This is a genomic window from Microbacterium sp. WCS2018Hpa-23 (assembly GCF_031843845.1).
Taxonomy (GTDB): domain Bacteria; phylum Actinomycetota; class Actinomycetes; order Actinomycetales; family Microbacteriaceae; genus Microbacterium.
In genome coordinates this window covers 169,211-226,881 of the sequence record NZ_JAVTIZ010000002.1, presented here as the reverse complement: position 1 = coordinate 226,881, position 57,671 = coordinate 169,211, and the positions used below count along the sequence as shown (strand labels likewise).

The following is a 57,671-nucleotide window of genomic DNA, read 5'->3' as shown; positions in this document are numbered from 1 at the left end:
ACAAAGCCTGGCGCCTCTTCGATCGTCTTGATGCCACTCAGACGATCGAGCTCGCCACGAGCTCGCTCGAGCAGGCTCACCGGCTGCTCGACCGCGCCTCCTCGTCGGAGCGCGCACTCATCGAGGCACTACCGGCCCGCTACCCCTCCACGATCCCCGACGACTTCGCTCCCTTCAACCGGGCGTACGCCGACGCGATGCGCAAGGTCTACGCCGCTGCCCCGGACGATCTCGATGTCGCGGCGCTCTTCGTGGACTCGCTGATCTGTGTCAGCCCACGTCAGCTCTGGGATCTGCCGTCTGGAGAGCCAGTGGGCTATGGAACGGTCGAGGCGCGCACGGTGCTGGAGCGCGCGTTCCTCACCCCCGCAGGCCTCGCGCATCCCGCCATCAACCATCTGTACATCCACACCATGGAGATGGCACCTTTCCCGGAGATCGCGGCACCCGCGGCCGAGCGTCTCCGCGATTCCATGCGCGACGCGGGCCACATGGCCCACATGGCGACGCACATCGACATCTCCACGGGCCACTACGGGCGCGCGGTCGATTCCGGCACGGTCGCCGCCGCAGCCAACGACCACTACCTCGAAACCGAGACCGGAATCCGCTTCTATCACCTCTACCGTGCACACGATCTGTACGTGAAGGTGTATGCCGCGATGCTGGCAGGCAGGTCCGCCGATGCCGAGCATGCCGCCAGGCGCATCATCGAGGTGCTGCCGGCAGATCTGTTGCGACTGACCACTCCACCGATGGCCGACTGGGTGGAGAGCCACGTATCCGCACTGCCGCATGTGATGATCCGCTTCGGCAGATGGGAGGAGATCATCGCGCTCCCTCTCCCCGAAGATCGAGAGCTGTTCTGCGTGACGACGGCGATGACGCTGTATGCGCAAGGGATCGCCTACGCAGCGCTGGGACGCATCGACGACGCTGCCCGCTCGCAGGCAGAGTTCCGTGTCGCCGCGGCGGCTGTGCCGGCGAGCCGGATGGCTCTGCCGAACCGCGAGATCGACGTGCTGCAAGTGGCAGAGGCGATGCTCGCCGGCGAGCTCGAGTATCGCCGAGGCAACTTCGAAGAAGCCTTCGCCCAGCTCCGGCTCGGCATCGAGCGCGAAGATGCGCTCCTCTACGCCGACCCGCGATCATGGCTGCAACCGGTCCGCCATGCGTACGGTGCGCTTTTGCTCGAGCAGGGTCGGATCGAGGAAGCAGAAGCGAACTACCGCTCCGACCTCGGCCTTGACGGCAAACTGCCGCACGCGAAGACCCATCCGAAGAACGTGTGGAGTCTGCACGGTCTGCATGAGTGTCTGACGCGGCTGGGGCGTGACGCGGAAGCAGCGGGGATCGCGGCGCAACGCGACATCGCATTGTCCGACGCGGATGTGCTGATCGCCGCCTCGTGCTACTGCCGGCTGTCGGCATCCGGAGAGTCCTCCTGCTCGTGCGACCACAGCAGCGGGGCCGGATGCACCTGTGGCGCCATGGACTCGCACGCCGGCCACGACAGCCACGACAGCCACGGTGACGGTCACGACAGCCACGGTCACGGCCACGGCCACTCCTCCGACACCGGTTCGGATGCCGAATGACCGGCACCACCGCGTGGCTTCGCCTGCGTACTCCCGGACTGCTCCTGTGTCTGGTGATCGCAGTCATCGCGAGCGTCGCCGGGTTCTTCGTGCCACTCATCGGCTCTGCCTTGCCTGCCATCATCATCGGCGTGGTGTGGGCGCTCGTGCGCCGGCCGGGTTCGCGGTACGCACCCGGCATCACCACGGCGACGAAGCCGTTGCTCCAGATCGCGATCGTGCTTCTCGGAGCGCGGATGTCGCTCGGACAGGTGGCCGATGTCGGCCTCGAGTCGCTCCCAGTGCTGCTCAGTTCACTGATCGTCTGCCTTGTCGCCGCCTGGCTGATCGGGCGTGCTCTGGGTGTCGAACGCGACACCCGGATTCTGCTCGGGGTGGGCACCGGCATCTGCGGGGCCTCGGCCATCGCGGCGGTCGCCCCGGTGATCCGCGCGAACCCGGCGCAGATCGCATATGCGGTCTCGACCATCTTCCTGTTCAACGTCGCCGCGGTGCTCACCTTCCCCTGGGTCGGGCACGCGCTGGGATACGACGCCAGGACTTTCGGGCTCTTCGCGGGCACCGCGGTGAACGACACCAGTTCGGTCGTGGCCGCAGCCAGCATCTTCAGCACAGCGGCTCTGGGCTACGCCATCGTCGTGAAGCTGGTGCGCACACTCGCCCTCATCCCGATCACTGTGGGTCTCGCGATCATGGAAGCCCGGCGCTCCCTCGATCCCGGCAGCCGGATCGGGCCCCGAAAGATCGTGAAGCTCATCCCCTGGTTCCTGTTCGGCTTCGTGCTGATGGTCGTGCTGAACACGCTCGTTCCGTTCTCGACTTCGGTGGTCGACATCCTGAGCGGCGTGTCGACCTTCCTGATCGCCGCGGCGCTGGCGGGCATCGGTCTCACCACCGATGTCGGCGCCATTCGACGCGCAGGATGGCGTCCTCTGCTCCTGGGCGGGATCCTCTGGATCCTCGTCACCGGAGTCACCATCGGTGTGATCGGATTGCTCGACCTGGCGTCGCGTTGACGGAACAGGAGAGAGAAGGAGGAGGACGACCGCCAGCGGTCTCCTCCTCCTTCTCTCTGTCATGTCTTAGCGAACTCTGTCATCTTCTGGCGAACTCTGTCATCTCCTAGCGAAGCGAGATCTCGACATCCACATTGCCCCGAGTGGCTTCTGCATACGGGCACGTCGCATGGGCGGCATCCAGGAGTTCTCGCGCTGTGGCGTCGTCGATTCCCGGCAGGTTCACGACGATCCGCGCCCGCACGAAGAACTTGCCCTTGTAGGGCGGATCCGTGTTGAGCAGGTCGACCTCGGTGTCGACCGACATCTCCGCGGGGAGGGCGATCCGACGGCCCTGCGCGACGAGGTTCAAAGAGAGCGCGAAGCAGGCAGACCAGCCCGCCGCCAGAAGCTGCTCGGGGTTCGTACCGGTGCCAGGGCTCCCGGGCGCGGAGACATCGACGACCAACCGTCCGTCGTCGGTCTCCACATGCCCCTCGGTGACGCCCGTCATATGCGCTCGACCGGTGTACAGCAGGCCCGCCGCGGTCATGCGTCCCGCTCGCCCACCGGCACAGCAGCCATCAGGTCGATCTCGACGAGGAAGTCCGGGTGCCCGAGCCGCGTCACGCCGATGAATGTGCTCGGCGGACGGAAGCTGCCGTCTCCGTACTCGGGCAACGGCTGACTGGCCCACGTGGGCACGTCGGCTCCATCCCCCATTTTCGCGTAGATGCGGCGATAGGTGACGTCCTCCCAGCGTGCTCCGGCCGCGGCGAGCGCGACCTCCAGGTTCTTCATGACCTGCACGTACTGGGCTTCGAAGTCACCGGGTGCGACACATTGATAGTTCTCATCGGTCGGGGTCTGGCCTGCGATGAAGACGAGCTTCATGTTGCCTTCAACGGTGACCACCCGTTTGTAGGACGGATGCGCGTACAGGCCTTCGGGATCGATTTCTTGACGTTTCACGGCAGCTCCTTGATTGTCCTGAGAGAACTTCTTGAGCGCAGATTATTCGCCGTCCGCCTCATGCGATGTCACCTGAACGGGTGTATCTCACCGCGGGTCTCGTAGCGTTCTCGACCTCCTGGGCGCAGGCGTGTTCCCCGCGCCCAGGAGCACGGGGAACACGCCTTCAGGGTCCTTCTCGGGAGTCAGTTGCCCGCGGTGAAGCCGGTGACGTACAGCGAATCCACGTCCACGCGCTCGTCCTTCTTGAGCAGGCCGACGGATTCCATGTCATCCATGAGCGCCGCCATCTCGCTCGGGTCGAATGCGCCAGCTTCGGGGCGGGCGTAGTCCTTCGCCTTGAGGTAGATGTCCAAGGGGTATTTGATGTAGCCTGCTTCCGCGATGATGGTCTTGGCCTCGTCTTTATTGCCCTGATACCACTCCACGACACCCGCATAGTCGTCACGGAGATCACAGACGGCACGGAGGTTCTTCTGTGCGAACTCACGATCGACAGAGACGACCAGCTGGTCGTAAGGGTGTCCGACGACATCCTGAGAGCTGAACAGGATGCGGGCCGGGTCGGGACCGCTGGTCGCCATCGTCGCGAACGGCTCTGCGACCGCGGCGACATCGACGACACCGGAGTTCAGCGCCTCCAGCTGGGCCGGGAACGGCAGTGTGACGAAGGTCGCATCTTCAGGGCTGTACCCTCCCTGCTTCAGTCCCATCCGGGCGACGAAGTCGGGCGTCGACCGGAAGTCGAGGATCCCGATCGTCGCACCCTTCAAGTCCTCGACACTCTTGATATCGGAGTCGCCCTTGACGACGAAGCTGGTACCGAACGCCCCCTCTCCGGCCTCCTGCATGACGGTGAAGAGGGGAACAAGGTCCAGCGCCCCTCTGGCCGTGCCGACGATCAGGGCCGGCATCGGCACGACGACAGCGTCCACGTCACCGGCTTGGTATCCGACGAGCTTCTTCTCGCTGTCATCGAACGATTTCAGCTCCAGCGAGTACGACTTTCCCTGCTGCGGCGTCAACTCAGGTTTCTCTCCCATGAGCCATACCGGTTCCTCTGCGGCGGCACCAGTGGCGATCCGGATGTTGACGGGATCCCCGGATGCCTCGGGAGCCGTCGAACAGTCGAGATCCCCATCGGCGGCGGGCTCGGTCGCCGGGCTCGCGCAGGCGACGAGTCCGCCGAACAGACCTGCGGTCAGTAGAAGTGCGGTGTAACGAGTTCTGGCACGACGATTCATGTAGATGATTCCTTCCCAGTGCGCGGAATGCGGCATGGGACGCGCAGAGTCCCCTCTGCAGAAACCCGATATCGTCTTCGATACCGAATCGCGAACCTGATTGCCGCCTGTCGGGCTCACGCTAAGTGAGCGGGCGCAGGCTGCACGTCACCCGATTGGGGCATTCTGCCCTCAGACCGATGACGGATGAACAGCGCGCAACAGAGAGCCGTTGGCCGATACGGACTCCTCGATGTCGACGAATCCTGCGGTCGCGAACAGCCGCCGAAGGCCCGAGGGCGGGCCGCCCGACGGTGGCGTGAATGCACACACCACCGGGGCGCCGGGGCGTAGCACTCGCCTGATCTCAGAGAGCCCCTCAAGCGGATCCGGCCAGAAATGCAGGTTGTCGACGAAGATCGCGGCATCGCAATGCTCGTCGAGCAGAGGGAGTGCCTGTGCGGTACCGGACAGCAGCACGACATTCCCCCGAGAGATGGCTGCGGCATTGCGTGCCTCCGCATGGCGATGGCTCACCTCCGACGGGTCCACGCCGATGACTTCGCCCGCCGGCAGCAGACCCGTCAAAGCGACGATCCCCAGGCCTGGGCCGAAGCCGATCTCGAGCACCCGTGCTCGCGGATCCTCAACGCCGAGCAGACTCACTGCCTCACGCGCCATCGCAGTGCCCGAACGCGCCATGAGACGCACACCCTCTTCGCCTGCGGCGCCGGATGGCCGCACGAACATGTCGTACATCTGTTCCATTCTCGCTCACCGGGTGACGCGGAAGCGATATAAAGTGAAAAGTCCCCTGTCGAGTAACATCCGTCCTCGTGGGATTGGCCTATGTTCATCGCATGAACGCTCATGAAGAAAGTCCCCTCCTCAGCGTCATCGACGGCGTCGCTTTGACCGACTTCCGCCCGGCGGAAGAGTCCTCGCGCACACCGCTGATCTTCGTCCATGGAGGACTCCACGGCTCATGGCAATGGGATTCCACACAGCGGTGGTTCGCGGACGCCGGGCGGCGGTCGATCTCTCTCGACTGGTTCGCCCATGGTGGATCACGACAACTCGATGCATCCGAATGGCTCCGTCGCAGCATTCTCGACGTCCGCGAAGAGATAGGCGTGGCAGTCGCCCAATGTGCATCGCCGCCCATTCTCATCGGGCACAGCATGGGAGGGTTGGCCTCACTGGCATACGCCGCTACGCATCCTTCGCGGATCGCTGGCCTCGTGTTGCTGGCGCCGGTAGTCCCCGAAAGGTTCGCCGGAGCCCCCGTGGAGCTGCCTATCGACGTCGACCAGCCCTGGGGCCCGCCGCCGCTCGACATCGCCGCGCACCTCTTCTTCGACGGTGCACCCGCTGCGGAACACGAAGCGATCTACGCGCAGTTGCAGGCTGAGTCGCCCACAGCTGTGTGGGAGGCGACCAGGTGGACGGCCACCGTCGACGTCGACGCGATCACGGTTCCGGTGCTGGTGATCACGGGTGACAAGGATGAGCTGACCCCGGTGGACATCGTGTCATCACTCGCCGAAGGAATCGGAGCAGAGCTCGTGACCCTTCCTGGCGTCGGCCACGGCCTGTCGTTCGATCAGTCCTGGATTGATCAGTGCGCACGCATCGACAGCTGGGCATCGAAGATTCTGAACGAAGTCTCCTGACGATATCCGAGATCGAGCGATAGTCCGGCGATCAGCCGTTCATCAGTATCAGCATCCATCCCATGCCCGCCGCCATCAGGATGTGGCAGAGGGAGTGGATGCGATGATGCGATGAGCGGAACGACCGCCAGACCCACCACACCGTGGCGGCGACGCACAAGGCGATGAACACCGCATTGACGACGTCGACCCATACGGGTGTCGACTCGATCGCGACTCCGCCGCCTCCGTGGTGCCCGGCATGAGCCCCGCCGGCATCTTCCGACATGTCCATCCCCGCCATGAGGAGAGGCATGGCGGCGAGCATCCAGATCATCGCGGCGTCGAGCACGATGTGCCCGACGAGATCGACGACCTGCGCTCCCTTCGCCCCTCGGAGAGAGGGCACGAGGGCCAAGGCCAAGATGGCGAAGATGGCGACCTGCGCCCACGTCACAGCGTCCCACACCGTCCACCAGGTCATGACGATCATCGCGACGCTCATGATGCCATGCGTGATGTCGATCAGGTCGGAGTCCGTGAGGCCTGCGTCGCGTCGTCCCCTCCTCGACCTGTCGGCGAGACCCGCGAAGCAGATGACGGCGGTCACGACGAAGAGCAGAGTGAGGATGACATTCCAGGGCGCGGCGATCACGGAGACAGTTTAGTACTACATTATGTAGATATCCGATTCCGCCGATTGAAAGGCCGCGATGATGACCACGACCGAGATCGAGTCGACGGGCACCCCGGCGAAGGCGCCTGGTCCCCGTACCCTGAAGATCAACTGGTTCGGCGCCTTCTGGCGCTGGCACTTCTACGGCGCACTCCTGGTCATCCCCGTACTTTTCGTGCTCGCCGTGACCGGCATGACATACCTATTCCGCGCGCAGATCGACGCGGCGATGCACCCGGGCGTCATCACGGTCGCCGTCCCGGACGGCGCGGATCGACTGCCCCTGTCCGCCCAGCAGGAGGCGGTCGCAGCGGAGTTCCCCGACCGTTCGGTCGTCTCGCTGTTCGACAGCCTCGGTGACCGCTCGACGGTCTTTGTCACCGAGCTTGCCGACGGCACCACTCAGAACGTCTACGTGGACCCGTACAAGGGAGTCGTCACCGGATCGCTGACCGACGATCAGCTCATCTCCGACGTGTTCATCCGCATTCACGGCAACCTGTTGGCAGGAGACTTCGGCGATCGGCTGATGGAGCTCGGCGCCAGCTGGGCCATCGTGCTGACGATCACCGGCTTCCTGATCTTCTTCCTCGGGCGCAAGCCGCGAAAGCTGGCCGCGCAGAGGAAGGTCAAGGGCGCACGGCTGCGCAGCGCGCACGCACTCGTCGGCCTCCCTGTCGGCCTCGGGATCCTGATGCTCGTCACCTCCGGACTCCCCTGGACCGGGCTGTGGGGCAGCGTGTCCGAAGAGGTCGCGGCAACCGGCGGGTCTTCCTTCTGGGGAGCCGACCCGGGGGCGGAGTCCACCATGAAAGACCTCATCGAGCAGACGGACGGCTCCAGCGCGCCCGCAGGCTGGGCAGTGGGCATGGGCCCGACAGGACAGAGCACGGGCCAGGGCGCAGGAGTCTCGATCGACGCTGCCATCTCGGCCGCCGAGGCCGAGGGTGCACCGAGCCCCTACTACGTGATCTATCCCGTGGACGAGGCCGGCGTCTTCAGCGTGATGAGCAGCCAGTGGTACCAGCAGGGCAACCCCGCGGAGTCCGATGTCACCCTCGAGCAGACGGTCCACGTCGATCAGTACTCCGGCGAGGTCGTCGCACAGTACGGCTACGACGACTACAGCCCGCTGGCCCAGGTCGTCTCCCATGGAATCGCGATCCACGAAGGGCGGCACTTCGGCCCCATCAACACGATCCTGACGACGCTCTTCTGCCTCGCCGTGATCTTCATGTGCATCTCCGCGCCCATCATGTGGTGGCGTCGCCGCGGCACCGCGAGCGGCATGGCAGCGCCGCGCGCGCGACTCCCCCTCTTCGGCAACATCGCTCTGCTCGTCGGCGTGGTCGCCCTGGGCATCTTCCTGCCGATGTTCGGCTTGTCGGTGCTCGTGATCCTGGCCGTCGATCAGCTGCTCATCCGTCGCATCCCCGCCTGGCGGAAGTTCTTCGGCACCGTGTGAGACAGCACCGCGTGAAACAGTGATGGTCTCGGGCGCCCTGTGCGCCCGAGACCATCACTGTTTCCAGATCACTGGTTCCGCTGTTTCAGATGTCGAGTTCGAGCTCCGGCGTGAGAGATCGCGAGCAGCACACGTTGATGCGGGAATGCGCATCAGGGCCCTGCCCACTCTGCGTGTGGTCTCGGTGGTCGGGAGTCCCCCGCAGCACCGTCGTGATACACGATCCGCAGATCCCCTGCCCGCACGACCGGTAGGTCTCATAGCCGTGGCGCTCGAGCACCTCAGCGATCGACTCGGTGGCCTCCACCCTCATGGCCTGCCCGGTCGATGCGGCGACCACCGTGAACGCTTCATCGGCATCCGACGCGGAAGGCGCGGCGTCGGACGAGAAGCGCTCTGTCACGAACTGGTCCGCGCGCCAGCCCGCCTCGAGTGCCCGCTCTCTCGCGAGCGTGATGAATCCGTCCGGCCCGCACGCATAGATCATGCCCTCGACAGTCGGTTCGAAGAGACCTTGAGGCCCGCCGGCTCGGAAGGAGTCACCGTCGTCACTGAAGTGCGTGAAAATCGATGACGCATAGGGGTGCGATCGCAGTTGCTCATGAAGCGGGAGGGAGGCGGCGCTCGCGGCGTACGCGTGCAGCTCGAAAGCACTTCCTGTGCGGTACAGCGACGCGGCCATCGACACGAGCGGTGTGATGCCCACCCCGCCGGACAGAAGAAGCGATGTCGATACCCCCGACGCCATCGCGAAGGTGTTGCGCGGCGGCGAGATGTGAAGGCGATCGCCGACGCGGACGTTCTCATGCACGTGACGCGACGCGCCACGCCCATCATCTTCTTTCTGCACGCAGACCGAGATGATTCCCTCATCCGGTGCCACATCCACGAGGGAGTACTGACGAATCAGCGTCTCCGTCAGATGCAGATCGACGTGCGCGCCCGGGTCGGGCGCGATCGCTCGTCCGGTGTCCACCAGGCGCAGGCTCAGCAGCACCGCGCGGTCAGAGACGAGTGTCCGATCAGCGACGACCACCTCCATCCGTGGCGACGAAGCCCGCCGTTCCTCGGTGCGGTCCCGTTTGCGCAATGCCGCGAAGAGTTTCATCTCTCGGCTCCTCTCTCCCGACTGCGGCATGACCACCGCCTACTTCTGATGGATCGCACAACGACGACGGCGGGCCCTGGTGACGACCATGGCCCGCCGTTGTCTATTCAGTTGCGGTTCGAGATAACTCTACAACACGTAGTGGTGATTCGTGGCGGGCAGAGCGCGATCAGACGGCAAGGTCTCGCAACCAGGCCTCAACGGTGCGCGGAGTGATTCCGAGGAGCTTCTGCGCCGAGCGCTCCTCGTCGATGACTTCTCCGGGCTGGGTCCACCGGAAGTGATACGAGTCGACCACAGGCCTGGCCGCATCCGCACCGAACATCGGGATGATCAGCTCACCGTAAGCCTCGGGCTCCTGCGCCTCGAACACGACAGGCTTGTCGAAGTACCGGGCGAAGCCCTCCGCGAGATCCGCGCCGAACTGAGGCGGAAGTGCGCCGGCAGTGACCACGCCCGTCACAGAGTTATCCGTCAACAGCGCGACGGCGATATCGGCCATGTCCAGGTGCGAAACCCAGGACACCGGGTAGTCATCGCGAATCGGGTAGCGCAGCGCTCCGTCTTCACGAGCCGGGCCCAGCGTGACCGGAAGCAAGAGGTTCTCCAGGAAGATGCGGGGCGCGATGACCGCGTACGAGACGCCAGACTCCGCCAAGGCCGCCGCCAGCATGCCGTGCGCCGTCAGCGTTCCATCAGGAAGTTCAGTGGGGTAGCCGCTGGTCGAGAACACGACCCGACCAGGACGTGCTTGGGCGACGGCTTCACCGATCTTCCGAGCGTAGGAGACCTGTTGATCGGGACTGGCGAGCGGCAGGTGCACGAACACCGCGTCAGCGTCCGCGTACGCCTGGACCAGCGATTCCACCGAGTCGTTGTCGATCGAGAGTGCCGGCCCCGTCACCTGCGCGCTGTCTCGAACCGCAGCCGTCGAGTGGTGTCCTGCCGCCCGAAGGGCGACAAGAACAGGGGAACCTTGGGCGCCAGTGGCACCATGCACGATAATTGTCATAAATCCATTAATGCATACACCGCATTGGTTCTGTCAAGTGCACTAATGGCGAGATCCAAAACTCATCCGGTTCGCTCATGCTGTCGTGGGGGCGCTGGGATGCGAGGGGAACAACACACAGAGCGAGAACCAGCGCCCGTCGGCCGTCGCCGATGCCGTGCCCCCATAGGCTCCCGCCGCAGTCTCGATATTGCGAAGCCCATAGCCATGCCCGGGCCCGAGTTGGCGGGTGACGATGCGGTCTCCGTCTCGGATCAGGATGCCGTCGAACGTGTTCTCCACGCGGACCATCGTGAAGTCGTCCTGAGCGAACACCGCAAGGCGGATCATGCGCTCGTCTTCGCCCTTCAGCGTCAGCGCCCCATCGATCGCGTTGTCGAGGGCGTTGCCCACGAGCGAGGTGAGTTCCATCGGACGCAGGAAGGCCAGGAGTCCCCCGTCGGCGACGACGGAGACTTCTATGCCGTGCTCGCGCGCACGAGCGAGCTTGGCGGTCACGATCGCGTCCAGCACATGACTGCCGGTCCGTACGACATCGCCGTAGCGATCGATCGAATCCTCAAGATCGTCGAGCATGCGTGATCGTGTGACGGCGTCGCGCTCCGAGCGGATCGCGCCCAGATGATGCTTCATATCGTGGTGTTTGCGGTTCACCTCGTCGATCGACCGCCGGGTGATCTCGTACTGGTCGTGCTGGCTGCGCAACAGCTGAGCCATCGCATTCGCGTCACGGCGCGCGATCCCTTCATTCTGCACCCGAAGCTGAACGTGCAGAGCGATGTAACCACACAGATCCACCAGCGTGCGGATGTAGAGGATCTCCGTTCCGAACCGGCCACTGAATGGTGTGTCGGTCGTGACGAAGCTGAGATTGGAGATCCCGAACGTGGCGGTCGCGATCGCGAACGCGCCCGCCAGCTGCACCCCGGTGACATCCAGCCGCGCTTCGCGATTGAATTGACAGTGCTCCGCGAACCAGACGACGATGAAGACAAAACCATAGAGAAGAAGAGCACCGATCGCCTGCGCATGAATGCCGAATACGCCCCCGTAGAAGCGATCGATCTGCCAGAACGCTGATGCGGCCAGCTCCGCGAGCACGAAGGCTCGAACGAGGACGTACCCCGCCCCCCGCGCAGTGGCGTCGACACTCGCGAAGACGAGTGCGTACATCACCGCGGCGGCGGTGAGCATGCCGGGGATCCACAAGGCGATGGGGAGGGTGCCTGCCCACACCTGCGTGACCATCAGCGCGAGGAACCCGAGGGCGCAGATCAACATGGTCATCGGAGCGCGAAAGCGACGTCTCGTGATCGTGATGTAGACGACACAGGCTCCCCATTCGGCGAGCGCCGTGAGGTAGCGAGGCATCTCCGCGATGAGCGGATCGTTGATGAAGCTCACGCCGAGATTCCCCGTGACCCGATGTGCTCGGCGAGTGCGGCCAGGAACTCGCGCTTGCGCGGCCGACTGATGGGCAGCCTTCCGCCCCCTCGGATTCGGCAGTCATTGCCATCGATGCCCGTCACGTGAGCGAGATTCACCAGCAGCCCGCTGTTGCACCTCAGGAAACCGAATTGCGACAGTTCGGCTTCCATAGACTTCACGGTCGTCGCAACACTGAAGATGCCATCGACAGTGTGCAGGTCGATGCGGTGCCGGACCGATTCCACGAATCGAATGTCGTCGACGCCGATGCGATGATGCGTCCCATCGGTCGCGGTGAACAGCACTTCCTGGCGAGGCCGTCGTCGCAGTCGCGTGATGACGCGTGACATCTCCTGCTCGAACGAGGCATAGGCCACCGGCTTCAGTAGATAGCTGAGTGCATCCACCTCGTACCCGCTCACCGCATAATGGGGCGAGCTCGTGACGAAGACGATGATGACTTCACTGTCGACTTCGCGAATCCTGCGGGCCGCTGTCATCCCGTCGACGCGTGGCATCTGCACGTCGAGGAAGATCACGTCCCACTCGGGACGGTAGTCGGCGATGACCTCGGCGCCGTCTCGAAAAGCGCTGACGCGGAAGGTCTCCCCCTGCTCGCGTTGGAAGCGGTCGAGGTGCGAGAGCAATCGCTCGATAGCGGTCGAATCGTCTTCGACAACCCCTACCCGGATCATCCGCGACCCCCTTTGGTCATCTCAGCTGAACCCGACGACTCTGCGCGCGACATGATAAGCAAGGCGCGTTGCTCGTCGTCCTGCAGTTCCGGGTAGATTGCTCATCTTACCGAGGAGAGTGTTGCGCATCCTGGTGTACAGCCAAGGGCTTTCCGCCCGGATCTCGCGCCAGAAGAGGTCCCGAGAGGCCAGATGCTCTCGCGTGCCGCCCCGAACGAGCGTGGCGCTGGTGACGGCGCAGATTCCCTCCAGATGATGCAGCAGCGTTCGGTGCAGTTGGATGGGAACGGTGCCGGCAGCGATCTCGCCCCGGCCGGGCAAGGCCGCGAACGCGAGCCTGTTGACGAGAAGCTGTTGTTCCGCCCTCTGCACCATCACGTCCGGCTCGACGGATTGCCCCTCCCTCCCGACCAGATAGCGGTACAGCGGCACCGGTAGATAGCGCATGCGACGCACGCGCGCGAGCGGCATCACCACCACCAGGTTGTCGACGTAGAAGGTGTGCTCGGGCAGGCGCAGTCCGCACTCCCGCAGGAGCTGTGTGCGATACACGATCGCGTGCATCATCAGCACCTGATGGCGGGCGAATCGCTCGGTGTCTGACCACTCGAAGACCCGTCCGGCGGGGAAGACCGTGGAGAATCGCGCCAGACGAGGGGTCTTACCCACCCGCTCATGCACGAAATCGGTGAAAACCGCATCAATACCGGTCGTCTGCCGCTCCCCGAGCAGCGCCAGCAGCGACCGCAAGGAGGGGATGTCGAACCAGTCGTCGGCATCCAGCACTTTGATGAACTCGCCACGAGCGTCCGCGAGTCCGGCGTTGATCGCGCCGCCGTGTCCGCGGTTCGCCTGATGGATGACCCGGAATCGGTCGGGATGCGCGGCCGCCCAGCGGTCGGCCAATTGCCCGGTGCGGTCGGTCGATCCGTCGTCGACCACGACGACCTCGATGCCGTCCACCTCGTCGAGTCCCTCCACCGCACGCGCGAGGTACGCGCTCGCGTTGTAGGCAGGAATGACGATCGTGAGGAGAGTTGCGGCACCGTCGCCGCCCGTTTCCGTCGTCATGGCGCCGTTACCCCTTCCACGACCTCCACCCGGATCGGCTTCTGACGGAAGATCACCTTGAAGATGGGGTAGAACACCCAGAACGAGATCGCCGAGTTGATGATCATCGTCAGCACATCGGCGACCACCGAGCCACCGGCACCCCATCCGGTGGTGATCATGAAGAAGTCGTAGATCGGCGCCTTGTAGAAGCCCTGCGCAGCGGCTGCGATGAAGGTGATCGCGACATACGCGACCGTGTACCAGAAGGCCGCGATCCAGGGCGACGTGTTCGACTTGAACGTGATGTTGCGCTGGAGGAAGAAGTTGATGACCTGCGCGATCAGCAGGGTGGTCTGAACCGCGAGGAAGTAGGCGAAGCCACCGCCTCCCTCAGGCAACGACCCTGCGGCATAGTCGAACATGTAATAGGTGCTGCCGTCGGCGTTGGTCCCGACCGGCCATGCTTGGAAGCTCAGATCCGTGAGTGATGTGTACGTGTCCAGCGCCCACCGAAACGCCGGCATGAGTCCGAGCTGCAGCACCGTCACGCCATTGGAGAGCAGGACGAACATGAGGAACTTCGACAGTTCCGGGCGTCTGATCTGAAAAGTCGCCCACCATTTCTTCACCGCAGCGAACATCACGCACCCCTCTTCTTGGCCAAGGCCTCAAGCTCTTCTCTGGTCGCCTTCTCGTCGCGACGCCCCCGGAAGTACGCACTGACGATGCGGCTCGATCCGCGAACGACCCGGCCGTTGAGCAACTGCAGAACGCCATCGGTGAGCCGCTCGGTGGCCAGCCCGCCACTCATCTTGGAGATCACACGGAACGGCGCATTCAGCAGGAACAGAATGTTCAGATCCGGCGCCCCCGCAGCTTCTGCTGCCCTGCGGCGCCGGTCGAGAATGCGGTAAGCCGCCCGAGCGACGAAGCTCGGGGCATTCGCCATCCGATCCATGGGGTCGTTCCGGTGCAATCGGCCGCCTCCCCACGCGGCGTCGGGCACCTCCCGACCCAGCAGAGCGACGAACGCCGCATCGTCTGCGAGCTTCGTGGTTCTCGTCTGCAACGGGTTCAGCACCACCGGCAGCGGCGGCAACGTCACGCCGGAACGCTCGACCGTCGTCTTCAGGCGATCGTCGCGGACATGCGATCCCACGAACACTTCGTACTCCCCCGCCTCCACCTGCCACGAGTCGCTGGGCACATCGAAGAAGCGGAACGTGCGCGCACCGAACAGAAGGGATACGCGCTCCGACGCACCCGCCTCCAGACGCACCTTCCGGTACCCCTTGAGCTCTACTGCAGGGCGTAGCACACCGCTGTCACCACGGCGTCCGACGTACATCTGCACGACGTCGCTTCCGCTTCGGGCACCTGTGTTCGTCACCGTCACGTGCACGGCATCGTCGACGACCTCGAGATCGCTGTACGCGAAGGTCGTGTACCCCAACCCGAAGCCGAACGGGAACGCCACGGGTTCACGCGTGGTCTCGTAGTGCCGGTAGCCCGGAAACGGCCCCTCCCGGTACTCAGCGGTTCGCGCATCGCTGGGGAAAGCCCCGGCCGTCGGCGTATCGCCGAGAGAGAGCGGGATCGTCTCCGCAAGCCGTCCCCCTGGCTCGACCGCACCCGTGAGGATGTCGACGATCGCCTCGGCTCCGGCCTGTCCTCCCAGATACGCGTGCACGACAGCAGCGGAGTGCTCGATCCATGGCATCTCCACCACCCCACCGGCGCTGATCAGCACCACGATGCGGGGGTTGACGGCGTGCACCTCACGCAGCAGCCGCAACTGTTCGGAGGGCAGCTTCAACGACGTGCGATCGATGCCCTCCGACTCGGCGATCTCGGGAAGGCCGAGCGCAAGCACGACGACCTCGGCGCCCTGAGCGACGGCGACGGCCTCCGCGCGCAGCGCGTCATCAGGGCGTCCGTCCCGTCGGAATCCTTCTGCGATGCCGGCAACGATGACCGACGATTCTGCCAGCGCCTCGCGCAGCGTCGGGAGCCGCACCACGTTCACCAGCGATGAGCCGGCGCCCTGATAGCGCGGTTCAGTGGCGAATGCGCCGATCAATGCGACAGATGCATCGGCTTTCAACGGCAGGAGCTCATCTTCGTTGCGCAGCAGTACGGTGGATTCGGCGGCTGCGCGCCGGGCAAGCGTGTGGTGCGCATCAAGATCCACTGCGTTCACCGGAGTCCCCGACACTCGGCGAACGAGCGCGATCACCTCGGCCGCGCGAGCGTCGAGATCCTCGATCGACAGATCGCCGCGCTCGACGGCGGCGACGAGTTCACGCGCCGAGTCCAGCCCGGGCGACGGCATCTCGAGGGAGCCGCCTGCTGCTGCCCCCGCCACCGCGTCATTGCTGCCACCCCAGTCAGACACCACCGCACCGGAGAATCCCCACTCCCGGCGCAGGACGTCACCCAGAAGGTGAGAGTTCTCATGCGCGTACGTCCCGTTCACCAGGTTGTACGAGGTCATGATCGCCCACGGGTCTGCTTCGCGCACGACGATCTCGAACGCGGTCAGATACACCTCCCGGAGTGTTCGCTCATCGATGACGGAGTCGCTGACCATGCGGCGCAGCTCCTGACTGTTGACGGCGAAGTGTTTCGGCGTCGCCGCGACGCCCTGAGACTGGATGCCGCGCACGTAGGCCGCTGCCAACCGCCCGGACAGCTCAGGATCTTCGGAGAAGTACTCGAAGTTCCGTCCGCCGAGCGGGCTGCGCTTGATGTTCAACCCGGGGCCGAGCAGCACACCCACCCCCTGCGCAGATGCTTCCACGCCGAGCGCAACGCCGATCTGCTCGGCAAGCTGCTCATCCCAGCTGTTCGCAATGGTCGCGGCCGTCGGGAAGCAGGTTGCCGGTTCCGAACCGTTCAATCCCAGGTGATCTGCGGATCCGAGCTGCTTGCGCAGTCCATGCGGGCCATCGGCCAACCAGACGGCGGGGAGATCAATGCTCTCGAGTGCGCGGGTCTGCCAGTGGTTGGCGCCGCTGAGCAGCGCGGCCTTCTCCAGAAGAGTGAGGCGGGCGAGGAGTGTGGTGATGTTCACGTGAGATCTTTCGATGGGATTCATCGGCATCGACGGTGGGCCGGTTGCCGGGTGGGCGAGTGGACGCCACCCGGCAACCGAGGATCACTCCGCTGACGACAGCGGGGCGCGGTGACGACGAACGCGAAGCACGATCATCACGACAGCGCCCAGGACGAGCAACGCCAGAACGCCGGTGATGATGTACTGCCAGATCACCCAGGCAGGCGGCGTGTACTCGACAGTCGCCCCCGGTGCCAGGCCGTTCATCGCGTTCGAGTTGGCGACCGTGAACAAGACGTTGTGAGTCGCGGTACGAATGTCGCTGACCGCCTTGGCGGAGCCGGAGTCGTTGAACGATTTCGATGGCTGGAAGGTGAGCATCAGGTCGGTGCCCGCCGCGATCCCCTCGTTCGGGTTCATGTAGGGGTACAGGTTGAAGTCCGAGATGGCGAACCCTTCGAAGCCCCATTCACCCCGCAGGACATCATCCATCAGCGGCGCCGAACCACCCGCCCACGTCGAGCCGATGCGGTTGAAGGAACTCATGATTCCCAGCGACCCGACAGCGGTCTCCTCGAGCGTGCCCTGATCGTCGGAGATGTAGCGGACATCCATGACGATGTCCTTCACACCCATCTCGAAGGGCTTGAGATAGATCTCACGGATCGTCTGCTCCGTGGCCCAGGTCGCTATGCCGTTGTTGACGCGATTCGTCTCCTGCTCATTGAGCGCGAAGTGCTTGAGCGTCGTGTAGACACCCTTGGTACCGGCACCGTCAGCAACTGCCGTGAGCATCCGCCCAGACAGGAACGGGTCCTCGGAGTAGTACTCGAAGTTGCGTCCGCCGAACGGAGAGCGATGCAGGTTGGCCGCCGGCGCATACCATCCGTTGATCCCCTTGAAGATCGCCTCATTGCCGAGCATCGCTCCCATCGCTGCACCGATCTCGACATCCCAGGTCTGCGCGATGAGCACTTCCGATGGGTAGGCCGTGCCGTTGATCGACGAGTTGATGAACGACGAGAACCCGGCAGGCCCGTCCGGCTCGAGCGTCTGCGGCTTGCCGATCGATCCGATCGCCGCGGTCTGATATGCGCCGTTGAGGAGCATCGATGACATGTCTCCGACGCTCAGGGAGTCGAGCAGCTCCTCCCAGGCGGGGTCGTCCTTGGCCAGCCCCCGCATGTCGATCAGCGACAGGTCTGTAGCGGCGTCAGTGGTTGGCCGCGTGCCGTCGAACTTCTCGGCCTCCGCTTCGTGGTCCCAGACGTCGAACCCTTCGGCGACATCCTCGTCCGCGATCAGCATCTCCCCGGAGGGCGCTGTCGGGAACGTACCCGCGAAGTCCGCCCGCGACATGACCGGAATCTTGCCGGTCTCACCCTCGGTGCTGAACTGCGCCGACACATCGTCGAACTGATTGGTGACCTCAGAGAGGTCTGACGCCCGATGGTCATCCCCGGTGTAGACGACATCCGACTCCACCGTGTAGATCACGGGCGCCGTGCCCGCGGCCGGAGTGTGCGAGTCGGTGCGCACACTCAACTCGTACTGCCCGGCCTCCAGCACATACGCGCGTGCATCGATGTAGTCGTACGACGCCATGTCCTCGACGGCGACCTCGATGGTCACCGACTCGCTGGCGCCCGGATCGATGAGACCCGTCTTGGCGAAGCCACCCAGCGTCACCGCCGATTTCTCGATGCCTCCCGGTGTGTACGGCGCCGAGTAGTAAAGCTGCACCACATCGCGACCTGTGACGTCACCGACGTTGCGCACATCGACGGTGACTGCGATGCTGCCGTCCACGGATCCAGCCTCGGTACCCGTGATCTCCCATGCGAAGTCCGTGTAGCTGAGACCGTGACCGAAGGGGTAGACGACGGCCTCGTCGTAGTCGATGAACCCTTCGATGTCTGCCGTCTCGTAGTAGCGGTAACCGAAGTAGATACCCTCCGCGTAGTTCACGAAGGGGGCTTCATCGGTGACATCCGCGTTGGACGTTGCACTCTCGGTGACCGGCACCGGGTACGACGGCGCCACGTTGTCATAGAGGAACGTGCCGAAGTTGGCGAAGGTCGGATCTGCGGTGAAATCCGATGCCCAGAGATCGACCGTCCGACCGGAGGGATTGACCTCCCCGGCGAGGATGCTTCCCAGCGCATTGAATGCGGTGGAGCCGGGCGACCCCGCAAGCAGTACGGCGTCGATGTCGGCATCGCGCTGAATGTCAGCGAGCTCCACTGTCGTCGACGCGTTCACGACCACTACGACCGTCGAGAAGTTCTCCTTGGCCAGCGTGATCAGGTCGCGCTCGTCCTTGTTCAGTTCGAGCTGATGCTGGCCCGGCTCTGCGTTGGCGTCCCAATCCGCCATATCCTGCGTCAGATCGCCTCCTTCACCTCCCGGACGACCGATGAAGACGACAGCCGCATCACCGAACTCCGAGAACGACGAGGCGAGTGACTCGTATTCACCGACGGGCAGCTCACCGATGTTGTAGCTGGAGATGTCGGGACGATCCATCTCGATGTAGCCGCGAGGATTCGCCGATGCGAACTCCTCGATGGCGGTGTACACCGATTCGTTGATCGTGAAGCCCGCATTCTCGAGACCACGACGAGCGTCGATCGCGGAGTTCGTGTCAACCGACCCCGAGCCGGAGCCGCCGTAGACGGGGTCAGCGGCAGCGCGTCCCAGCATCGTGACCTTCGACCCCGTGTTCAGCGGGAGCGCCCGGCCGTCGTTCTTCGCGAGGACGATGCCCCCTGCACCGATCTCTTCGACGAGTTCGAGCGCCGCGGCGTCGACCTCTTCGAGCGAGTCGTAGTCGGCGGCGTAGTAGTCCGTCTCCCAATCCTTCGAGGCGGCGGTGTTCGTGAACGTGTATGTTCCCGAGCCGAGCTGCGACGCGACCCACCCTGTCGCGACGTTCATCGCGACATTCGCGACGATCGTCACGATGCTCACGAGTGCGATGACCGGGATCCAGATCATCAGATACTTCTTGTTGGACATGGCGGCCTTCGGGGCCTTCCCACTCCGGGACGATCGTACGTTCACTTCTTTACTCCTCGAAAAACTGATGTGGAGAGCTGAGCGCTTGAACCGATCCCGCCGTGAGCGGGGGGCCCGAGCCCGTGCTACTCGGCGACCGCAGAGATGTTGCCGTCCTGGTCGATCTGCCAGGTCTCATCGGTCTCGGCCGATGTCGCTTCGATGACGTAGTTGCCGTCGCTGATGTTCACCGTTCCCGTCACGCGATCAGCCGCCTCCGACTTCACGAAGGGCATCACGAGCAGGCCGTACTTCTCGGTGGGCTGCGTGACATCGCCGGCGAGCATGACCTGGGCCACATTCGGCTGCTCGGCCAGAGCATCCTCGACTGCCTGACGTGCGCCTTCCAGGTCGGTCTTCACATCGACGTCTGCCGTCTGGGTCTGCGACGATCCCGCTCCGGCGTCCGTCGAGCACGCGGTCAGACCGAAGGAACCGGTCGCGATGATCAACGCCGTGAAGACAGCGGCGCGAGTCGACTTGATTTTCATTTCTGCTCCCTTGAGTAAGTCGGTCGGATCCTTCAAGTACCCGGACCGTTCGGACAGACCGCGACGGCACGCCGTCGCGGTCTGCGCGGGTGTCGTGGCCGACGGGACATCTGCCGGCCACGACACCCTGGTATTCACGTTCAGCCGGAGATGACTCCGCCATAGTTCAGGCCGAACCCGTAGTCGTAGACGCTGCCGACGGTGTCGGTGTACGGCGTCATGTCCTTCGGGACGTCCTCGAACTGGGCCTCGACCGTCTCCATGTCAGCGGGGAACTGAATGGGCAGACGCCCCTTCGGCTCGTGCATTCCGATCGCGACCTCGATGAGCGAACGATCGCTCGTCCCGAAGCCGACCAGGATCGCGTCCGCGTTCGGCTCGAACTCGGCCGGGATGGTCGCATTGACGGCCTTGAGCACCGTGACCACCGGGATGTCCTTACCCGAGGCCTCGACGGCAGCGACCGCACGCTCGAAGGCGTCGAGGTCGGCGCTGTTGAGAACCTTCGACTCGGCACCGAAGTACCCGCGGTTCTCCTTCGAGCCATCCGCGAGGATGTCACCGCTGATAGACGTCTTACGTACGCTCTCGCCGTCAGCGACATAGGGACGGTATTGCAGCGACAGTGGGTAGTACGCTCCCGTGTCGGGGTCCATGCCCGGGCCATCGAACTCTTCGCCGTTGTCAGGGCTGTTCATTCCGACCAGTACGAGATCGACATCCGAGAGGTCGGGCGCCGTGTAGCTGGTGACGACCCCGTCAGCATCCATCACGGCTTCATCTGTGACCACGGTGCCGAAGTATTCTTCCGCGATCTCGAGATCGATGCCTGCGTACTCCTTGTACTCGGCGGGACCGAAGACTCCGGGCAACCCGATGTTGTACGAACGCGGGATGTAGACGGTCTTGTCCGACCAGTCATCCGCCTTCGCTGCGGCGATGGTCTCATCTTCGTTCTTGAGCATGACGACCGAGTCGAGCTGGGCTGCGTAGCCGGCATCCACCTTGTCCTTGCTCGCGAGCTCCTTCTTCGAGACCTCGGGGTCGACGAACGCGTTCTCGTACAGTCCTGGCGTGAACATCATCATCAGAATCCGCGATGCCGACTCGCGGAACCGCGTCTCGGCGTCGATCTCGCGCTCACCGGCCTCGAACTCCTGCTGCCAGAGATCGGCTGCTTCGAGAATGTGAGTGGAGTCGTTGACCCCTCCGAACATGTCGTGCCCGGTCGTGAGCACGGTGAGGTAGCGCTCGGGCAACGACATCGCTTCGGCCCCCCAGGCCATACCGATCGTCCCCTCCCCGTCCTCCACTGAGTCCATGACACCCCAGTCGGTGACCACGACGCCGTCATAGCCGTTGTCGTCGCGCAGCACCGACAGACGGCCGGCGTCGTACGCCGATCCCGTGCGGTCGTCGAACAGCGCGTCGCCGTTGGCATCCAGCGCAACCCCGTAGGCCGTCATGACGGCGGCCGCGTCGAGCGCACCGAGGAACGGAGCGATCTGCTCGTCGAAGTTGTCACCCGGGTAGACCCCGTACTTGCCCTGGTCGGTGTGCGCCTCGCGCCCACCCTCGCCGGGCCCGTCACCTGACCAGTGCTTGATCATGGCGTTGACGAAATTGTTGGTGCCCGACTCCGGATCGACGGAGCCCTGGAATCCATCCACATACGCAGATGCGAGCTCGGTGACCTGATCGACGTCCTCGCCGAACGTGCCTCCGACGCGAAGCCAACGAGGCTCAGTCGCGAGGTCGATCTGCGGGCTGAGCGCCGTGGCGATGCCCAGAGCGCGGTACTCCGCAGCGGTCATCTCGCCGAACTGACGCACGTACTCCGGGTCGAAGGTCGCCGCCAATCCGAGGTTTGACGGCCAGCGGGAGATGTCGCTTCCCTTGGCGTTGTATCCACCCGTTCCTGCTGTGGAGCGGGGGTCGGTGCTGAAGTTCACGGGGACATAGGGCATGTCGGCGGAGGCGAGACCCTCCACGTGGGCCTGCATCTCGTTCACCCACGGAACCGTCTCATCGATGACGCTGCCTGCGGCGTTGAGCACGTTGCGCACGTTGCCGTCTTCGAGATACGTCTTCTGAGGATCGGTCAGGCCGTCACCCGGGGAGCGTTCATGCGTGCTCACGAGCATCAGTCCGGCGATCTGCTCGATGGACATGCCAGCCGCGATATCGTCCGCACGTTCACGGTCGTCGAGACGCCAGTCTTCCCACTTGTCGAGCTTGCCGTTGGCGTTCATGTCCTTGAAGGCCAACGTCGCGCCATCGTCCTCGACCTCGATGAGTTCGACCGGCCCATCGGCGGCGAAAGACAGCGTCTTTCCACCGCGAGGGTTCTCCACGACCGTGAAAGTCGTCGTGCCGTCGTTCACCTCACGAGTCGAGTACTCGGACGGTTCTGCCACCGAGCAGCCTATGAGCGTGACGGCAAGACCGATCCCGGTGATTGCAGCAATTCCTCTTTTTGACTCGGCCTTCATTGGCCTGTCCCTTCGTCATGGGGATGCTCCTCACGAGGTGGCACTCCCAAACCTCGACCCCGCCTCTGGAGCCGTAGCACCCCGCCCGTGATCCATTCCATGGCCGAGGCCGGGGACTGCATCAGAGGGGATTTATCGCCTTATTCAGATTCACATCGCGGCGCGGACCGCACCCGTCTCACCGCATATTCGGTCGGTTTCGGCGCATAGCCTGTCCGAGCGGCACCGCGCGATGACGCTCGTGCGCCGCGCACGGCCTCACGAGACGATGGAGTACTCACGTGCGGGAACCACGACGACAGCGTCCTCACGGCGGAAGATGAGCTTGAAGATCGGGAAGAACACCGCGCACGAGATGAGTGCGTTGATCAACATTGTGACGGCGTCTGCTGTGGCCTCCCCCGCTGCGCCCATTCCCCAGGACGTGATGAACAGACTGTAGATCGGCCCCTTGTAAAGGCCCTGGAGTGCGGCGGCACCGAAGGTGATCACGACGAAGGCGATCAGGTACCAGAACGCCGCCCACCAGGGGTTGCTGTTGGACTTGAACGTGATGTTCCGCTGGGCGAAGAAGTTCAGGATCTGCGCCACGGCAAGAGTGATCTGGACTGCGAGAAAGTACGACAGACCACCCCCGCCCTCGGGAATGGGGCCGGCGGGATAGTCGAAGATGAAGTAGTCGCCGAGTGGCAGCGCACGAAACGTCACGTCTTCGAGCGTCGTGGTTCCGAGCCAGATTCGCACGAGCGGCATCATCACGAGCTGCAGGACCGTCATTCCGACGTTGAGCGCAGAGAAGATGATCAGCTGTGACCATGTGGGTCGGGCGAGGGCGAAGTCGTGCCAACGTCGAGTAAGGGTGCGGGACATCTGAGCAGTCAAGCAAGTGGGCGCTCACCCCCAGGAACAGGCTCATGATCTGTCGGATCATCCGCACGAATTGCGCGTTCGACCTCGCTAGCGCTCATCCTCGTGTGCCCGGAGCCCCCGGAGGACGAATTCGCAGCGCCGAAGGTACTCGGCCCGGGAAGAATCGGTCTGTCGCGCGATCACACCGCGTTCCCAGATCACGCCGTGGAGATCATCCTCGGTGAGGTCGCGGCGGATTCTTCCCGAGGACTGTGCACCCTCGAGGAGTTCCAGCGCGAACGTACGTGCACGATCACACAGCGCGATGAGAACCTCGGAGTCGGGTGATACCCGCAGGAGCACATCATTCGCCGCCGGTTCATCGAACTGCAGCGACCACACCCGCAGCAGATACTGCTCGAACCGCTCCGCGGGAGCGGCCTCCAAAGCACCTACATCTCGGATGATCTCATCGACCTGAGTAGCGACGAGTTCGTCGATCACGGAATCGATCAAACCCGCCCGGCTGCCGAAGCGGTGATAGATCGTCCCCTTGGCCTTGCCTGCGACCCGAGCGACCTCTTCTAAAGGCGAGGTCAAACCGTTCGCACGGAACACCTCCAAAGCAGCCTGGCGAATGACCTCGACGTTGTGCCGCGCGTCAGCCCGCATCGCCGCCCACCACCCTCATCAAGAAGGCACGACGGCATCGTCGATCGTCTGCCACGCCGACGCCAGAGCGCGCTCGAATGCCGCCTTCGGCTGCGCGCCCGAGAGCGCGAGTCGACCGTCGAACAGGAAGTAGGGCACGCCCTGAACCCCGAGCGATCGGGCACGCGAGATGTCCTCGGTCACCTCGTCGTCGTAGTCCGTCCCTTCGACGACCGCACGAACGTCGATCTCGCTCAAGCCCACCCCGCCGGCAAGCTCCGCCAGCACCGCCGCATCCGCGACATCGCGACCCTCGGAGAAGTGCGCCCGGAACAGCGCCTCGACCATCGCATCACCGGCTCCATGAGCAGCCGCGTAGTGGATGACCCGGTGCGCGCTGCGCGTGCTGATGGTCAGCACGTTCTCGAAGTCGTACTCGATGCCCGCCTCCGCTCCGCGTGTCGCCAACTCCCGGCGGCCAGCCTGCATCTGTTCGATCGGGACGCCCCTCTCCCTCATCAGCGATTCGAGATCGGTCGGGTGGTCGGCCGGAAGGTCGGGCATCAGCAGGAAACTCCGGTGACGGACGCTGATGCGATCTGCGTGCGGCGAATCGGCGATCGCCTGCTGCAACAGAGAGTGTCCGAGATAGCAGAACGGGCACATGATGTCACTCCACACCTCAACGGTGAGGACCGGGCGCGAGTTCTGCTGAGCCTCGTTCATGCGCAGTATCCGTTGATGTCGCAGACTCCATAGGCTCCGTCGTCGATCAGAACGATCTCGGGAGCCTCCTCTGCGGCCGACGACTCCTGATGGACCTGCTGACTACTTGACTTCATAGGCAAGAACCTATTCATTTCTTGACGCCTATGTCAAGTTAGGATGCCTGTCCGAATCGCCTGGTTCAGACCATCACCCGCTCGGGTCGTGTATAGACGTTCATAGAGGCTCCACGAACGAAGCCCAGCAGCGTCAGCCCCGACGATGCCGCGAGCTCGACCGCGAGAGACGATGGCGCCGACACTGCAGACAGGATCGGAATACCGGCCATGACAGCCTTCTGCACGAGTTCGAAGCTCGCACGCCCCGATACCTGCAATACGGTCCCTCTGAGCGGAAGGCGATCGTGCAGCACGGCCCAACCGATGACTTTGTCCACGGCATTGTGCCTGCCGACGTCTTCGCGAAGCACGAGCATCTCGCCGGTCGTCACATCGAACAGCGCGGCCGCATGCAACCCGCCCGTCTTGTCGAAGGCGGCCTGCCCTGCGCGCAGCGCATCGGGTAGTCCGCGCACGGCCGTCGCGGCGATCGATGTCTCATCGCTCGAAACCTCATAGCGCGAGATCTTCTCGATGGCGTCGATTGACGCCGTGCCACATACTCCGCACGAACTGGTCGTGTAGAAGTTGCGCGCGATATCGGTAGACGGAAGTGTCACTCCCGCTGCGAGCGCGACATCGAGCACGTTGTAGGTGTTCGCTTCGGCTGCCAGCACCCCCACCGGTGCCGGGCCGATGGTGAGCAGTGGTGCTGACGAAGAAGGGCCGGATCCCGGTCCGCCGCAGTGGATCGCCGATCGGAACTCTTCCCCGGCCCCGATGACCCCTTCGCTGACCAGGAAGCCCGCCGCGAGTTCGACATCGTGGCCGGGTGTGCGCATCGTGACCGAGAGTGCGGTGCCGGCAACCCGGATCTCGAGCGGCTCTTCGACCGCCAGCACATCGGCGCGCTGTCTCACCTCGGTCTCATCCGCGAGGACGATTCGGGTGACGCGGGTGCGTGTCGTGATCCGGCCCATGCCAGCCTCCGTCCATGTGGAGTGTCGGTGCGGACACGTCCATGATTCGAGGGTATCGGCGGCCGTTCCCGATGGGGTCCTTCGGCATTCCACGTTCGCGATCACCTGATGGATGATCGGTGTTGCCGCAGCCGAGGATTCTCCCGCAAATGCGTTCTCGTCGCGGAAGGAGCCGTGCCGTCCTAACCTGAACTCATGGTCTCCACTCCCGGCGTCGACGATTATCTGGAGTCCGTGCTGCGGTCGGTGCCCCTTCTTCCGGCAGAGAGAGTCGAGCTCGATGCCGCGCAGGGGCGCACCCTGCAAGAGCCAGTGCACGCGGCCACCTCTCTTCCGGCCTTCGACAATTCGGCGATGGACGGATTCGCGGTGCGGTTCGCAGATCTGGCGGTCGCCTCACGCTCGGGGATTCCCTCACTGCGCGTAGTCGCGGACCTTCCGGCAGGTACGGATGAAGACCCGACGCTTCCGTCGCGCACCGCCGCGCGCATCATGACGGGGGCGCCCATCCCCACGGACGCCGATACGGTGATCCCTTTCGAAGACACGGCGGATGGTCTCACCGACTCCTTGACGACGACATCGATCACCCGGCTACCTCCCGCCTCGGGTGCGCACGTGCGCCGCCTGGGCGATGATGCCCAGCGCGGTGATGAGATCGTGACCGCGGGAACCGTGCTCGGCTCCCTGCAGATCGCTGCCATCGCCGCCGTCGGGGTCGACTCGGTCCTCGTGACGCGCGCGCTCCGAGTCGCCGTCATCTCGACCGGCAGCGAGCTCGTCGAGCCGGGAGTGCCACTGCGCCGCGGCCAGATCCCCGAGTCGAACAGTCGAATGCTGGCCGCGCTGGCGGTTGAGGCGGGCTGCACTGTCGTCCGCCGTGCCAGCATTCCTGATGAGCCCGCACGCCTGATTGAGCTCCTCGCTGAGGTCACGGCGCCGTCGTCGTCGCAGTGCGCTGACGTCGTGCTGTTCTCCGGCGGGGTCAGCGCTGGCGCATTCGAGGTCGTCAAACTTGCACTGGCCGCGGAGATGACTTTCACTCACGTCGCCATGCGCCCGGGAAGGCCCCAGGGGTTTGGAGTGTCGCGTGTGGGAACCGTGCTGTTCGGTTTGCCGGGCAATCCCGTCAGCGCCGCGGTGTCTTTCGAAGCCTTCGTCCGTCCCGCGCTCATGCAGATGCAGGGCCGGCTCGACGTGCACCGGCCGAGCCTCCTCCTCCCTGCGGCCTCGGGGTGGCGCTCACCGGCCGGTCGGCGACACTACGTTCCGGTGTCGATCGATCGATCCGATCCCGCAGGCTGGGTCGCCGTGCCGGTCGGGCCTGGTGGATCGCATCGCGCGAGCACGCTCGGGCGCTCCGATGGCTACGCCGTCACCCCCGAGGATGCGCACGAGGTTCGACCCGGCGACCGCGTCCGGGTCATGCTGACATCATGACCGTACCGACCGGCGCACGACTCGGCGCGATTCTGTTGGCGGGCGGCCGAGGATCACGGGTGGGCGGGGCCGCCAAACCGCTCTTCGTCGTCGGCGGACGCACTCTCCTCGCCGAGGCCGCCGCTGCAGCCGCGACCGCCGGAGCACATCCGATCACCGTGGTGTCCCACCTGCAGGATGCTGCTCTTCCGGTCACGTGGTTGCGCGAACCCGCACCGTTCGGCGGGCCCGTGGCAGCGATCGTCGCAGCCTTGGATCCCTGGCCGGTGGAGGCCGACCCGGAGTGGACGCTGCTTCTGGCGTGTGATCTTCCCCGCGCCGTTGCCGCTGTCGAGACTCTCTGCGACACTCTCCCCCACCTCGCGGAATCCGACGGAGCCTGCCTCACCGACGAAGCCGGGCGGCGCCAGTGGCTCGCCGCCGTGTATCGCACGTCAGCACTGAGACGCGCAGCCGGAGACCTTCCCGATCACGGTCGCGACCTGGCGATGCGAACTCTCGTAGCCCCACTCGACCTCCGATCGATCACCGCGTCCGACGACCTCGTTCACGACGTCGACACATGGGATGATCTCGTTGAAGCGCGCCGCCGGGCACGCATCACGATCACCATGCGTTCAGAAGAGGAGCCCTCATGAGCGATCCGTCACACACTCTCCCGCCGGAGGCATTGGATGAGTGGGCAGCGGCGCTGCGCACGCACTTCGGTCTCACGGACGCCGACATCCCTGTCGCCGACGTGCTCAACATGACCCGCAACGTCGCCAACGGCGTCGCGCGCCCCGCGGCGCCGCTCGGCGCCTTCGTCGCTGGGCTCGCAGCGGGCAGGGCGGGTGCTGACCCCGCCGAGATCCATGCGGCGCTCGAAGCCGTGGCGGCGCTCGCTACGGATTGGCATCGCTGAGTTCCTTCGGCACCCGGCGACCTTCAGTCGGCGCGGCGTTCGAGCCGCACGATCACCGCCTTCGAGGTGGGAGTGCCGCTCACATCGGCGACTGAGTCGAGCGGAACGAGGACATTGGTCTCCGGATAGTAGGCGGCGGCGTTACCTCGCGGCGTGGAGTAGGCGACCAGGCGGAACTTCTCCGCCCGACGTTCTTCCGTCGCTCCGTCACTGCCGCGCCACTCGGAGACAAGGTCGATGATGTCCCCCTCGTCGAAGCCAAGATCGACGAGATCGTCGGCGTTCACCAAGACGACACGTCGTCCATCGCTGATGCCTCGGTACCGGTCGTCCTTGCCGTAGATCGTGGTGTTGTACTGATCGTGCGAGCGCAGCGTCTGAAGGAGCAGCCGCCCCTCGGGAATGACTGGGTACTCGAGCGGGTTCGCGGTGAAGCGAGCCATGCCGTCTGCCGTAGCGAACCGCCGCTCGTCACGCGGCCCGTTGGGCAGAAGAAGCGTGCGCCCCTTCTCTATGCGCGACTCGAAGTCCTCGAACCCCGGAATGACCCGTTCGATGTGCGAGCGGATGCGGGAGTAGTCCGTCTCGAGCGCCGTCCACTCCGCGTGCGGAGCATTGGACGCGGCGCGGGAAGCCCTACCCTCGTTCTCGATCGCCCCATGCTCAGGGAGAGCCCGCTCCGGATCTCCGGCGTGTGAAGCAGGAGCAACACGGGGTGACGGTGCGACATCGAAGAGGTGCCCGCACAGGCGTGCGACGATGGCGACCTCGCTGACCAGATCGTTCGACGGCGGTGCCAGGCGTCCTCGTGAGGCGTGCACCGCGCCCATCGAATCCTCGACGGTCACCCGCTGCTCGGTGTCGCCTCTGCGGTCGCGGTCGGTGCGACCGAGTGTGGGGAGGATGATGGCACGTCGCCCGGTGACGACGTGCGAGCGGTTGAGCTTGGTCGACACGTGCACGGTGAGGTCGACGCGGGACATCGCCGCCTCCACGACCGCGGTGTCGGGGGTCGCCGAAACGAAGTTCCCGCCCATCCCCATGAAGAACTTCACGCGACCGTCACGCATGGCTCTGATCGCCTCGACTGTGTCGAAACCATGCTTCCTGGGCGCGCTGAACGCGAACTCGCGATCGAGCGCGTCGAGGAAGTCGGCAGAGGGCTTCTCGTAGATTCCGACCGTGCGATCACCCTGCACGTTCGAGTGCCCCCGCACCGGGCATACTCCGGCACCGGTTCGCCCGATGTTGCCTTGGAGCAGCAGCACGTTGACCACATCGCGAAGCGTGGGGACGGAATGCTTGTGCTGAGTGAGACCCATCGCCCAGCACACGATCGTGCTCTTCGACGCAAGAACCTCGTCGCCGATCTCCCGCAGGGTCGCCTCCTGGATTCCGGTCGCGTCGACGAGCTCGGCCCACGTCACCTCCGCCATCGCCTGCCGGTATGCGTCGAACCCACTTGTGAAGGCCTCGACGAAGTTCCGATCGATGACCCCTCCCTCTTGCTCCTCAGCCTCGAGAAGGTGCTTTCCAATCGCCTGGAACAGCCCCTGATCCCCGCCCGAGCGGATCTGAACGAATCGATCGGCGATCGTCGTGCCGCCGAAGGCCACTCCCCGCGCAGTCTGCGGATTCTCGAACTTGAGAAGTCCCGCCTCGGGCAGCGGATTGACGGCGATCACACGCGCGCCCCGCTGCTTCGCCTTCTCCAGCGCCGAGAGCATGCGGGGGTGATTGGTGCCGGGGTTCTGCCCCGCGACGATCAACAGATCTGCCTGGTGTATGTCCTCGAGCGACACCGTGCCCTTGCCGATACCGATCGTCTCGGTGAGTGCGGAGCCGCTCGACTCATGGCACATATTCGAGCAATCGGGGAGGTTGTTCGTGCCGATCCCACGCACGAGCAGCTGGTAGAGGAATGCGGCCTCATTGGACGTTCGTCCGGAGGTGTAGAACACGGTCTCATCAGGGTCGTCGATCGCCGCGATATGGTCCGCGACCAGGCGTAGGGCGGCATCCCATTCGACAGGAACGTAGTGCGTGGCCCCCTCCTCGAGAATCATGGGTTGCGTCAGCCGACCCTGCTGGCCCAACCACCAGTCGTCATGCCCACGGAGCTCATCGATCGAGTGCTCGGCGAAGAACGTGGCGCCGACACGACGTAGCGTGGCCTCTTCTGCGACCGCCTTGGCCCCGTTCTCGCAGAACTCGGCGACGTGCCGCTTGTCTTCCTCCGGCCAGGCGCAGCCCGGGCAGTCGAAACCTTCCTTCTGGTTGACGCGCATCAGCGTCTGCACAGAACGCACTACGCCCATCTGCTCGTGCGCGATCTGCAACGCGTGCAGCACCGCGGGGACGCCGACCGCGACCTCTTTGGGGTGTGACACGCGAACGCGCGTTTCATCGATGTCGTTCTTCGGTGCCTTCGTCGCCATGTCGACAGGATAGGTCACGCATCGCCGACGACCAGGGTGGGCCTCGTCGAGGAGGAGGACGACGGGAACGCTCCCCCACCAGCCGCTCCGCCTCCGCTATAGTTCGGCGTTGTGCGGTTGATCGACCGGCCCTACTTCCTTCGACCCGCCAGCCGTTTGGCAGCCGCATCGACCGCGAGAGACAAGGGTGTATGAGGCTCATCGCTCAGCGTCGCCAGCGTGATGGGCATCCGAACCTCGGGATTCACGATCTCTGCCATCTGCACCCCGATGCTCGCGGCATCGGTGGGCACCGTCGAACGCGGCACCACGCTCACCCAGTCTCCGGTACGTGCCAGTGCGAGGAGGGCTTCGACCGAGTCCGCCTCGACGCGCGGATGCAGCCGTGCTCCGACTCCTGCCATCGCGTCATCGAGAATCTGCCGCGCCCTCATGCCGGGTTCGAGCACACAGACCTCCCGCGATGCGAGGTCAGCGAGGTCGATCGTCTCACCGAGCGCCTGTCCCCTCGACGCGCCGACGACGACCAGGCCGTCGGTCTCGACGAGGATGTGCCGTATGCCCTCGATCACCGCGGCCGGATGCAACAGCCCCGCATCCAGCTCGAAGGCGCGCAAGCCCGCGACGACCTGTTCCGAGGTCAGCCCGGAGATGAGACGCACGCGGAGCTCGGGATGCGCGGCACACACCTCGGCGAGAAGACGCGCGGCGAGTGACACCCCGGAGGGGATGACACCCACTCGAACGATTCCGGTCATTCGACCCAGTGCGCTGTGGACTTCGTCTTTCAGGGACCGATGATCGGCGATCATCCGTCGAGCCCAGACGAGCACAGCCTCGCCCTCGGACGTCAGCCCTTCGTAGGCACGTCCGCGTCGCACAAGAGGCACCCCCAGCTCCGTCTCGAGCTTGCGGATCGCCTCCGACAGCGCAGACGCAGAGACGAAGCAGGCCGCGGCCGCGCGGCCGAAATGCTCTTCACGGGCGACCGCGACGAAGTACTCGAGTTGAGTCAGCAGCAACGGAACCTCCGGGCACGTCGGCGGCCATCGGCGCCGAACGCGCCCGGATGGAATGACCCGCGTAGTCCGCAGGTTACTCCGCCACGGCCTCCTGCTGGCGCTCCGGTGCCGATGATGTCCATGCATAGGGGAGGAATTTCCCGTCGATCGTCACGACCACACGGTCTCCATCGGGATGCGCCACCCGATCCAGCGTGATGCTGCAGTTGATCGCGCTCATGATGCCATCACCGAACTCGTCGTGGATGAGCGATTTGAGGGCCGGGCCGTACACCTGCACGAGCTCGTGGAACCGGTAGATGGTCGGATCCTGAGAGACGTCGTGGCTCGGGACCCGTGTGGGCTGTCGGACGAGCGCGTCGACCACGTCATCGTCCAGCGCCAGGGCATCCCTCAGCTCCTCGGCCTCCTGTTCCGGGACGGGGTGCGCCCCGAGCGCGGCCGCGGCGGTCCACACGGGCGGACGCCCCAGACGCCGGGCGAGGTCCCGCCAGGACAAACGCTGTCGCCGGCGACGCTCGTCGACGAGGTATCCGGCATCCTCTTTGCTGATCACTCCGCGTGCCCTGCCGCGTAGTAGTCGTTGCCGCGCGAGAACTCCACGAACGTGCACGCAATGTCGCCCACGGACCAGGCATCGTGTCCGGGCGGGAGCAGCATGACATCGCCCGCGGAGAACTCTTCCTGCTCACCGTCCGCCATCAGGACAGCGAGTGTTCCTGCGATCACGAGGGCGACGTGCGGCAGTTCGCAGTCCTCCGTGCCCGCGTATCCCTTGAGATCGTTCGACCACTTCGCCCCGACATCGAAAGTCACCTGCGTCACCTCAACGCCGTCCAGCGTCGCGGTGCGCTTCGAGATGAGTCCGTGACCGTCCGCCGGAATGTCCGCGAGAGTCGCCTTCTGCATCGCCGTGTTGTACGCCATGTCCTGTTCCTTCCGTCGGCTTACGCCATGTCGAATGTGTGAGTTGATCACATCATCGAGGCCCCCGTCGGGGAAGGAAGAATACGCACGCCCTCCATGTCGTCGCGTTTCGTCGGTTATGTAACACGACGGTCACATCCGCGACGCGACGGGGCAAAATCACCCCCCTAGCGTGGACGCATGGGTGAACGATGACTTCGGTGCGCGACCCATGGACGCGTGCGGTGCTCGACGCCGTGCCCCACCCGATGCTGGTGATCGACGCGGGCGGAGCAGTCGCACAGGTCAACCGTGCCGCGAGCCTCGTGCTGGGGTACCAGGAACCCAGGGAACTGAAAGGTCGAGCGAGTCACGACGCCCTCCACCGGCACCGGGAAGACGGGACGGTGTATCCCGCCCATGAGTGCCCGATCGTCCGCGCGTCACCGCGCCAGCCACATACTCCGGCGCGGGAGATCTTCATCGACCGGTTAGGCAGGGCGATCCCGGTGACCTGGACCGTGTCGGCACTTCCCGACGACTCCTGCAAGCTCCTCTCTTTCCACGCCGCTAACTCCGGAGGCGCAGTGATAGCCCGACGGCTTCCGTCCGCCGCCGACATTCGCTCGCAGATCGCAACAGGTTTCCGGGATCCCGACCTGACTCCACTGAGCATCGCCGCGACCAACCACATGTCCTTGCGGGCGCTCCAGAGCATCCTGTCCCGGGAGGGCGCATCGCCCGCCTCCCTGATCCGATCGGAAAGACTGCGGCACGCATCGGAGCTGCTCCGCAGAGGGATGCCACCCCAGGTGGCCGCGTTCGAGTCGGGCTTCAGCGACCCCGACACGTTCTCGCGTGCATTCCGACGACACTTCGGCGTCGCCCCCAGCGCATATTCGGCTCGCAGCCCCCGAGGAACCCTGCGCTAATGAAGAGGGGATGTTGCTTGCTCAGTGCCCGAGGAGCATTTTTACCGACCGAGCGCCCGGTCTGTATGCTACGTTGATTCGACGCACTGCCGCGAGGATGCTGCGCTGCCGTCCTAGCGCTTGACAGAGAGAGGTACCCGAGTGCTCATCGTGATCATCGCTCTCGGATTGGCCATCGGGGCACTGACCGGGCTGTTGGGCGCCGGGGGCGGAATTCTGACCGTCCCCGCACTGGTGTACCTCGTGGGGCTGCCCGTCTCCTCAGCGATATCGACGTCTCTCGTCGTGGGCGCGATCGGCCCCCTGGCTGCGTTGATCCCACGCCTGCGAGGCGGCGTGGACTGGAGGATGGTGCTGCCTGTCGCCGGCGCGGGCGTGGTGGCGGCATTCGGCGGCACACTCGTCGGCCGGCTCATCTCGGAGGAGATTCTCCTCCTGCTCTTCGCCCTTCTGATGGTGGCCTCCGGCGTGCAGATGCTCCGGGGACGGCCACAGGCCACGGGCAATGACCGCCGACCGAAGCTGTGGGCCCTGCGGGGAATCGCTGTCGGGCTGCTCGTGGGGTTCCTGACCGGTCTGCTCGGCATCGGCGGCGGCTTCATCACCGTCCCCGCTCTGGTCTTCCTCCTCGGAATGTCGATGAGGCTGGCGATCGGCACTTCTCTGGTCGTCGCCATGATCAACTCCCTGGCCGGCATCGCTGCGCATGCGGGGGTGTCGAACCTCGACTGGGGACTGATCATCGCCTTTGTCATCCCCTCGATGGCGGCATCCTTCTTGACAGCGTTGCTCGCGAAGCGCGTGAGCAACGTGTTCCTGCAGAAGACCTTCGCGATCATGGTCCTGGCAGTCGCCGCCATCACGGTGGCACAGGTGCTTCTGCCCTGACCGGCGAATGCGCAGTTCAACGTCGTCAAGAAGGCGAAGGAGCGAGCTCCCAGCACGCTCGGAGACCGGCGACGTGAGCGGATACCTGACTCACCATGTCGATGCGTCGGTCGACCAACCACTGCTGTTGGATGCCGTCGAGCACAGCGATCGTGTTCCCGACCAGCAGCTCTGTGGGAGCATCCGCACGGATCACGCCCGATTCCTTCCCCTGCGCCACGGCATCACCCAACCATGCGCGTGCGCTGGCGTAGTGATCTCGCAGCCATTCGTTGGCCGGGTGGTCGGGCTCGGTGGCCTCCGCCGAGACGCGGACGAACACGCCCACCCATTCGGGACGCGTTGAGTTGCGGGCCGTCAGCGGCACGAGAGCCTCGAACGCGTCCCACCCGAGGGGAACCGTGCCGTCTCCGAACAGGAATGCGTTGTCGTCCTGCTCGCGCTGCTCGAGAATCGCGGCCAGCAATGCCACCTTCGAGGGGAAGTGATGCAGCAGCCCCGACTGGGAGATTCCGCTGGCGGCCGCGACATCCGCGATCGACATCTTGTGAAAACCGACCTCGGCGATCTGTTCCACAGCGGTACCGACGATCTGCTGCTGCGTCTCTGCGGCAGATCGTCTCGCACGCCGCTTGCGGGTGTCAGGGGCGTATCTCGGGGGGAAGGACAAGGATGCCTCTCTCGATAGGGACCGAAACCGACGGACGGTGCACTGTCAGTCCAGTTTCAAGGAATCGTAACGCGGACATCTCCCAAACCTCGACCGATGAGTACCGTTCCTGCCTGGAGCGGCACCCACCCCTGCGCGCCCTGGTCCCAGCGACGCTGGAGCCGAAGGTCGCACGCGGCTCGAATCATGACTTCCTGGCCGGGAAGCACATCAGACTGCCCCCAGCCGATCAGTCGGATCGGCTCGTCATCGCTCTCCGGGTCGAAGTAGATCTGCACGGTCTCGCGCCCGGCGAGTCTGCCGGAGTTGCGTACCGCGACGTCAACCGCATCGATCCGCCCATCGGACGATCGCACGGTCTGCGCCTCCGAGTACTCCCACGTGGTGAGCCCGAGCCCGTGCCCGAACCAGAAGGCTGGTGCATCCCCACTCCCGAACCAGCCGCGATGGCCGATCGACGTTCCCTCGGCATACTCCAGGACACCCCGTCGGGGCGTGGTGCTCCACGCCGGTCCGCGGTGATTGCCCGCGGGGAAGGTGGTGACCAGACGACCCTCCGGGAGCACATCACCCAGCAGCGCAGCCGCGACAGCATCCCCCGCTTCCTGACCGGGGAGGCCAGTGAACAGGACAGCATCGACATCAGCGATCCAGGGCATGAGCACTGGGGTGGCGGCGTTGATGACGACCACGGTACGCCTCGCGACGTTCGCGACCGCCGCGACGAGCGCATCCTGATCGCCCGGTAGCGACAGCGTGGTCTTATCCTCGCCTTCCGTCTCCTGGTCGGGAGTGAAGCCCACGACGACGACAGCCACATCGGCTGTCCGAGCCGCTGCAGAGGCAGCAGAGATCGCGGAAGCCGATGATCGCGACGCCTCGCTGACGACCAGGCCGAGGATGCGCGGCAGCGAATCCCTCTCCACGGTCGCGGTGACGAGTTGCCCCGGCTCCACGCGCACGGCCGTGGCATGGCTCTTGGGACGGAAGAAGCCGCCGCCGGGACCGGGGTGATAGTCGATCCGGTAGCTGCTCTCGTGCCCTTCCGTGACCAGATGCCAGTTCCCGGGGCCCCGGGTTCCGAGCTGCACCATGCGGCCGTCCCGAATCTCCAGAGTCGCGCTCAACTCGATGCGGGCGGCCCCCTCTAGCCATCCGATCTGGCTGTCCTCGAGCTCCGCCACTTCGAGATGCCGGCTGTGCACGAGATCGCCGGCTTCGTCGAAGACCCGCACACGGATTCCGTGCTCCCCCGTTTCGGGATCACGCACGAGCGTGGGCTTCACGGTGGGCAGCGTCTTACGCGTCTCGACGCCGTCGGTGAAGATGACGTGGTCGGCGCCGAGGCGCGCTGTCATCCCTTCGACGATCGAGACGACGTGCGGAGCGCGAACCTGAGCGGATCCGCCGCCCTGTCCGATCGTGTCCGTGGCATGGCGACCGATGAGCGCGTGGGTGGCATCCTCACGGAGGGGAAGGGTGTCATCGACGTTCTTGATGACGACCATGCCGGCCGCTGCAAGCCGCCGGAGTTGCGCCCGCCGCAGAGCGCCGGCCGGTACCTCGACGGCTTCGGGCCAACTGCGGGGGACGGCGAGGCCGCCCACACGATGGGCGAGCAGGAGCAGACGCCGCACATGATCGTCGATGGCTTCTTCAGAGACGGCCCCCGCACGCACTTCTTCCTCGAGCGATTCCGTCCAGGGTGTCGTCGGGCCGGGCATCACGAGGTCGAGCCCCGCGGCAGCGCTCTCGGCGGCCGTTTTGGTGGCGTACCAGTCCGACAAGACCAGTCCGTCGTAGCCCCACTCGTCTTTCAGCACCTGGGTGATGAGCTCATGGTGCTCCGTCGAGGGAACCCCGTTCACGCTGTTGTACGCGGCCATCACGGTCCACGGATTCGCATCGTCGATCGCGATCTCGAAGGGTGTCAGGTACACCTCCCTGAGAGTCTTCGCCGTCATCCGCACGTCCACCGTCGTCCGCTCGGTCTCAGACTCATTGCCGAGGAAGTGCTTGGCGCTGGCACCGACGCCCCGCTCCTGAAGTGCGTTGATGTACGCGCTCGCCAGGCGGCCGGTGAGCAGCGGGTCCTCGCTGAACGCCTCGAAGAGCCTGCCACCCAGGGGCGACCTATGGAGGTTGATGGTGGGTCCCAGCACGACGTGCGTACGCTGCGCCTCTGCTTCCTCAGCCAGGATCCCCCCGGCTTCGGCGAGCGCTTCGGGATTCCACGTCTGCGCGAGCAGGCTCGCATTCGGCAGCAGGCAGCTCTCACGACCGCCGACGACGATCTCACCGCGGACGCCTGTGGGCCCATCGGACAGCACGAGGCCTTCGAGGCCGATCGACGCATCTGCGTGCAGCGAGAAGTTGTCGGCGCCGGAGAGCAACCGCACCTTCGCTTCCAGCGTCAGCCGTCGAACGAGATCTTCGATGACCGGCTCCAGTGCGGCGAATCCCGCTGTTTCCTCGTCATGGATCGTCATCGGTTCACCTCACGCTTCGGACGGGAATGATCAGCACGGCACCGACAACGGCGATCACGCCGGCGATGATGAGCATGATGTCGTAGTTGGTCCCGCTGCTCAAGCCGACGATCCAGGCGGCGAGCGCAGGCGCCACCACCTGGGGGCCGGCCATGGCGATATTGAAGACACCGAGGTCTTTCGCCGTCTCTTCCGGGTCGGGCAGCACATCCAGCACGAGCGCGAGGTCGACAGCCACGTAGGCCCCGAACCCGACCCCGATGATGGCCTCCGCCACGAAGAACATCATGGGCTCCGTCGTCTGCGTGAGAAGGATCGTGCCGGCGGCGAAGATGAGCGCTGCGACGACGATGAAGACCTTGCGCCGTCCAAGCTTGTCCGAGAGCCATCCGGCGATCTGGCCGCTGACGATCAGGGCGATCGTGAAGACCAGGACGCCCGTCGCCATGATGCGCACCGCTTCGGCAGGCTCGAGGTTCATCTCGTGCTGGATCCATAGCAGCCGGAAGGTGATGAACATGAAGTTCGCCAGCACGACCAGGAAGCGCGACCACCAGGCGAGTCCGAAGTCGGGGTTCTTGATCGGGTTCACCCAGAACGTCTTCAGCACCGTGCTGATGCCTCCGCCGGAACGGGCGGGGAAGGGCCGCGGCTTGTCGGGCAGCATGATCGCGTAGATGAGCACCAGGATGAAACCGACCACTCCGGGGATCAGGAAGAGAAGCAGCAGTTGCGTGGCGAAGAACTGCGCGGCGTAGGCGGCGCCGAGGGTCGCGGCCTGCTGGGCGATGCCGATGGCTCCGGCGACCTTGCCGCGCTGCGAAGAGGGGAGCTGATCGGCGATGGATGCGGTGTGCGCGGCGATTGCCGCATTCGCCGTGATCTGCGCGAGGATCCACCCCGCGCCGACGACCAGAGCCGTAGGCGCGATGGCCATGATCAGCAATGCGACCAGGAGACCCGCCATGCCGACGATCATCCAAGGCCGACGCCGCCCGAACCGGCTCATCGTCCGGTCGCTGATTCGCCCGAACACCGGGTCGAAGAACAGCGCGGACAGCGCGCCGATCGACGTGATCAGACCGAGCGTGCCGATCACCTCGTCCTGCGGCATCAGAGATTGCAGCTTCAGCACGAGTGCGGCGGAGATGACTGTCGACAGGGGAAGCATGAGGCCCAGGCGGGCGAGCACCATCGTGGTGACCACGGCGGGCCGGGCGCGCACCGTGGGTGCGGCGAAAGTAGGGGGCTGGGGTGAGTCACCGACAGCGGTGTCGTCGATCATGGCGCTCCTCATTGAGTTATACGTACAGACCGAGCACTCGGTCGGTATGACCATAGCGCACTGCCGGGGAAGGCGCAACGCCCGGGTGATCACACCAGCAAGGAAGAGAAAACCGAACAATATGTAACACATCCGTCATGCGGAGGAATCGGCCGGGAAACGCTCCGCGCGTACGGTGTGGCTCACCCGGCATGATTCCCGTGCCGGGTCCGACGAACGGAGGTGGGGCGGATGGAACTTCGCCAACTCCGCTACTTCCTCCGCGTTGCGGAGACCCTTCACTTCGGACGAGCCGCCGAACAGGAGAACATCGCCGCCTCCGTGGTGAGCACACAAATAGCTCGACTCGAGCGCGAACTCGGCGTGGACCTGTTCCGACGAACGAGTCGGCGCGTGACCCTCACCCTCGCCGGTGACAGCTTTCGCGAGCATGCCGAGACTGCGCTCGCATCCCTCGACGCCGGAACCGCGGCCGCGCGCAGAAGCATCGTGCAGGTGCAGCGCCTGCGGGTGGGATCCTTCGCGGATGATCCCCTGACGCATCGATTCCTCTCCACTTTCCGCAGCCGGTATCCCCGGGTTCCGCTGAGCTATGTCGAACTCTCCATTTCGCACCAGGTCTCCAGCGTGATCGAAGGAGACGTCGACCTCGCCTTCGTCTGGCTCCCCGTCGACGACCCACGGGTCATGATCGATCCGCTCTACTCCGAGATGCCGGTCGCCGCTCTCTCCTCGGCTCATCGCCTCGCGAATGAGTCGCGGGTGCACGTCGACGACCTGCTCGGCGACTCCTTCGCGCTCGCCGCCGCGGGCACCCCGCCCGAATGGCGGGCCCATTGGTCGCTCGACGTCTACCGCGGCGGTCCTCCCCTCCGCTCGATCGAAGTCAGTTCGGCACGCGAGTCCCTGGCTGCGGTGGCCTACAGCGGAACCGTCGACACCATGTCCACGAACTCGGCCGCACTGTGGAATCATCCCGGCGTCCGATTCCTGCCACTCCCCGACGCCCGTCCCACGAGCCTGGCCCTGATCTCCGCAGCGGACTCAAGCGAGCCACTGGTGCAGGCTTTCCGCGAAGTGGTGGCCGATGTCGTCAACAGCGAGCTCCACGCCGTCCCCGGGGCCGTCTCGCTCGTGAGCTGAAGCGGCGGCTTGCCGGCATCGCGGCGCTCAAGACCCCTGTTTCTCGGCTTGCTTTTGCGCACCTGTCGACCGTGCCGATCATTCGCCGTCGCAGATCGATCGTTCGCAGTTCAGCCGTTGATCCGCGTTGATGTCGCCCGCACTCTTGAGATGGAGGGACCTCGTCTCCGTCAGCCATCCGTGCTCGCGGGCCCGCATCCGAAGGGAGCACATCATGACCCACACCGATTCCACGGCCACGAACGCCACATCCTCAGCCGCGCTGAGCGGCACCCTCGGAGTCACGGCGATTCTGCTCATGGTGGTCGCCACGGCCTCGCCGCTCGGCGTCGTCGCGGGAGGTGTGCCGATCGGCGCGCTGCTCGGAAACGGCGCAGGCCTCCCCCCGCTGTACATCGCGACGGCGGTCGTGTTGCTGCTGTTCGCGGTGGGGTACTGCGCGATGTCCGCACGGATCACACACCCCGGAGCGTTCTTCCGGTATATCGGCGTCGGGCTCGGGCTGCAGGCAGGGACGGGCGCCGCATGGCTGGCGCTGCTGACCTACTACGCGATGCAGGTCGCGATCTACGCATACGGCGGCGCCGTGCTCTCGGCGACCGCCGTTTCCGTCGGCGGACCAGAGCTGCCCTGGTACGTCTACTCGCTCATCTGGGTCATGGCAATCGGGGTACTGGGGTATCGCAGCATCGACGTCAGCGCTCGAGTGCTTCTGGTACTGGTGCTGGCCGAGGTGACCATCGTGCTCGTCGGCGTCGCCGCCATCGTGCTGCAGGCGGGCGCCGAGGGACTCTCCCTGATCTCGTTCCAGCCGGCGACGTTCCTCGCAGGAGCGCCGGGGATCGGCATGATGTTCGTGGTCGGTGCGTTCATCGGATTCGAGGCCACTGCCATCTTCCGCGATGAGGCCAAGGACCCCGGGCGCACGATCCCGAGGGCGACATACCTGGCGGTGGCCGGCATGGGCGCTTTCTACGCGATCGCGTCGTGGGGGCTCATCATGGGCTGGGGCCCGAGCCAGCTCGTCGAAGTGCTCTCCGCGAACCTCGACGACATCATCATGCTGACCTTCCTCGAGTACGTCGGAACAGCCGGAGCGGTGCTGGTGAATGTGTTGTTGATCACAAGCTTCTTCGCGTCGCTGCTCGGCTTCCACAACATCATCGCCCGCTACCAGCACGCGATGGGCAGCTCCGGACTCCTGCCCGCACGCACGGCATCCGTCCACCGGCGCCACCGCTCGCCTTATGTCTCCTCGGTCATCCAGACGCTGATCGCTTCCGTTCTGCTCATCACCGCAGCTGCCTCGACGCTCGACCCGATCCTGCAGGTGTACTCGTGGTTGTCCGGGGTCGGCACGGTCGGGATCGTCGTCCTGATGTCCGCCACAGCGGTCGCCGTGATCGCCTACTTCTCTCGCGACCGCCTCGGCATGAGCGTGTGGCAGACCCGAATCGCCCCGACACTCGGACTCCTCGGCCTCGCTGGCATCGGTGCGGTCATCATCGCCAACTTCCCACTCCTGGTCGGCGATGTTGACGACGCGGGCCAGCCGGCCGCCGGCCCGCTCACGATCGGCCTCCTGTGCACAATCGTCGTCGCCATCACTATCGGCGTCGCCCAGAGTGTGCTCCTGCATCGTAGCCCCGGGCGCGAAGCTCGACGCCTGCCTTAACCACCTCATTCCCCCATCCCCGATAACCGCCAGCCCGCTGGCCCCGCCCAGGAGACGATCGTGCTCACCCTCGAAACCGCAACCCGTCGCTTCACCGAGAAGTTCTCGGAGTCCGCACAACTCACCGTCGCCGGACGGGGTGTGATTCCCGGCGGCTACAGCCGGACATCGTTCAACTTCGGCCCGCATGCCGTCTTCGTCACCGGTGGCGACGGCGCCTACATCGACACAGTGGACGGACACCGCCTCCTCGATCTGAACAACAACTTCACGGTCAACATCCTCGGCCACGGCGACTCCGTCATCAGCGATGCTCTGATCGCCGCGATTCCTTCCGGCGCCTCGTTCGGCAATCCCGTCACCGAGGAAGCCGAGCTCGCCCAGATCCTGATCGACCGCATCGCGTCGATCGACATGGTGCAGTTCTCCTGTTCGGCATCGGAGTCGATCCTGAGCGCAGTGCGGGTCGCTCGGGCATACACCGGCCGCACCAAGATCGCGAAGTTCGAGGGCGGCTACCACGGCTTCACCGACCCGGTGAGCATCTCCGGTCACCCGCACGACGCGGCGGAGTACGGGTCAGACGACAGCCCGCTTCCCGTGGCCGACAGCGCGGGCATCCCGGCGGCGGTCGTCGAACAGGTCGTGATCCTCACTCAGAACGACATAGTCGGCACCGAGCGGATCCTGCGGGAGCACGGGTCCGACCTCGCGTGCGTGATCCTCGAGCTCGAGAGCGGCGCAGGCGGCCACGTCATCCTGCGCAAGGAGTTCGTGCAGATGATCCGTCGCGTGACAGCGGAACTGGGCATCCTCTTCGTCCTCGACGAGACCATGAATCTTCGCGGCGCCTACAACGGCATGCAGAGCCTCTACGAAGTTGCTGGCGATCTCACCGTCATGGGCAAGATCATCGGCGGCGGACTCCCCCTGGGTGCCGTAGGCGGGAAGGCCGAGATCATGCAGGTCATGGCCGATGGCACCGTGCCGATCTCCGGCACGCACCACGGACACCGTCTGGCGCTGGTCGCGGGAATCGCGTGTATGCGCGCGCTGGACGAGGCGGCTTACGACCGGCTGAACACGATGGCTTCGCGGATTCTGTCCGAGGTCGGTGAGTGGACAGCGGCACGCAAAAGCCCGTTCACGATCTACGGCGGTGGATACTCCTCGCTCGCGTACGCCTACCGCACCGAGCCCGGCCTGACGGTGGAGACCCAGCGCGACCTCTGGCGCAACGTCGATGCGGACAAGACCCAGACCTTCTCACTCGAACTCGCGAACCGCGGCTTCTTCCCTGTCGCGCGCGGCGAGATCTCCCTCTCCCTGGCAATGACCGATGACGACATCACCTCGTTCATCGAGACCGTCAAGGAGATCGTCATCGAGATGGAGAGCTGACCACGCCGGAGCCTTCCGTCTCCGGCGCGTTCATATCGCGAGAGCGATGACCCCGCCGAGGGACTTCAGCGGTGATATCGAAGGCATGTGCTTACTCCACGTCCTGTGACTATGCCTCGATGATTTAGTTCGCGGCGGCTCGAAGCTCCTCCTCAACGGAGCGAGGAAGCTCCGAGACAACTCGGTCGGCCATCGAGCGGCCCCGCACGCGCTAGAGCGATGGGCCTAGCGCGCACGCGCGGAACCAACCCTTGAGGAGATCATGCCGACGGCCTAAATTCATCGTTAAAACGCATTCGCGCCAATTGTGGTTGACCTGCCGTTCGACGAGGCTGGAAGCTCACACCACACTTCCGTCTCCAGGAGGACACATGTCCACTCCCCGCCGCGCCCTGATCGTCATCGACCCCCAGCAGGAGTACTTCACCGGCCTCCTATCCATCCAGTACCCGCCGCGCGACGAGTCGATCCAGCGGATCACCGACGCGATCGATGCCGCGGAGCGCGCCGGCATCCCCGTCGTCATGGTGCAGCACACGGCCGGGGACAGCGCCCCGGTGTTCAACCCGACGAAGCCGGAGTTCCGGCTCCACCCGGCGCTCGAGGAACGCGACTCGAGCGCGTGGAAGCACGTCGTCAAGCAGTACAGCTCCGTCTTCCCCGAGACCGGCATGCACGAGTGGCTGCGTGAGAAGGAGATCGACACCATCACGCTGGCGGGTTACATGACGAACAACTGCGTCATCGCCACCGCCGCCGATGCCGAGACACGGGGCATCGCCGCGGAGGTTCTCGCCGATGCCACCGGCGCGATCGACATCACCAACGGGGCAGGATCCGTCGACGCCAAGACCGTGCACACCACGCTGATGGCGTTGCTGAACTCCAACTGGGCGGCCGTCGCGCCGACCGCTGCCTGGGTCGACGCCGTCGAGTCGGGTACGGCGCTCGACAAGAGCAACCTGGGTGAGTCGGCCGCTATGGGTGCCGCCGCACACGCCTGATTCTCATCATTCGACCGGGCACCATGCGCGCATGGTGCCCGGTCTCACTTTTGGAGGTCCCTCGTGTTTTATCCAGAGTCATTCGGAACTGCCCCGTTCGCCCTGTCGGTTCTCGACGGCGGCCTCACCGGTGTCGGCTCCTCCGCCGCCATCGTGCTCGATGAGGTGATCACTGCCGCGCGCATCGCGGATGCGCGCGGTTACGCACGGTTCTGGATGTCCGAACACCATGCGATGCCCGGAGCATCGATCGCCTCGCCCCCACTCATGGCCGCGCGCCTGGTCGGCGAGACGCACCGGATTCGCCTCGGCGCAGGAGGAGTCATGCTGCCAAACCATGCACCGCTGCTGGTCGCCGAGCAGTTCGGCATGCTCGAGGCCCTGGCTCCTGGGCGCATCGATCTCGGCGTAGGGCGGGCACCCGGCACTGACCACACCACAGCGGCGGCGTTGCGGCGCCACGGATCCGCCAACGAGGAATTCCCGCAGCAGGTGCAGGAACTGATCGCCTTCCTGAACGACGATCCCTCCGCTGCGCCTGTGAACGTGCATGCGGTTCCGGGCCCGTGGCAGGAACAGCAGAACGCCACCGATGCGCCGGCCCTGCCGCCCGAACTGTGGATTCTGGGATCGTCGCTCTACTCGGCGCAACTCGCCGCTGCACTCGGGCGTCCCTACGCCTTCGCGCTGCAGTTCGGTAGCCCCGACGTCGTCAACGCCCTGCGCATCTACCGCCAGCGCTTCCGACCCTCGCGTGCGCTGAGCGAGCCGTACGCCATCGTCAGCGTCGGCGCCATCGCTGAAGAAGACCCGGCGCGGGCCCGTCGAGAATCGACGACCAACGCGATGGGGATGATGCGGATGTTCCAGGGCGAGACGTTCGCGCTGCCTTCCCCGGATGCCGTGCGTGACCACCCGTCGTCCGCCGCACAACGACAGTTCCTCGAGGACTGGACGGATCGCACGTTCCACGGCACTGCGGCAGAAGTTTCCGCTCAGCTGGAGGAACTCCACTCGATCACCGATGCCGACGAGTTGATGCTGGTCACCGGCAGCCACGGCGTGGGAGCCAGGGCCACCACCCTCGAGCTGATCGCCGATCACTACGGTGCGGGCGACTCCCGGCATTCCTGATCACGCCTGCCCGATGGTCGCGCCGGTATCCTTCACCGGCGCGACCATGGATCACCGGCCGAACAGACGCCCGAAGAACCCTGTCGCTGGAACCTTCTCGTGTCCGCTGCAACGCTGAGCGGACGGCACGTGACGCATGACATCCGCGACGTGCTGGCCGCAACCGGCCCAGGTCGTCTTGCCACAGGTCTTGCATGTGACTGCTCTACACATGAGCGAGGTCCTCTCATAGGGGGTGGGTGGGTGGACGAGGCGTCACGCGAGGCTGAGGAAGACCTTCTCGAGCTCATCCACGGTCGGCCCCTCGGCGTCGTCATCGCGCCCGACGCACTCCTGCAGCGCCGCCGCAACGATGACGAAGCCGGCCCTGTTGAGTGCGTGCGTCACCGCGGCCAACTGCGTCACGATGTCGCGGCACGACGCCTCCGTCTCCACCGCGGCGATCACGGCGTCCAGCTGCCCTCTTGCCCGGCGGAGCCGGTTGACGACGCGCCGCTGCGCGTCGAGATCTGCGCTATCCATCGGAATTTCTCTCCTTCTCTGGCAGTGGAACAGGAAGATCGGCCTGGCCCGTCAGCGGGTGCGCACTCGTCGGTGCATGCTCGGCCTGCTGCACCCAAGAGGAGGCGCAACGTCCCGTCGCCGCCATGGCCGCGACCGCGATCGCGATCACTCCTGCCATGACCGCGACCACCGCCGAAGATGGGATCATCGACGCAGCGAACGCGGCGACGAAGACGGCAGCAGCGAGGTAGGCGAGCCGCTCGCCCCGTGTCGCACGGCAGACGACGCGCGTGGATCGATCAGACATCACGCCGGTCTCGGCCTTGTCAGAACCTGATCTGCGCGGTCCGCGAGCACCATGCGAAGCGTGGTCATCCCGCCGGAGAGCGATGCGGAATCCAACCCCGACTGAGCGAGGATCCGGTGCGCGATCGCCGATCGGACGCCGGATGCGCACAGCACCCGTACCGGCCTGCCGGCCGCGGCCAGGCGCACCTCCCCCAGACGCTCACGCAGCTGCGTATGCGGGATGTGAAGCGCCTCGGGGATCATGCCCTCCGCGACTTCGGCGTCACGTCTCACGTCAAGGACGAGAGACGTCTCCCGCACGAGGTCGAGATCCTGCGCATCCCACAGTCGCATCGTGCCGTCGAGAACGTTGGCGCCGAGCATGCCCGCGAGGTTCACGGGGTCCTTCGCCTGACCGTACGGCGGGGAGTACGCAAGATCCAGATCGATCAGATCGTCCACCGACATGCCTGCCCGAAGCGCTGTCGCCAGCACATCGATCCTCTTGTCGACGCCGTCGGTTCCGCACGCCTGCGCGCCGAGGATCCGCCCGTCCTCTTCGCTGAAGTGCACGTTCAGGTGGACCGGAGCGGCTCCGGGAAAGTACCCGGCGTGCTGATTCGGATGCAGACTGATCGTCCGAAAATCGATCCCCGCGCGAGACAGCGATGAGCGGCTCGCGCCGGTCAATGCGACCGTCAATCGGCCGACCCGGACGACGGCTGTTCCCAGCGGTGCTGGCATCGGCCGCGCACCTTCGGGGCGGAGGATGGCGTCGGCCACCAGGCGCCCCGCACGATTGGCTGGTCCGGCGAGCGCCACCGGTCGGCGGACGCCGGTCACGGGATCCTGACTCAGCACGGCATCCCCCACCGCCCAGACCCACGGCACGGACGTGCGTCCGTGTTCATCGACGATCATCGCGCCGCGCTCGCAGGCGACCCCCGCAGCTTCGAAGACAGCAGTATCGGGCCTTACTCCAATCGAGAGCACGACGAGTTCGGCGCTCACCTCGGTGCCGTCCGACAGGGTGATGACGTCGGCATCCTCGCCGGCGAGGATCGCCTCGGCGGCGACCCCTGTTCGCACATCCACACCCAACCGGCGCAGCTCTTCCGCTGCCAGCCAGCCGAATTCGGTATCGACCGGCGTGAGCACCTGGTCGGCGAGCTGGATCAGAGTGGTCTCGACGCCCTGCAGCGCCAATGCCTCTGCCGCTTCGACGCCGATGAATCCGGCCCCGAGGACGACGGCTCGCCTTACGCCTGCCTCGACGTGTGCGCGCAGGTGCACTGCATCCTCGACGCTGCGCAGCGTCCGCACCCGCGGCGAGTCGATGCCGGAGATGTCCGGTCTCACTGCTCGCGCGCCCGGCGCCAGGACCAGGGCGTCATATCCGATGCGCTCCTCACCCGCGGAGGTGCGCACGACGAGCGTCTGCGCGTCTGCATCCACACCCACCACGTCGTGCCCCGTGCGCACATCGAGGTTCAACGACGCACGCAGCATCTCCGGCGTCTGCACCAGCAGCGAGCCCTCGTCCTCGATCTCACCTCCCACGAAATAGGGAAGTCCGCAGTTCGCGAACGACACATTCGCGCCGCGCTCGAGCACGACGATCTCCGCAGACTCGTCGAGACGACGGGCTCGCGCCGCGCAACTCATACCGCCTGCGACACCCCCGACGACGACGATCCTCACGCGGAGGCGTCTGACTGCGCGGCGATCTGCGCCCTCACATCATCCATGTCGAGTCCCTGGACCGCATCGACGACCTGCTGCAGACCGGCCGCCGGCAGCGCGCCCGGCTGCGAGAACACCAAGATTCCGTCACGGAATGCCATCAGCGTGGGAATGGAGGTGATCTGAAAACCGGAGGCGAGTTCTCGCTCCACCTCGGTGTCGACCTTGCCGAACACGATGTCGGGGTGCTTCTCGGACGCAGCCTCGAAGATCGGCCCGAACATGCGACACGGACCGCACCACTCCGCCCAGAAGTCGAGCAGGACGATCCCCCCGCCGTCCAGGGTCTCATCGAAGTTCGTCGCGGTGATCGTTTGAGTAGCCATGTCCCGACAATATACCCCGTGGGGTATGGTACGCCGTTGGCTCATGAGCCAATATACGATGAGAACGGGTCACCCGAGAGGAACAAGATGAGGATCGCGATCTACGCTTTCACCGGCGTGACGATGTTCCATCTCTCCGTGCCGCAGATGGTCTTCGACGAGGTCGCCCGGCTGGGTCTTGGCGAGTGGTCATCCGTCCTCTTCTCCGAGCGGGGCGGATCCATCCGCACCGCCGAGGGCTATTCGATCGGCGGCATTCAGGCGCTGTCCGCGGTGACGGATGCCGATCTGATCGTCATCCCGTCGTGGGTGGATGACGGGCGCTTGCCGAGTACCGCCCTTCGCAAAGCCGTCCTCGCCGCGCATGCCGACGGCACCGTCGTCGCCGGCCTCTGCCTTGGCGCGATCGCAGTCGCCGATATCGGCCTTCTTCGAGACCGAAGCGCGGTTACGCACTGGCATTCGCTGGGCAATCTCGCCGAGCGGCACCCGGAGATCGACATCGATGCCGATGTGCTCTACATCGATCACGGCGATGTTCTGACCTCGGCAGGTACCGCCTCGGGCCTCGACGCATGCCTGCATGTCGTCCGCCAGAGGCTCGGCTCGGAAGCAGCGAATCGTGTTGCTCGCAGCCTTGTGGTTGCGCCCCACCGCGAGGGCGGGCAGGCCCAGTACATCGAGCGTCCGATCGCGGTTCGCGAGGCGGATGATCCGATCGCGAAAGCACGTACTTGGGCTCTCGCGCACCTCAATGACGAGCTCACCGTCGAGAGACTCGCCGCCGCCGCGCACATGAGTCGCCGCTCCTTCGTGCGCGCCTTCCGCGATTCAACCGGCTCCACCCCCGCTGCGTGGGTCCGATCTCGACGGCTTGATGAAGCACGACGGCTCCTCGAGGTCACGAGCCTCTCGATCGATCAGATCGCGGCATCCTGCGGATTCGGAAGTCCCATCACGTTGCGTCAGAACTTCATGGCCGCATTCGGCAGCACACCGTCCAGTTACCGCCATCGCTTCGATGCGCGTACTTGAGTCAGCCGTCGCTCCACTTTGCACCTCCGCACACATGCGGGTCAACGCATCGGCGCAGTGAGCAGATGCGGCCGCCCGGTGATCGGATGCTCGATGAGTCGCGAGTCGACGGCGAAGACCTCTCGCGTCAGCTCCGATGTCAGTGTCTCGGACGGGATACCGGCCGCCTTGATGCGCCCCTCATGCATCACGATGATCCGATCGGCATGGGCGACCGCGTGATTGAGATCGTGCAGAACGACCACGCGCGTGAGATCGACGGATTCCAGAAGGCTCAGCAGATCGTGCTGCGCCGTGATGTCGAGGTGGTTCGTTGGCTCGTCGAGCATCAGAACCGGCGCATCCTGAGTGAGAGCCCGCGCGAGGAGCACCCGCTGCCGCTCACCCCCGGAGAGCGTGGCGTACTTGCGGTCGGCCATGTGCGCGGCCCCGCATCTCACCAGTGCGGCATCAACATGGTCGCGGTCAGCTTTCGTCTCACCGCGATACCAGGACTGGTGGGCATGACGCCCGGTCGCGACGATGTCGCGAACCAGCATGCTGTCGTTGCTGGTCTGATGCTGCGTCACCACCGCGCGCAACAGCGCCGCTCGCCGTGGCGCGACATTCCAGACGTTCGCGCTCCCGATGAGGATGCAGCCGGCATCCGGCTTGAGCGCGCGATACATCGCGCGCAGGAGCGTGGACTTTCCCGAACCATTCGGACCGACGATCGCGACGAACTCACCCGAGGTGATCTCAAGCGAGAGCTCCTCGATGAAGCGCGTGCCTCCGACACTGAGGCCGAGGTCCGTGATGGCGATCTTCATGTACGGCCTTCCGGTGATCTCATCAGCCAGAGAAAGAACGGTCCTCCCACGAGCGCGGTGAAGATCGTCAGCGGATACTCGTTCGGGCTGCCCACGGTTCGGGCCACCAGGTCGACGGCGATCAGGAAGATCGCCCCCGCGAGCGCGGCGACCGGGAGCAATCGCCGATAATCCGCCCCGACGATCATGCGCACAGCGTGCGGGATGATCAGACCGACGAAGCCGACGCCGCCCGCGACCGCGACGGTCACGGCCGTGAGGAGCGCGGCGACGATGAGGAGTCCGAGTCGGAAACGGCGCAGATTCACGCCGACCGCGACGGCGTCATCGTCGCCGAGCGCCAGGGCGTTCAACCCTCGCGCCTGGCTCAGCAGCCAGGCTCCCGCGAGGACCATGACGATGGTGGGCAGTAGAAGGCCTTCCCATCGTGCTCCCGCGACGCTCCCCATCATCCAGAAGAGGATCCCTCGCACCTGCCCCGGCTCGGCCTGCAGCTGAGCGAAGCTGGTTCCCGCCATCGCGACGTATCCGAGCGCCACACCGGAGAGAACGAGTCGCATGTCGGTGAAGTTTCCCGATCGTTGCGCGAACGCGAAGACCAGAACGAGGATGACCAGTGCGCCGACGAACGCTGCCGCCGGAGTGGTGAGCCCGAAGATCACACTCGAGCCGAAGGTCATCACCAGCACCGCGCCGAGAGATGCTCCTGACGAGACCCCGACGATGTACGGATCCGCCAGCGGATTCCGAAGCAGACCCTGCAGAGCTGCGCCGGCCAGCGCCAGCGCCGCGCCGACCACGCCCGCCATCAGCACCCGCGGGACGCGCAGCTCCCAGACGATCTTCTGATAGATCGAATCGACAGCGCTGGACTCGCCTGTCACGTTCGCCCACACCACTCCGATCACGCGATCGATGCCGACGTTGACGCTCCCGAAGCAGACAGCGACCACTGCAGTGACCAGAATCACCGCGCCCATAACCATCACCCACAGTGGCAACGACACCACTGCGGCGATACGAGGTCTGCGGCCTCGAACGGGTGCCGTCTTCGAGAGCGTCAAGAGCTCGTGGGCGGGACGAGCTCTCCGCCGGCGTCGTCCGCGGGTCTGCACACGAACGCGCTGAGAGCGACGGTCGCGAGGGAGATGAGCGCGGCGATCAGGAACGCCGCACGTGCTCCCGTCGCTCCCGCCGCTGCAGCCGTGAGGCCGTCACTCTCGCCCGCATGCAGGATCGATGAGTACGTCACCAGCAACACTGCGACTCCGGCCGCGCCGCCGACCTGCTGCAACGTGTTCAACACCGCGGTACCGTGCGAATACAGCCGGCGGGGAAGAGAGCCCAGCGAGGCGGAGAACAGCGGGGTGAACGACATCGCCAGCCCGACCGACATCGCCGCCTGCACGATGATCAGCACCCACCACACGGTGTGCTCACCGACGGTCGAATAGTAGAACAGCGCCGCGGACACGAGGATCGTGCCAGGGATGAGCAGCGGGCGCGTGCCTCGTGCGTCGTAGACGCGACCCATGATCGGACCGAGCAGACCCATCAGCAACGAGCCGGGGAGCAGGATCAGACCGGCCTGGAGCGGGTCGAGCCCTGCAACGTTCTGCAGATACTGCGGTAGCAGGGTCAGCGTGCCGAACATCGACAGCGCGAGGATCGTCATGATGATCACCGAGACGGTGAAGTTCCCCGAGCGGAACACGCGCAGGTCGAGCAGCGCGTCGTCCTTGCGCTGCAGCAGGAGCTGACGCCAGACGAACAGGCCGAGCGACACGCCACCGACGACGAGCGAGAGGATGCCGACCGTCTCGCCGGATCCGCCCTCGCCGCCGAACTGGCTGAGACCGAACACGATGCCGCCGAAGCCAAGCGCGGCGAGCGGGATCGAGAGCACGTCGAGCGGCACGTTGCGGGTCTCGCCGAGGTTCGTCATCCACTTCGCCCCCATCGCGAGAGCGATCAGCGCGATCGGGAGGATGATGGCGAAGAGTGCGCGCCAGTTGGCCAGCTCGAGTACCGCGCCGGCGAGCGTCGGGCCGATCGCGGGAGCGAGAGAGATCACCAGGCCGACACGGCCCATCATTCGTCCGCGCGACTGCGGCGGAACGACGTTCATGATGGTCGTCATCAGCAGCGGGATCATGACGCCGGTGCCGGCCGCCTGGATCACGCGTCCGACGAGCAGTGTCGCGAAGCCCGGAGCGACGAGCGCCACCAGCGTGCCCAGCGAGAACGCGATCATCGCGGCGATGAAGACCTGACGGGTCGTGAAACGCTGGAGGATGAATCCGGTCGTCGGGATGACGACGGCCATGGTCAGCATGAAGGCGCTTGTCAGCCACTGACCCAGCTCGGGCGGGATGCCGAGATCGGTGTTGAGGTCAGGGATCGCGATCCCCATCGTGGTCTCGTTCAGGATCGAGACGAACGCGGCGACCAACAGCAGCCAGATCACGCGCATGTCAGAGCGCGGGATCATCCCTGACGTGGCGGCCGGAATCTTGATCGGACCGGTATCGACGGCAGACATGCGGCCTCCTGGGCCTGGAGAGAATGAGGCGGCGAACGGGAGACCGGGCCGTCAGGGCAAGTATGAGCGGCTCACGCTTGCCGACCGGAGGACGGGATCGGGATGCACGGCTCGGTCTTATTCTACGGTACGTAGAGTTAACAGGGACATTCGAGCCTGCCGGGCGGATCCTTAACACTACCTATTGTAGAGTTAAGCCACTTGACACCCAGGAAGGTTCGTCCGATGCACATCACGAAATCCCGAGCTGCGACCGCGCTCACTTCACTCGTCCTTCTCAGCGTCCTGGCCGGATGCGCCGCCAGCCCGTCCGATGCGACCAAGACCGAATCGCCGACCGTCGATGGAACCGCCCTGATGGGCGGGAGCACCGAATACCCCCTCACGATCGACAACTGCGGCTTTGAGCAGACCTTCACGGAAAAGCCCGAGCGCGTAGTGCTCATGAATGGCGCGTCCGTCGCCGAGGTCGAGTCCCTTCTACTGCTCGGACTCGACGACACCATCCTCGCGAACATGCAGAACTACGGCATGTCCGATCAGCCAGAGCTGGTCGCGCAGATCGACGCGCTGCCCACAGGCGATCTGGACATGGCCGGGAGCTTCGAGATCCCCGCCGAGCAGTTGCTCGCCCTCAAGCCCGACCTGGTGATCGCGACGACGTCGGGCGGTTTCGACTCGGCCAACGGCCAAGCATCACGCGACGAACTCGCCGCCGAGGGCATCAACACGATCGTCAATCCGGCGAACTGCGCCATGGGCAAGGAAGACGCCACGGAAGAAGAGCTCTCCGCCTTCGACAACGCCACGGTCGAGTCGTCGTTCGGGTTCCTCAATCTCGTCGGCAACGTCTTCGATCGCCAGGACGAAGCTGAAGCGCTCGTCAACGACCTCCGCTCTCAGATCGACGCCGTATCGTCTGCGGTGGAGGGCCAGGAGACGCCGACCGGTCTCATCGTCTTCCCCAGCATGTCCATGATGACGACCAACGGCATGCCTGCGGTCTTCCTCGGCGGCATCTTCGATGATGTTCTGAACCGGGCCGGAGTCGTCGGGTCGTTCCAGGACAGCGACCTGACATTCACGTCAACCATTGACGCTGAGCACCTGGCCACGGCAGATGTCGACGTTCTTGTCGTCGGTGGGTTCATGCCGGGTGAGGATCTCGACGCCGAAGCCGCCGCGCTCTTCGCTGAGTACCCGCAGTGGGATGCCGCGAAGAACAACAACTACGTCACCGTCTCCGACGGCGTGTACGTCGGCCCGACGAATGCCGCCGCGATCGAGAAGATCGCGCGCGCCGCGCACCCCGACGCATTCTGAACTCTCCCGCAGATGGTCCGGCGATCCTGTGATCGCCGGACCTTTCGCATGGGTGAATGTGGCCCGACTCGGACGCGAACCCGCACGAGCGGAGAGAGCCTGCGCTCCCAGGAAGCGCTTCCTCCGCTATGCTGAGCGGCAGCATCCGGAGCCCGATGCCCCGAGCCGCAGAGGATTGAAGATGGCGAGACTGGCCCAGCGCACGCCCACCATGGACGACGTCGCCGAGCTCGCAGGCGTATCGAGAACTACGGTCTCGCGGGTGTTCAGCAACACGGTGACCGTCGACCCGCTGCTGTCGCAGAAGGTTCATGACGCTGCGGCGAAGCTGCGCTACTCACCCAGCCAGATCGCTCGTGGTCTCGCCAAGGGCCGGACGCACTCGGTGGGCATTCTCGTCCCCGAGCTCGACAATCCCATCTTTCAGCGCACGCTCACCGGCCTCTCGCAGGCCGCCGGCGAGGACAGATATCAGGTGCTGATCGCTGACTCGTCGGAGCGACTCGCGAACGAGGCAGAGCTGATCACCGAGCTGCGGCGCCGATGCGATGCGATCGTCCTCTGCTCGCCGCGAATGGACGACGCTGAGCTGTCGACGCTGGTCGCACGCCTCGGCCCGGTCGTGATGATCTATCGCTCTGTACCGGTTCCCGGAGTTCCGGTCATCGCCGTCAGCCTCGAGGATGGGGTGCGATTGCTCGCTGAGCACTTGCACGAGCTCGGGCACCGTCACATCGCATTCCTCGACGGCGGCGAGAAGTCAAGATCAGGCGCCCGTCGGTTCGCCGCTCTCGAGGAGTTCTGCGCAGATCACCCTGACGTACGAGTGAGCCGCGTCACCGGCGGAGGCACCATCCAGGCCGGCTACGCCGCCGCGGATGCCGTCCTGGCCACGGACGCGACAGCCGTGATGGCTTTCAACGACGTCGTCGCGATGGGCCTGCTCAGTGCGTTGCAGCGACGCGGCGTCGTCGTCCCTGAGCAGCTGTCGGTGACCGGTTTCGACGACATCACGTTCAGCGAGTTCACCAACCCGCCGCTCACGACGGCGGCGATTCCGGCCGAGGAGCTCGGGCGTCTCGCCTGGGAACGGCTTCACGCGATGCTGGTGGACGGTGAGACGGATGACGGAGCGACTGTCGTCCCGTCGGTGCACCTGCGGGCCTCGACGTCAGCAGTGATCTCGGACTGACACCGACGGCACCGTCACGGTGGATCCGCTCGGGTGCCGCCGGCGCAGGTCAGGCTCTGCTGTCTGCCACTGGCTGCCGATCGCGCTTCAGGACTGCAACGGCTGCGGGCTCGAGAGTCAAGGTGTCCCCCGCGACGACGGCAACGCGCCCTGACAGCAGCTCCGCCGCACCAGGGGGGACCGTGATCTCTGCAGAGTGCTGCCCATGGTTGAGGAGGAAGAGATATGACCCCTCAGGTCCGTGACGTTCGACCGCTTCGACTCCGGCGGGCGTCTCTAGGACAGCAGCGACCTGGGCGTCGGCGAGCACGGTGTCGAGCATCCGATCCATGCCCGTCTCGCTCAGCTGAGTGCCGAGATACGTCACCACGCCGTCGCCGAGCTCGTGGCGCAGGATCGCCGCCTCCCCCTCGAGGTAGCCGTCCGTGTAGGTCGCGAGAACCGTGGCACCATCGGTGACGAGATCGTCCTGCCACAGGCCGGCGTCCGTCTCTGAGCCACGCATTTCCACGCGCACTCGCTCGTCCGATGGCAACGGCGAGAACTCGCGAACGCGTCCGCCGATGAGCGACAGAAGACCACCGGGATAGCCGCCGGGGATCACCCGATCGTGCTCGTCAACGACGCCCGAGAAGAAGGAGATCAGTACGTGGCCGCCTGACCGCACATAGGCGCTGAGCTGCTCGGCCTGCGCCTCGCTGAGCACATAGCTGTTCGGTATCACGATGAGGCGATAACCGGACATGTCGGCGTCGAGGGTGATCACGTCGGTGGCGATGTTGCGTCGCCACAGCGGGGTGAAGTGCCGCGTCACGATGTCGACGTAGCTGAGCTTCGTGGGGTGTGCGACGCCTTCCATCGCCCACCAGTTCTCCCAGTCCCAGACGATGGCCACCGCCGCCTCCGCAGTGGTTCCTGCGATCTCCTCGAGCTGTGTGAGCTCCTGTCCGAGATCGACGACCTCCTGCCAGGTCCGGGTGTCGGTCCCGCTGTGCGGCAGCATCGCCGAATGGAACTTCTCCTGGCCGTATCGCGAGGCGCGCCACTGGAAGAACATCACCGCGTCGGCTCCGTGCGCGATGGCCTGGAAGGATCCCAGACGCATCCTGCCCGGCTTCTTGACGAGGTTGAGCGGCCACTGACTGACGGCGCTGCTTGCCTGCTCCATCATCAGCCAGGGCTGCCCGCCCTTCAGCGACCGCATCAGGTCGTAGTTGAACGCAGCGGTGATGTGCGATTCGGCGTCGGCGGGGTTCGGATAGATGTCCAGCGCGACAGCATCCTCTTCCGCTGCCCAGCGGGTGTAATCGGCGCCCGGGAAAAACCGCATGAAGTTCGTCAGCACCGGAATCTCGGGCGTGATCGCGCGCATGATGTCGCGCTCCTCGCGGAAGCAGTCGAGCAGCAGCTCGGAGGAGAAGCGTTTGAAGTCGAGCTCACGCGCCGGATTCACGTTTCCCATCACCGGTTTCGGAAGGTCGACCTGACTCCAGTCGCTGTAACGCTGGCTCCAGAAGGTCGTACCCCAGTGCTCGTTCAGGACCTCCAGCGATCCGTGTCGGTCGAGGAGCCAGTCGCGGAACCGCGCACCGCACTGATCGCAGAAGCACTGCGTGTGATATTCGTTGCCGATGTGCCACATCGCCAGAGCCGGGTGGTTGCCATAGCGTTCCGCGAGCGCTCGCGCGATCTTCTGGCTGCGCTCGCGGTAGACCGCCGATGACGGGCAGAAGTGCGCCCGGCTTCCGATCGCGATCTTCCGCCCCTCCCTGTTGGTGGGAAGCACCTCTGGATGCTCGGTCGCGAGCCACGGCGGCGGCGCGGCGTTCGGCGTGCTGAGGTTCACGGAGATCCCGTGTTCGTGCAGGATGTCCATCACCTCGTCGAGCCACCCGAACTCCAGCTGGCCGTCAGCGGGTTCCAGTGACGACCAGGAGAAGACGCCGACGCTCACCAGCCGTACGCCCGCTTGCCTCATCAGCGCGGCGTCCTCGAGCCAAGTCTCCCTCGTCCATTGGTCGGGGTTGTAGTCGCCTCCGTAGACGATGCCGGGAAGCCGGGCGGTGAAGTTGTGGATGGGGTTCGTCACGTGACGCCTTCTGGTCGATCTGATCGGAGTCGGAGTGCGCGGGGCCCCTGACACGAGGCCCCGCGCGCAGCGAGGCTACATCGCCGCTTCGAGCTCGGAGATGAACTGCTTCGCTGCTTCGTCGGGGGTGATCTGATCGAAGATCACCTGCTGGTTCAGTCTGGCGAACAGCGGCACGAGCTCGGGCCCGGCGTCGAGGTTCGGCTTCGGGAA

General features: G+C 65.1%; 52 protein-coding genes (2 of these 52 running past the window's edge). 17 read left to right on the top strand and 35 right to left on the bottom strand.

Features of this window, described 5'->3' with window-relative positions:
* Together RQG77_RS04610 and RQG77_RS04605 are read left to right on the top strand one after the other, a co-directional pair.
* On the top strand, positions 1 to 1,598 hold the 3' portion of the coding sequence (locus RQG77_RS04610; protein ID WP_311243646.1) for a tetratricopeptide repeat protein. Its footprint begins 235 nt before the window's first position; the window shows 1,598 of its 1,833 coding nt (coding positions 236–1,833); its start codon lies off the left edge, out of view; the stop codon is at positions 1,596 to 1,598.
* Positions 1,595 to 2,614 (top strand): putative sulfate exporter family transporter, encoded by a 1,020-nt coding sequence (locus RQG77_RS04605; protein WP_311243645.1) that lies wholly within the window; start codon positions 1,595 to 1,597, stop codon positions 2,612 to 2,614. Before RQG77_RS04610 ends, RQG77_RS04605 begins: the two co-directional genes overlap by 4 nt.
* A 106-nt stretch (positions 2,615 to 2,720) precedes the next feature.
* Here RQG77_RS04605 and RQG77_RS04600 read toward each other — a convergent pair whose 3' ends face one another.
* The 4 genes from RQG77_RS04600 to RQG77_RS04585 form a co-directional block, all read right to left on the bottom strand.
* Positions 2,721 to 3,146 (bottom strand): Ohr family peroxiredoxin, encoded by a 426-nt coding sequence (locus RQG77_RS04600; protein WP_311243644.1) that lies wholly within the window; start codon positions 3,144 to 3,146, stop codon positions 2,721 to 2,723.
* On the bottom strand, positions 3,143 to 3,565 hold the full coding sequence (locus RQG77_RS04595; protein ID WP_311243643.1) for a RidA family protein: 423 nt from the start codon (positions 3,563 to 3,565) through the stop codon (positions 3,143 to 3,145). Before RQG77_RS04595 ends, RQG77_RS04600 begins: the two co-directional genes overlap by 4 nt.
* Before the next feature lie 185 nt (positions 3,566 to 3,750).
* Positions 3,751 to 4,809, bottom strand: coding sequence for an ABC transporter substrate-binding protein (locus RQG77_RS04590; protein WP_311243642.1), 1,059 nt, complete (start codon positions 4,807 to 4,809; stop codon positions 3,751 to 3,753).
* Between the two features lie 171 nt (positions 4,810 to 4,980).
* Positions 4,981 to 5,469: a class I SAM-dependent methyltransferase gene (locus RQG77_RS04585; RefSeq protein ID WP_311243816.1), complete on the bottom strand. Its 489-nt coding sequence runs from the start codon at positions 5,467 to 5,469 to the stop codon at positions 4,981 to 4,983.
* Between the two features lie 155 nt (positions 5,470 to 5,624).
* Between RQG77_RS04585 and RQG77_RS04580 the strand changes: the two genes are divergently transcribed.
* A complete protein-coding gene (locus RQG77_RS04580) occupies positions 5,625 to 6,461 on the top strand; it encodes an alpha/beta fold hydrolase (protein ID WP_311243641.1) in 837 nt (278 codons plus the stop codon).
* A gap of 31 nt (positions 6,462 to 6,492) precedes the next feature.
* Here the strand turns inward: RQG77_RS04580 and RQG77_RS04575 are convergent, their stop codons facing one another.
* Positions 6,493 to 7,095 carry a DUF5134 domain-containing protein gene (locus RQG77_RS04575; protein ID WP_311243640.1) on the bottom strand — a complete coding sequence of 201 codons (603 nt, stop codon included), beginning with the start codon at positions 7,093 to 7,095 and terminating at the stop codon, positions 6,493 to 6,495.
* A 61-nt stretch (positions 7,096 to 7,156) separates the two neighbouring features.
* Between RQG77_RS04575 and RQG77_RS04570 the strand changes: the two genes are divergently transcribed.
* Positions 7,157 to 8,581, top strand: coding sequence for a PepSY domain-containing protein (locus tag RQG77_RS04570; RefSeq protein WP_311243639.1), 1,425 nt, complete (start codon positions 7,157 to 7,159; stop codon positions 8,579 to 8,581).
* Positions 8,582 to 8,666: 85 nt separating this feature from the next.
* Here the strand turns inward: RQG77_RS04570 and RQG77_RS04565 are convergent, their stop codons facing one another.
* From RQG77_RS04565 to fdhD, 14 genes are all read right to left on the bottom strand, one after another.
* Positions 8,667 to 9,689, bottom strand: coding sequence for a PDR/VanB family oxidoreductase (locus RQG77_RS04565; RefSeq protein WP_311243638.1), 1,023 nt, complete (start codon positions 9,687 to 9,689; stop codon positions 8,667 to 8,669).
* Between the two features lie 169 nt (positions 9,690 to 9,858).
* Positions 9,859 to 10,701 (bottom strand): NAD(P)H-binding protein, encoded by an 843-nt coding sequence (locus tag RQG77_RS04560; RefSeq protein WP_311243637.1) that lies wholly within the window; start codon positions 10,699 to 10,701, stop codon positions 9,859 to 9,861.
* A 75-nt stretch (positions 10,702 to 10,776) separates the two neighbouring features.
* Positions 10,777 to 11,895, bottom strand: coding sequence for a GHKL domain-containing protein (locus RQG77_RS04555; RefSeq protein WP_311243636.1), 1,119 nt, complete (start codon positions 11,893 to 11,895; stop codon positions 10,777 to 10,779).
* A gap of 206 nt (positions 11,896 to 12,101) precedes the next feature.
* Positions 12,102 to 12,824, bottom strand: coding sequence for a LytTR family DNA-binding domain-containing protein (locus RQG77_RS04550; protein ID WP_311243635.1), 723 nt, complete (start codon positions 12,822 to 12,824; stop codon positions 12,102 to 12,104).
* A 21-nt stretch (positions 12,825 to 12,845) separates the two neighbouring features.
* Positions 12,846 to 13,895 carry a glycosyltransferase family A protein gene (locus RQG77_RS04545; RefSeq protein ID WP_311243634.1) on the bottom strand — a complete coding sequence of 350 codons (1,050 nt, stop codon included), beginning with the start codon at positions 13,893 to 13,895 and terminating at the stop codon, positions 12,846 to 12,848.
* Positions 13,892 to 14,518: a hypothetical protein gene (locus tag RQG77_RS04540; protein WP_311243815.1), complete on the bottom strand. Its 627-nt coding sequence runs from the start codon at positions 14,516 to 14,518 to the stop codon at positions 13,892 to 13,894. The genes RQG77_RS04545 and RQG77_RS04540 overlap by 4 nt, the downstream gene beginning before the upstream one ends.
* Positions 14,518 to 16,950 (bottom strand): glycoside hydrolase family 3 C-terminal domain-containing protein, encoded by a 2,433-nt coding sequence (locus RQG77_RS04535; protein WP_311243633.1) that lies wholly within the window; start codon positions 16,948 to 16,950, stop codon positions 14,518 to 14,520. Before RQG77_RS04535 ends, RQG77_RS04540 begins: the two co-directional genes overlap by 1 nt.
* An 84-nt stretch (positions 16,951 to 17,034) precedes the next feature.
* Positions 17,035 to 19,950, bottom strand: coding sequence for a glycoside hydrolase family 3 C-terminal domain-containing protein (locus tag RQG77_RS04530; RefSeq protein WP_311243632.1), 2,916 nt, complete (start codon positions 19,948 to 19,950; stop codon positions 17,035 to 17,037).
* A 125-nt stretch (positions 19,951 to 20,075) separates the two neighbouring features.
* The gene (locus RQG77_RS04525; protein WP_311243631.1) at positions 20,076 to 20,480 is read right to left on the bottom strand and encodes a hypothetical protein; all 405 of its coding nucleotides are present in this window, start codon (positions 20,478 to 20,480) and stop codon (positions 20,076 to 20,078) included.
* Between the two features lie 140 nt (positions 20,481 to 20,620).
* Positions 20,621 to 22,897 carry a glycoside hydrolase family 3 N-terminal domain-containing protein gene (locus RQG77_RS04520; protein ID WP_311243630.1) on the bottom strand — a complete coding sequence of 759 codons (2,277 nt, stop codon included), beginning with the start codon at positions 22,895 to 22,897 and terminating at the stop codon, positions 20,621 to 20,623.
* A gap of 333 nt (positions 22,898 to 23,230) precedes the next feature.
* On the bottom strand, positions 23,231 to 23,842 hold the full coding sequence (locus tag RQG77_RS04515; RefSeq protein ID WP_311243629.1) for a hypothetical protein: 612 nt from the start codon (positions 23,840 to 23,842) through the stop codon (positions 23,231 to 23,233).
* A gap of 87 nt (positions 23,843 to 23,929) precedes the next feature.
* A complete protein-coding gene (locus RQG77_RS04510) occupies positions 23,930 to 24,493 on the bottom strand; it encodes a TetR/AcrR family transcriptional regulator (protein WP_311243628.1) in 564 nt (187 codons plus the stop codon).
* Positions 24,494 to 24,511: 18 nt separating this feature from the next.
* Positions 24,512 to 25,198, bottom strand: coding sequence for a DsbA family oxidoreductase (locus RQG77_RS04505; protein ID WP_311243627.1), 687 nt, complete (start codon positions 25,196 to 25,198; stop codon positions 24,512 to 24,514).
* Positions 25,199 to 25,379: 181 nt separating this feature from the next.
* Positions 25,380 to 26,276: a formate dehydrogenase accessory sulfurtransferase FdhD gene (fdhD, locus tag RQG77_RS04500; RefSeq protein ID WP_311243626.1), complete on the bottom strand. Its 897-nt coding sequence runs from the start codon at positions 26,274 to 26,276 to the stop codon at positions 25,380 to 25,382.
* 195 nt (positions 26,277 to 26,471) lie between these two features.
* Between fdhD and glp the strand changes: the two genes are divergently transcribed.
* Genes glp through RQG77_RS04485 form a run of 3 tightly spaced genes read left to right on the top strand, consistent with a single transcriptional unit; the run spans position 26,472 to position 28,620 of the window.
* Positions 26,472 to 27,716: a gephyrin-like molybdotransferase Glp gene (glp, locus tag RQG77_RS04495; protein ID WP_311243625.1), complete on the top strand. Its 1,245-nt coding sequence runs from the start codon at positions 26,472 to 26,474 to the stop codon at positions 27,714 to 27,716.
* Entirely contained in the window at positions 27,713 to 28,354 is a 642-nt protein-coding gene (locus RQG77_RS04490; RefSeq protein ID WP_311243624.1) for an NTP transferase domain-containing protein, read from the top strand. The genes glp and RQG77_RS04490 overlap by 4 nt, the downstream gene beginning before the upstream one ends.
* A complete protein-coding gene (locus RQG77_RS04485; RefSeq protein ID WP_311243623.1) occupies positions 28,351 to 28,620 on the top strand; it encodes a DUF6457 domain-containing protein in 270 nt (89 codons plus the stop codon). The genes RQG77_RS04490 and RQG77_RS04485 overlap by 4 nt, the downstream gene beginning before the upstream one ends.
* A 23-nt stretch (positions 28,621 to 28,643) precedes the next feature.
* Here RQG77_RS04485 and RQG77_RS04480 read toward each other — a convergent pair whose 3' ends face one another.
* From RQG77_RS04480 to RQG77_RS04465, 4 genes are all read right to left on the bottom strand, one after another.
* A complete protein-coding gene (locus RQG77_RS04480) occupies positions 28,644 to 31,058 on the bottom strand; it encodes an FdhF/YdeP family oxidoreductase (protein ID WP_311243622.1) in 2,415 nt (804 codons plus the stop codon).
* Between the two features lie 131 nt (positions 31,059 to 31,189).
* Positions 31,190 to 32,080, bottom strand: a complete 891-nt coding sequence (locus RQG77_RS04475; RefSeq protein ID WP_311243621.1) for a LysR family transcriptional regulator — start codon at positions 32,078 to 32,080, stop codon at positions 31,190 to 31,192.
* 73 nt (positions 32,081 to 32,153) lie between these two features.
* Positions 32,154 to 32,636: a cyanase gene (gene cynS, locus RQG77_RS04470; protein WP_311243620.1), complete on the bottom strand. Its 483-nt coding sequence runs from the start codon at positions 32,634 to 32,636 to the stop codon at positions 32,154 to 32,156.
* Positions 32,633 to 33,007, bottom strand: a complete 375-nt coding sequence (locus RQG77_RS04465; RefSeq protein ID WP_194764955.1) for a hypothetical protein — start codon at positions 33,005 to 33,007, stop codon at positions 32,633 to 32,635. The genes cynS and RQG77_RS04465 overlap by 4 nt, the downstream gene beginning before the upstream one ends.
* Before the next feature lie 200 nt (positions 33,008 to 33,207).
* Here RQG77_RS04465 and RQG77_RS04460 point away from each other — a divergent pair, with 200 nt between their 5' ends.
* Positions 33,208 to 33,918, top strand: coding sequence for a helix-turn-helix domain-containing protein (locus RQG77_RS04460; RefSeq protein WP_311243619.1), 711 nt, complete (start codon positions 33,208 to 33,210; stop codon positions 33,916 to 33,918).
* A gap of 141 nt (positions 33,919 to 34,059) precedes the next feature.
* A complete protein-coding gene (locus RQG77_RS04455; RefSeq protein WP_311243618.1) occupies positions 34,060 to 34,806 on the top strand; it encodes a sulfite exporter TauE/SafE family protein in 747 nt (248 codons plus the stop codon).
* Between the two features lie 25 nt (positions 34,807 to 34,831).
* Here RQG77_RS04455 and RQG77_RS04450 read toward each other — a convergent pair whose 3' ends face one another.
* From RQG77_RS04450 to RQG77_RS04440, 3 genes are read right to left on the bottom strand one after another with little or no spacing between them, the layout of a single operon-like run.
* A complete protein-coding gene (locus RQG77_RS04450) occupies positions 34,832 to 35,476 on the bottom strand; it encodes a TetR/AcrR family transcriptional regulator (protein WP_194764957.1) in 645 nt (214 codons plus the stop codon).
* A 56-nt stretch (positions 35,477 to 35,532) separates the two neighbouring features.
* Positions 35,533 to 37,965, bottom strand: a complete 2,433-nt coding sequence (locus tag RQG77_RS04445; protein ID WP_311243617.1) for a glycoside hydrolase family 3 C-terminal domain-containing protein — start codon at positions 37,963 to 37,965, stop codon at positions 35,533 to 35,535.
* A gap of 4 nt (positions 37,966 to 37,969) precedes the next feature.
* Positions 37,970 to 39,250 (bottom strand): MFS transporter, encoded by a 1,281-nt coding sequence (locus tag RQG77_RS04440; RefSeq protein ID WP_311243616.1) that lies wholly within the window; start codon positions 39,248 to 39,250, stop codon positions 37,970 to 37,972.
* A gap of 231 nt (positions 39,251 to 39,481) precedes the next feature.
* Between RQG77_RS04440 and RQG77_RS04435 the strand changes: the two genes are divergently transcribed.
* From RQG77_RS04435 to RQG77_RS04415, 5 genes are all read left to right on the top strand, one after another.
* Positions 39,482 to 40,393, top strand: a complete 912-nt coding sequence (locus tag RQG77_RS04435) for a LysR substrate-binding domain-containing protein (protein WP_311243615.1) — start codon at positions 39,482 to 39,484, stop codon at positions 40,391 to 40,393.
* A 214-nt stretch (positions 40,394 to 40,607) separates the two neighbouring features.
* The gene (locus RQG77_RS04430) at positions 40,608 to 42,068 is read left to right on the top strand and encodes an APC family permease (RefSeq protein ID WP_311243614.1); all 1,461 of its coding nucleotides are present in this window, start codon (positions 40,608 to 40,610) and stop codon (positions 42,066 to 42,068) included.
* 60 nt (positions 42,069 to 42,128) lie between these two features.
* Positions 42,129 to 43,469, top strand: a complete 1,341-nt coding sequence (locus RQG77_RS04425; RefSeq protein ID WP_311243613.1) for an aminotransferase class III-fold pyridoxal phosphate-dependent enzyme — start codon at positions 42,129 to 42,131, stop codon at positions 43,467 to 43,469.
* 371 nt (positions 43,470 to 43,840) lie between these two features.
* On the top strand, positions 43,841 to 44,473 hold the full coding sequence (locus tag RQG77_RS04420) for an isochorismatase family protein (RefSeq protein WP_311243612.1): 633 nt from the start codon (positions 43,841 to 43,843) through the stop codon (positions 44,471 to 44,473).
* Positions 44,474 to 44,536: 63 nt separating this feature from the next.
* Positions 44,537 to 45,607, top strand: coding sequence for an LLM class flavin-dependent oxidoreductase (locus RQG77_RS04415; protein ID WP_311243611.1), 1,071 nt, complete (start codon positions 44,537 to 44,539; stop codon positions 45,605 to 45,607).
* Positions 45,608 to 45,862: 255 nt separating this feature from the next.
* Here RQG77_RS04415 and RQG77_RS04410 read toward each other — a convergent pair whose 3' ends face one another.
* Genes RQG77_RS04410 through trxA form a run of 4 tightly spaced genes read right to left on the bottom strand, consistent with a single transcriptional unit; the run spans position 45,863 to position 48,468 of the window.
* Positions 45,863 to 46,129 (bottom strand): metal-sensitive transcriptional regulator, encoded by a 267-nt coding sequence (locus RQG77_RS04410; protein WP_091030047.1) that lies wholly within the window; start codon positions 46,127 to 46,129, stop codon positions 45,863 to 45,865.
* Complete coding sequence (locus RQG77_RS04405; protein ID WP_311243610.1) at positions 46,122 to 46,418, bottom strand: hypothetical protein; 297 nt, start codon at positions 46,416 to 46,418, stop codon at positions 46,122 to 46,124. The genes RQG77_RS04410 and RQG77_RS04405 overlap by 8 nt, the downstream gene beginning before the upstream one ends.
* Positions 46,418 to 48,100, bottom strand: coding sequence for an FAD-dependent oxidoreductase (locus RQG77_RS04400; RefSeq protein WP_311243609.1), 1,683 nt, complete (start codon positions 48,098 to 48,100; stop codon positions 46,418 to 46,420). The genes RQG77_RS04405 and RQG77_RS04400 overlap by 1 nt, the downstream gene beginning before the upstream one ends.
* Positions 48,097 to 48,468: a thioredoxin gene (gene trxA / locus RQG77_RS04395; protein WP_091030059.1), complete on the bottom strand. Its 372-nt coding sequence runs from the start codon at positions 48,466 to 48,468 to the stop codon at positions 48,097 to 48,099. The genes RQG77_RS04400 and trxA overlap by 4 nt, the downstream gene beginning before the upstream one ends.
* A gap of 87 nt (positions 48,469 to 48,555) precedes the next feature.
* Here trxA and RQG77_RS04390 point away from each other — a divergent pair, with 87 nt between their 5' ends.
* Positions 48,556 to 49,503: a helix-turn-helix domain-containing protein gene (locus RQG77_RS04390; RefSeq protein ID WP_311243608.1), complete on the top strand. Its 948-nt coding sequence runs from the start codon at positions 48,556 to 48,558 to the stop codon at positions 49,501 to 49,503.
* A gap of 41 nt (positions 49,504 to 49,544) precedes the next feature.
* Here RQG77_RS04390 and RQG77_RS04385 read toward each other — a convergent pair whose 3' ends face one another.
* From RQG77_RS04385 to RQG77_RS04375, 3 genes are all read right to left on the bottom strand, one after another.
* Positions 49,545 to 50,312 carry an ABC transporter ATP-binding protein gene (locus RQG77_RS04385; protein ID WP_311243607.1) on the bottom strand — a complete coding sequence of 256 codons (768 nt, stop codon included), beginning with the start codon at positions 50,310 to 50,312 and terminating at the stop codon, positions 49,545 to 49,547.
* Positions 50,309 to 51,292, bottom strand: a complete 984-nt coding sequence (locus tag RQG77_RS04380; protein ID WP_311243606.1) for an iron ABC transporter permease — start codon at positions 51,290 to 51,292, stop codon at positions 50,309 to 50,311. Before RQG77_RS04380 ends, RQG77_RS04385 begins: the two co-directional genes overlap by 4 nt.
* Positions 51,293 to 51,372: 80 nt before the next feature.
* Complete coding sequence (locus RQG77_RS04375) at positions 51,373 to 52,854, bottom strand: DHA2 family efflux MFS transporter permease subunit (RefSeq protein ID WP_091030071.1); 1,482 nt, start codon at positions 52,852 to 52,854, stop codon at positions 51,373 to 51,375.
* Between the two features lie 225 nt (positions 52,855 to 53,079).
* On the opposite strand from RQG77_RS04375, the gene RQG77_RS04370 reads away from it, so the two are divergent.
* Both RQG77_RS04370 and RQG77_RS04365 read left to right on the top strand, forming a co-directional pair.
* Positions 53,080 to 54,177, top strand: coding sequence for an ABC transporter substrate-binding protein (locus RQG77_RS04370; RefSeq protein WP_311243605.1), 1,098 nt, complete (start codon positions 53,080 to 53,082; stop codon positions 54,175 to 54,177).
* Between the two features lie 181 nt (positions 54,178 to 54,358).
* Entirely contained in the window at positions 54,359 to 55,369 is a 1,011-nt protein-coding gene (locus RQG77_RS04365; RefSeq protein WP_311243604.1) for a LacI family DNA-binding transcriptional regulator, read from the top strand.
* A 49-nt stretch (positions 55,370 to 55,418) separates the two neighbouring features.
* On the opposite strand, the gene RQG77_RS04360 is transcribed toward RQG77_RS04365, so the two are convergent.
* Positions 55,419 to 57,458 (bottom strand): beta-galactosidase, encoded by a 2,040-nt coding sequence (locus RQG77_RS04360; RefSeq protein WP_311243603.1) that lies wholly within the window; start codon positions 57,456 to 57,458, stop codon positions 55,419 to 55,421.
* 75 nt (positions 57,459 to 57,533) lie between these two features.
* Positions 57,534 to 57,671 carry the 3' portion of an ABC transporter substrate-binding protein gene (locus RQG77_RS04355; RefSeq protein WP_311243602.1) on the bottom strand. It continues 1,182 nt past the right edge of the window, so the window shows 138 of its 1,320 coding nt (coding positions 1,183–1,320); the start codon falls outside the window, past its right edge; its stop codon occupies positions 57,534 to 57,536.

What these genes read in the sequence shown, in the direction of transcription:
- RQG77_RS04540 (WP_311243815.1), bottom strand. Translation starts at nt 14,518, where the DNA reads ATGTTCGCTGCGGTGAAGAAATGGTGGGCGACTTTTCAGATCAGACGC.
- RQG77_RS04585 (WP_311243816.1), bottom strand. Translation starts at nt 5,469, where the DNA reads ATGGCGCGTGAGGCAGTGAGTCTGCTCGGCGTTGAGGATCCGCGAGCA.
- RQG77_RS04490 (WP_311243624.1), top strand. Translation starts at nt 27,713, where the DNA reads ATGACCGTACCGACCGGCGCACGACTCGGCGCGATTCTGTTGGCGGGC.
- RQG77_RS04515 (WP_311243629.1), bottom strand. Translation starts at nt 23,842, where the DNA reads ATGTCCCGCACCCTTACTCGACGTTGGCACGACTTCGCCCTCGCCCGA.
- RQG77_RS04480 (WP_311243622.1), bottom strand. Translation starts at nt 31,058, where the DNA reads ATGGCGACGAAGGCACCGAAGAACGACATCGATGAAACGCGCGTTCGC.
- RQG77_RS04605 (WP_311243645.1), top strand. Translation starts at nt 1,595, where the DNA reads ATGACCGGCACCACCGCGTGGCTTCGCCTGCGTACTCCCGGACTGCTC.
- RQG77_RS04390 (WP_311243608.1), top strand. Translation starts at nt 48,556, where the DNA reads ATGAGGATCGCGATCTACGCTTTCACCGGCGTGACGATGTTCCATCTC.
- RQG77_RS04445 (WP_311243617.1), bottom strand. Translation starts at nt 37,965, where the DNA reads ATGACGATCCATGACGAGGAAACAGCGGGATTCGCCGCACTGGAGCCG.
- RQG77_RS04405 (WP_311243610.1), bottom strand. Translation starts at nt 46,418, where the DNA reads ATGTCTGATCGATCCACGCGCGTCGTCTGCCGTGCGACACGGGGCGAG.
- RQG77_RS04370 (WP_311243605.1), top strand. Translation starts at nt 53,080, where the DNA reads ATGCACATCACGAAATCCCGAGCTGCGACCGCGCTCACTTCACTCGTC.
- RQG77_RS04380 (WP_311243606.1), bottom strand. Translation starts at nt 51,292, where the DNA reads ATGGGCGCGGTGATTCTGGTCACTGCAGTGGTCGCTGTCTGCTTCGGG.
- RQG77_RS04550 (WP_311243635.1), bottom strand. Translation starts at nt 12,824, where the DNA reads ATGATCCGGGTAGGGGTTGTCGAAGACGATTCGACCGCTATCGAGCGA.
- RQG77_RS04590 (WP_311243642.1), bottom strand. Translation starts at nt 4,809, where the DNA reads ATGAATCGTCGTGCCAGAACTCGTTACACCGCACTTCTACTGACCGCA.
- RQG77_RS04530 (WP_311243632.1), bottom strand. Translation starts at nt 19,950, where the DNA reads ATGTCCAACAAGAAGTATCTGATGATCTGGATCCCGGTCATCGCACTC.
- RQG77_RS04465 (WP_194764955.1), bottom strand. Translation starts at nt 33,007, where the DNA reads ATGGCGTACAACACGGCGATGCAGAAGGCGACTCTCGCGGACATTCCG.
- trxA (WP_091030059.1), bottom strand. Translation starts at nt 48,468, where the DNA reads ATGGCTACTCAAACGATCACCGCGACGAACTTCGATGAGACCCTGGAC.
- RQG77_RS04555 (WP_311243636.1), bottom strand. Translation starts at nt 11,895, where the DNA reads ATGCTCACCGCCGCCGCGGTGATGTACGCACTCGTCTTCGCGAGTGTC.
- RQG77_RS04570 (WP_311243639.1), top strand. Translation starts at nt 7,157, where the DNA reads ATGACCACGACCGAGATCGAGTCGACGGGCACCCCGGCGAAGGCGCCT.
- RQG77_RS04365 (WP_311243604.1), top strand. Translation starts at nt 54,359, where the DNA reads ATGGCGAGACTGGCCCAGCGCACGCCCACCATGGACGACGTCGCCGAG.
- RQG77_RS04385 (WP_311243607.1), bottom strand. Translation starts at nt 50,312, where the DNA reads ATGAAGATCGCCATCACGGACCTCGGCCTCAGTGTCGGAGGCACGCGC.
- glp (WP_311243625.1), top strand. Translation starts at nt 26,472, where the DNA reads ATGGTCTCCACTCCCGGCGTCGACGATTATCTGGAGTCCGTGCTGCGG.
- RQG77_RS04600 (WP_311243644.1), bottom strand. Translation starts at nt 3,146, where the DNA reads ATGACCGCGGCGGGCCTGCTGTACACCGGTCGAGCGCATATGACGGGC.
- RQG77_RS04435 (WP_311243615.1), top strand. Translation starts at nt 39,482, where the DNA reads ATGGAACTTCGCCAACTCCGCTACTTCCTCCGCGTTGCGGAGACCCTT.
- RQG77_RS04565 (WP_311243638.1), bottom strand. Translation starts at nt 9,689, where the DNA reads ATGAAACTCTTCGCGGCATTGCGCAAACGGGACCGCACCGAGGAACGG.
- RQG77_RS04545 (WP_311243634.1), bottom strand. Translation starts at nt 13,895, where the DNA reads ATGACGACGGAAACGGGCGGCGACGGTGCCGCAACTCTCCTCACGATC.
- RQG77_RS04485 (WP_311243623.1), top strand. Translation starts at nt 28,351, where the DNA reads ATGAGCGATCCGTCACACACTCTCCCGCCGGAGGCATTGGATGAGTGG.
- RQG77_RS04430 (WP_311243614.1), top strand. Translation starts at nt 40,608, where the DNA reads ATGACCCACACCGATTCCACGGCCACGAACGCCACATCCTCAGCCGCG.
- RQG77_RS04440 (WP_311243616.1), bottom strand. Translation starts at nt 39,250, where the DNA reads ATGATCGACGACACCGCTGTCGGTGACTCACCCCAGCCCCCTACTTTC.
- RQG77_RS04510 (WP_311243628.1), bottom strand. Translation starts at nt 24,493, where the DNA reads ATGCGGGCTGACGCGCGGCACAACGTCGAGGTCATTCGCCAGGCTGCT.
- RQG77_RS04560 (WP_311243637.1), bottom strand. Translation starts at nt 10,701, where the DNA reads ATGACAATTATCGTGCATGGTGCCACTGGCGCCCAAGGTTCCCCTGTT.
- RQG77_RS04410 (WP_091030047.1), bottom strand. Translation starts at nt 46,129, where the DNA reads ATGGATAGCGCAGATCTCGACGCGCAGCGGCGCGTCGTCAACCGGCTC.
- RQG77_RS04420 (WP_311243612.1), top strand. Translation starts at nt 43,841, where the DNA reads ATGTCCACTCCCCGCCGCGCCCTGATCGTCATCGACCCCCAGCAGGAG.
- RQG77_RS04505 (WP_311243627.1), bottom strand. Translation starts at nt 25,198, where the DNA reads ATGAACGAGGCTCAGCAGAACTCGCGCCCGGTCCTCACCGTTGAGGTG.
- RQG77_RS04375 (WP_091030071.1), bottom strand. Translation starts at nt 52,854, where the DNA reads ATGTCTGCCGTCGATACCGGTCCGATCAAGATTCCGGCCGCCACGTCA.
- RQG77_RS04525 (WP_311243631.1), bottom strand. Translation starts at nt 20,480, where the DNA reads ATGAAAATCAAGTCGACTCGCGCCGCTGTCTTCACGGCGTTGATCATC.
- fdhD (WP_311243626.1), bottom strand. Translation starts at nt 26,276, where the DNA reads ATGGGCCGGATCACGACACGCACCCGCGTCACCCGAATCGTCCTCGCG.